A 57,671-nucleotide genomic window follows, 5' to 3' on the forward strand; every position below is an offset into this window, starting at 1 on the left:
CCGTCTGGGTCTTGCTGTTGCTCAGACCGCCCGCGTCGGTCACTGTCAACGTCACCGTGTAGCTGCCTGCCGCGCTGTAGCTCTTCGTGACCGACACCCCGCTGGCGCTGGTGCCGTCGCCAAACGTCCACGCGTAGCTCGCGATGGGGCCTTCCGCATCCGTGCTGCCGGCGCCGGAGAAGCTCAGGCTCGCGCCCACCTGCCCACTGGTCGGGCCGCTGATGTTGGCCACTGGCGCCTGGTTGGCTGGCGCCGTGATCACCACCGTCTGGCTCTTGCTGTTGGTCAGGCCTCCCGCGTCGGTCACCGTCAAAGTCACCGTGTAGCTGCCTGCCGCGCTGTAGCTCTTCGTGACCGACACGCCGCTGGCGCTGGTGCCGTCGCCGAACGTCCACGCATAGCTCGCGATGGGGCCTTCCGCATCCGTGCTCCCGGCGCCGGAGAAGCTCAGGCTCGCGCCCACCTGCCCGCTGGTCGGGCCGCTGATGTTGGCCACTGGCGCCTGGTTGCCCGTGCCGCCCGCCGTCCAGGCCTCCACTTCGACGATGCGCGAGAAGTTGTACTTTGCACCCGCTACCAGGACTCGAATACGGGTCGTACTCACCGGTGCAAATACAAATTGCCGCCACACCTTGTCATTTCCGGTGACATTGCCGCCTTCTACGGTCACCCATGCGCCGCCATCCCAATATTGGACGTCGTATTTAATGATTCCATATTGTCCGAAGGTCATCCCCAGCGTCGGCGCCGACGGCGATTCCCTATCATCCTGCAGTGTGAATACGTCAATTTCACCGACAGTCTGGACACCATTGAAATCAATCTGAACCCAGTCGGGATAGACACCCGATGTGGCATCGTTCCACCCTCCGCCGGCGCCCCAATTCAGGCCCTTTCTGTCACCGTCATTGATCGCTTTAACGGGGTAATTAATGTCATACACACTGGAGGCCGACGCAACACCACCATTGGCAGCCAATGCCACATTCGTTGGAATACCTGGAGGCACTCCAACCGAAAACAACGCGGTTTTCACGGAACTCAATCCATGATCATCCACCACCGTCAGGGCGACTTTATACGTGCCGATATATTGGTAGGTCTTGGCGACGCCGATTCCAGTTCCGGTCGTGCCATCTCCGAAATCCCATGCATAAGAAACAATGGAACCACCAGGGGCACTACTCAGCGCGGCTGAAAACTGCGCAACCGCCCCTGCAACTCCAACACTTGGCTGTACTTCAAAATTCGCGTTGGGCGGCGGGTAAGCCCCTTGCGAAACCACAACTTGCTGGCTAGCAGTGGCTGTCGCCCCCAGGGAGTCGGTCACCGTCAACTGGACGGTGTAGGTTCCAGCGTTTGCATAAACCTTCCTCGCTGAAACTCCAACCGCGGTCGTACCGTCGCCGAAGTCCCACCCATAACTTTCGATGTTGGCTTCAGTATCTGTACTCCCAGCCCCTGAAAAGGTAGTGAAGATGCCGGCCTGCAAATTCGCCGAGGGCACTGAGATGACCGCCACGGGGGGTGTGTTCGGCTGAAGGCAAAGCTCCCAGATGCCGAACAGCGCCGAGCCCCTGGAGTGGCCGTACACCGAGTAGCCACACCCGGTGGAAGGTGCAAACGTCGTCAGCGCAAGAGACACGTTCCCCGGGTTTGTTGCCGGCACGCGCACCTCGGTCCACAAGAGGGTTCTCGTGTCGAAGGTCCACAGATCGTCCAATGCCGAACCGGACGGCGAAACGCCACCGAACAAAACCACGACTCCATTTTTCGAGTCGAAATACATCTGCGCATAGCTGCGAGCGCTCGGGCCGACCGCCCCGGTTACTTCCCTCCAACTGTTGGTTGCAGGGTCGTACAACCATGTGTCGTTCAAATAGGCATTGTTGACGCACCGCACCGACTCTCGATCAAAGCATACCCCTCCGAACAGCACGAATTGGCGACTGAATGAGTCGTAGACAAATTGATTCTCGATCTGACCGCGGGGCTCAGGCGAAGTCCCTTGGCCAGCCGGAATGCCCAGCGTAAATTCTCTGGCCGAAAAATTCAGCTTATACAAGGCGTTGTCATTGCTGGCACCTCCGAACATATAGGCATTGGTGCCATCTCCAGCGAACCCCGGGCTGTGACGCTCTGTAGGAGCCAATCCGGTATACCCCCAGTGACGCTCCATCAGCCTGGTGTATTGCCCAGTACTCAGGGAATAGGCCCAAGCACCGCTTCCCAAGTCCGCGTAGATGGAATAGGCCGCACCGGCGCTGATGCCGATATCGCGGTCCAACGTCAGCGTCTTGAGCGCCGCGTCATAGGACAGGACCACGGCAGTAGCGCCGCCGTTCTGCACGAGCCAATCCTTATAGAAGTCATTCGTCGTGCCTGGCAGCGTCGGATCTACCAACGCCGTGCCCGTCGTACCTGCACCCGCAGACCGCGTAAAGCCCTGCTGGCTGGAACATCTGTAGCCACTCCCGCCATTCCACAGCCAGAAATAGTTGTTGATGGGATCAAATACGACGCCGCTTTCGTCTGAGCCATTGGGCTTATTGAACGAAGTATTGCCCGCGCAGCTGTTATTGGGATCGAGCGCCGTCCATGACCTGGCAAGAGGATCAAAAGTCCAAACATCGTTGAGATAGGCTCCGCCGCCGGCCCCTCCCCACAAAACCGCCTGATTGAGCGAGTCCACCCACGTCATGGCGCTCCACTCGCGCCATTGGGGCGCATTGGTCGTGGAGATCGGCCGCCATGTCGCAACAAATTCCGTTGCGCGCGCGTCGTTCGCCGCCAGTCCCAAGGAAAAGATGCAAGCGCTGAGCAGGACCGCGATCAGCCGGTTGAGAAGGACGCGCATAGGAACCGCAATCGAGAGATGTAAAGAATCTGTCAATGCCTCGACGTGAAGGGGAAGTTCACGAAGGCCTCTTTTTTTGTGAACGCGCAAGCGACTCGCCTCGCCATCAATGTTTACTTTTACAGCCTACGCGGACACTGGCGTTGACATTCCGCAACCCATACCCTCGAGAAAGGGGGGGCAAAAGGCACGTTTAGTGCACGGTGTCGACCCGCTCGCCACCTGACCTGGGCCTGCACAGCACACGCTCATCGCAGAGGACCCGGCCCAACCGCAGTTGCGGTCGTCTTGACCTCCAGCAACCGCAGCACGGCGGGGGCGACTTTGGCGGCGCCCGTCATGCTGAGGTGGTTGTCGTCGAAGTACAGGCTGGCATCCCCCTCCAACACCTGGCAACGCGCGCCACCGCACAGCAACTGGTCCAGCCCGACGCGTTCGGCTTGCCCATCAGCGGTCAGCCGTTGCACCAGGGCCAGCGCCGCGGCCTGCCGGATGCGGTAGTCGGCCGCCGTCTGGCCTTGCGCGGCCAGCTCGTCTGCGCGTCGCCAGCGCATGGCGAGCGCCGCCGGCACCGGGTAGTGGTAGGTGGGCACCGGGTCCAGCAGCAGCACATGTTTGCCCGCGGCGCGCAAGCGGCGGATGCTTTCGGCCAGGCCCGCCTCGAAGGCGTCCGCGTCCGGGCTGCCCAGGTAGAACTCATGGCGTGCCACCAGCAGCACGGCATCGACGCTTGCGTCTTCAGTGAGCCGGGCCAGCAGCGCGTCGTTGACAGCCACGCAGCGCGGCCGGCCCGGCGGCTTATAGCCCAGGGCCGGCGGGCAGCTGGAGCCAGTCAGTTGCGCAACGCGACGGTCAGTGGCTAAGTTGCCCAAGGCGCGGGCGATCTCGACGCCATGGCTGTCGCCCCATACCGCCAGGATGGGCTTTGCGTCTGACGGCCCGAACAGGCAACGCTCGTCGTAGCCAAGCCAGCGGTTGCCGCTCGAATGGCAGCGCTTGCGGTCGGCGCTGAAGTCGGAGGCGCCGGCACGCAGCGCGGCGTCACGGCCGGGCTGGGAAGCGCGGTGGTCTGAGGCGACCGTCAGCGCCCAGGCCGCGGCCAGGCTGAGCACGATGGTGGAAGCACCCGCCGCCAGCATGACCGGCTGGGCCAGCCTGGACTGGCGCACCGGCGCCTCCACCCAGCGCAGCGAGGCCCAGGCCAGCGCCACGGACAACGCGACGGCCAGCGTCGCCTGCACGGGCGTGGGCTGGTCCAGCACGAGGTGGCGCGTCAGCACCAGCACCGGCCAGTGCCAGAGGTAGAGGGAAAAGGAATGCGCGCCTATCCAGCGCAGCGGCGCCATCGACAGCCAGCGCGTGGCCAGCGCCCGCCGCGTGCTGCCCACCCAGATCAGCGCCGCCGTCGCCAGGCAGGGCCACAGGGCCGCCGGCCCCGGGAAGGCATGGTCGGCACGCATCAGCAGCAGCGAGGCCAGCAGGGCGACGAACGCCCCTCCACCCACTGCTTGGTCCACCCAGACCGGGCGCGGCGAAGACGCCTCGTCCCGACCCATCCACCAGGCCAGCACCGAACCGATCATCAGCTCGAAGGTGCGCGCCGGCGCGGCGAAGAAGGCCCATTCGGCGTCGTAGGGCATCAGCTTCAGGCACCAGGCCAGCGAGGCCAGGCCCACGGCCACCAGCACGATGCCGATGCGCCGCCGCGCAAAGCGCCACAGCAGGGCCAGCAGCGGCGGGAAGACGATGTAGTACTGCTCCTCCACGGCCAGCGACCAGGTGTGCAGCAGCGGCTTGAGCTCGGCCGCGCCTTCGAAGTAGCCGGTGGTGCGGTAGAGCTCGATGTTGGAAGCAAACAGGCCCGTCGCGCCCAACAGGCGCGCGAACTCATGCAGGGCCGCCGGCTCCAGCAACAGCCAGCAGGCCGGCGCCACGAGGGCCAGCATCGCGAACAGCGCCGGGAAGATGCGCCGGATGCGCGCCGCATAGAAGGAGGCGATGCTGTAGCTGCCCGCGGCCAGGCGCTGCAGCAGCAGCGTCGTGATCAGATAGCCCGAGATCACGAAGAAGACGTCCACGCCGACGAAGCCGCCGGGCAGCAGCGCGGGCCAGGCGTGGAAGACCACCACCGGCACGATGGCGAGGGCCCGCAGTCCCTCGATGTCGGGCCGGAACTTCATCCGCCGGGATCAGGCCAGCGCTTGCGCGAGCGCGGCGACGACCTGGTCCTGCTGCTCCTCGGTGAGATCGGCGCTCATGGGCAGGCTCATGACCCGCTGGGCCGCGTCGATGCTGTGCGGGCAGTCCTCGGGCTTGCCGTATTTGGCATAGGCAGGCTGGTGGTGCAGCGGGCGCGGGTAGTGCACGGCGGTCGGCACGCCGGCCGCCTTGAGCCTGGCCTGCACGGCTTCGCGGTCGTCCACGAAGACGGTGTACTGGGCCCAGACGCAGTCGCGATCGCCCTTGACCTCCAGAAGCTGAAGGCCCGGGATGGCGGCGCTCAGCTTGGCGCGGTAGGCCTCACCCAGCTCCAGGCGGCGGCGCACTTCCCACTCGAAGCGGTCCAGCTTGCCGAGCACGACGGCGCATTGCAGCGTGTCCATGCGGCCGCCGACGCCGATGCGGGTGTGCAGATAGCGCTGGCTCTGGCCATGGGTGCGGATCTCGCGGCAGGCCTGGGCGAGCTTGTCGTCGCTCGTGAAGATGGCACCGCCGTCGCCGTAGCAGCCCAGCGGCTTGCTCGGGAAGAAGCTGGTGCAGCCGAAGGTGGAGAGGTTGCAGCTCTTCTTGCCGTTGTACGAGGCGCCAAAGCTTTGCGCCGCGTCCTCGATGACGGCCAGGCCATGCTTGCCGGCAATGGTGTTGATGGCGTCCATGTCGGCCACCTGGCCATACAGGCTGACCGGCATGATGGCCTTGGTCCTGGCCGTGATGGCGGCCTCGATCAGCGTCGGGTCGATATTGGCCGTGCCGGGCTGGATGTCGACGAAGACCGGCACGCCGCCGGCCAGCACGATCATCTCGGCCGTGGCGGCGAAGGTGAAGGGGCTGGTGATGACCTCGTCGCCCGGCTGCAGGTCCAGGGCCATCAGGCAGATCAGCAGGGCCTCGGTGCCACTGGCGACGCTGATGCAATGCTTGGCGCCGGTATAGGCGACCAGGGCCTCCTCCATCTCCTTGACCTCGGGGCCGAGGATGTACTGGCCATGGTCCAGCACCTTCTGGATGCGGGCGTTGATGTTGTCGCGCAGGGCCGCGTACTGGCTTTTGAGGTCGATGAAGTCCATCAGATGATCTCCAGGCGATGGCCGCTCAGGCGGTAGCGATCGCCGGTGTGGGGGCAGGTGGCGTCGACGGCCTGTTCGCTCGCGACGGGCAATTCCAGGCGCTCGCCGAAACGGCTCATCCAGCCGATCTGCTTGGCGGGCACGCCCACCATCAGCGCGAAGTCGGGCACGTCGCGGTTGATGACGGCGCCGGCGCCGATGAAGGCGAAGCGGCCGATGGTGGTGCCGCAGACGATGGTGGAGTTGGCGCCCAGGGTCGCGCCCTGCTTCACCAGGGTGCGGCGGTATTCATCCTTGCGCGTGACGGCCGAGCGCGGGTTGTACACATTGGTGAACACCATGCTGGGGCCGCAGAACACGTCGTCCTCCAGCGTCACGGCGTCATAGACGGAGACGTTGTTCTGGATCTTGACGTTGTTGCCGATGCTGACGTCGTTGCCGACGTAGACGTTCTGGCCGAAGGAGCATTTGGCGCCGATGCGGGCGCCGGCGCTGATGTGCACGAAATGCCAGACACGGCAGTCGGCGCCCAGCTGGGCCCCCTCATCGACGATGGCGCTGGGGTGGATGGTCGTCGCCATGATCAGTAAGCGAGAGGCAGGTTGATACGCTTGCCGTCGCGGGCGCTCATGTAGAGGGCGATCAGCAGCTCCAGCGACTTCAGGCCCTCGCGGCCATCGGTCTCGGGATGGGCTTCGCCGCGCAGCGTCTTGATGACGTTGTCGTAGTACAGCGGGTGGCCGAAGCCGTAGACCGAGGTGGTCTGGTAGCTGGCGTCGCTGATGAGGCTGTCCATCTCGTGCGGCGCCTCGAACTCCCAATGCTGGATCTCGTTGACGGCCAGGCCGCCCACGCGCACCGAGCCCTTCTCGCCCAGCAGGGTGATGGAGCCTTCCAGGTTCTTGGGATAGGTCAGCATGCTGACGTTGACCGTGCCCATGGCACCGTTGCGCCACTTCAGCGCGGCCACGCCGCTGTCCTCGACCTCGATGTTGCGGGCCAGGGTGCCGGTATAGGCCATGACGCTCTCGACCGGGCCGCAGATCCAGTCGAGCAGGTCGACATAGTGGCTGGCCTGGTTCATGAAGGCGCCGCCGTCGAATTCCCAGGTGCCGCGCCACTCGGCGCTGTCGTAATAGCTCTGCGGGCGGGTCCAGAAGACGTTGACGGCGATGTTGTACAGGCGCCCGAAGCGGCCTTCGGCAACGGCGCGCTTGAGCAGCTGCAGCGTCGGGTTGCGGCGGTTCTGCTTGACGACGAAGAGGCGTACGCCGGCGTCGTCGCAGGCCTTGACCATGGTCAAGCCGTCCTGCCAGCGCGTGGCCATGGGCTTCTCGGTCATCACGTCGATGCCGGCGGCGGCGACCTCGATGGCCTGGCGCGGATGCAAGCCGCTGGGCGTCGTCAGCACGACGCAGTCCAGCCCCAACTCGGCCTTGGCGGCCAGCAGCTCGGTCAGCGAGGCGAAGCCGCGAGCGCCGGTCTTGTCGACGGCGGCCTGCAGCGCAGCGGCGTCGGTGTCGCAGACGGCCACGAGCTCGGCGCGCTCGCCGTGCTTCTTGATCGCCTCGATGTGGTTCTGGGCAATGCGACCGCAGCCGATCAGCGCGAAGCGGACCAGGCGGCCGGTGACGGGAGGACGGATCTGTTGCATGGGATTCACCTGTGGAGAGTCGGTTCTATCTTGTCGGCCCGTGGGGCAGCTAGGCCGCATTGTCGGCAGATCGCCGCCAGAAGCGCGTCAGGCGCGCAAAGACGGGGTCGGCGGCCAGCGGGTGGCGGCACCAGGCCAGGGCCAGCAGCCAGGACAGGCAGCAGCTGAGGATGGCCAGCACGAACCAGGGGATGGGCAGGGTCTGGCCCGGCTCGCGCGGGTGCAGCAACAGCAGCAGGGTCGGCAGGGCCAGGGCCAGCAACGCGACCGCCAGGCTGCGCGCCAGTTGGGCCCGCAGCGTGCGCCAGTCGTTGGGCAGAAACTTGTCCTTCACCACATAGACCAGCGGCAGCTGCAGCAGATTGGCCACCACCAGGGCGGCGGCGCAGGCCCAGGGTTCGCGCCAATACGCCGCCGCGGCGACGATGAGGGCGGCGCGCCCGGGCTGGAACACCACCTCCATGCGGGTCAGCAGGTCCATGCGGCCCATGGCCACCATCAGGTTGCCGATCAGGCTGATCATGGCCGCCAGGGCGCCGGCCAGGCAGAAGATGGGCACCAGCGGCGCGGCCGCGTCCCATTGCGGCCCGAACAGCAGGCGCAGCGTCTCCAGCCCATACAGGGCGACGAAGCCGTAGAAGGGCCAGGCGACCACGCAGACATAGGTCACGCTGGTGAGATACAGCGGCTCCATGGCCTGCTGCTCGCGCACCGCCTTGGCAAAGGCCGGATAGGCCACATTGCGCACCGCGCCCATCAGGTCGCGGTGGAAGAGGTTCATCAAGCCCTGGGCGCGGCTCAGCAGGGCCACGGGCGTGAACCCCATCAGCTTGCCCACGGCCAAGTCGTTGATGTCCATGGACACGGAAGTGACGACACCCACCAGCGAACTCTGGGCACCGAACTTGAACAGGCTGCGCCATTTGGACAGGCCCGGCCTCATCAGGCGGCGTTCGCCCTGGGCCCACCAGGCGGCAAAGCCCGTCGTCGCGCTGACCACCAGGGTGCCGGCCACCAGGCCGAGAGGGCCGAAGCCGGCCCAGGACAGGCTGACGCTGGTGATCGCGCCGGCCAGCGTCGCGGCGAAGTTGACGACCGCCAGGGCCTTGAAGGCCAGGCGGCGGCGCAGCAGGGCCAGCGAGATGGTCGAGAACGGCAGCAGCAGGAAATTCAGCGAGGCCAGCCACAGCAGGTCGCGCATGCGCGGCTCGCGGTAGAAGTCGGCCACCCAGGGCGCCGCACCGAAGACCACGCCCCCCAGGCCGATGCCGATGATCAGCGTGACGCCCAGGGCCGTGCGGATGTGGTCGTCGGTGAGGTCCTTCTCCTGGATCAGATAGCTGGCCACGCCGAAGTCGCGCAGCACCTGGGCGATGCTGATGACGGCCAGCGTCACCGAGTAGACGCCGATCTGGTCCGGCGTCAGCAACCGGGCGATCAGCAGGTTGCTGGCCAGGTTGATGATGATCAGCGCATACCGCTCCGCAAAGGAGAACAGCAGCGCGCTGCGCACGCCGCTCACTTCAAAGGCTCCATGCGCCGGCCCTCGGCCGCGGCGTCCAGCACCTCGGCCAGGCGGCGCGTCGTCGCGGCGCGGCTGAAGCGTGCGATGCCCTGCGCCGGCTCGACGCGGCCCTCGCCGCGCAGCCAGACCAGCAGGGTCTGCGCCAGGGTGGCCACGTCGCCAGGCTCGACACGCACCCCACCGCCGGTATCGTCCAACACCTGGGCCACCTCGCTGGCCGCCGGCACCACGGCCAGGATGGTGCGACCGCAGGCCAGGTATTCAAAGAGCTTGCCCGGCAGGGAGGCAGTCGCGTAGTAGCCAGTGGGTACTGGAAGGTAGAGCAGATCGGCCTGCTTCATCAGCGTGACGGCTTGACCGTGAGGCACGGGGCCCAGTTCGCTGACCCAGTCGGTCACCCCGGCTTCGGTGGCCGGACCGGGCCGGAAGCCGGCTGCGTCCACGCGCAGCCGCGCCAGCTCGGCGCAGCCCTGCGCCTTCAGCAGCGCGATGGCGGCGTAGAGGTCGTGCAGGCCATAGCCGCTGCGCCAGACGCCCGTGTAACAGATGCGCAGCAGGCCGTCGCCGACGGGCGCGACATCGCCCGCGAAGTCGGCCGGCTCGAAGCCGTTTGTGACTAGGTGGAGGTCGTCCCGGCCGCAGTCGCGGCCAATGCTTTGCACCAGGGTGCGCGTCACCGTGACGATGGCCGCGGCGTCACGCGCGGCCAGCCGTTCCAGCGATGGGTTCTCGCGCAGCTGTGCGGCCGAATGCAGCTCCCAGGCCATGTCGCCGCTGGGCGCCCACTGGTCGCGGTAGTCCAGCACATAGGGCTTACCGGTGCGTCGGGACACCTCGCGAGCGATCAGGAAGGCGGTGTAGGGCCAGGCGCTGGCGTAGATCGCATCGAAGCCCGTCTCGTCGTGCAGCTGCACTGCACGTTCGACCGCCGTGGGTAGCCAGCCTGCGGCGTGGTCGGGGATGCTGGCCCGCTCGCGCAACCGCCAGGCCAGCGCCTCGACGCCGCGCTCGCGCCAACGCGCCGGCAGCCAGCCCATCCAACGCCGGGCCCTGACGTGACTGAGTAGCGGCACGCGCTCGACCCGCGTGCCGGGCCTCACCTCGGCCAGCAGCTCCGGTTCCAGCTCGGCGCGAGGGTCGGGCTCCCAGCTCAGCACCAGCGGCTCCCAGCCCAGGTCGGGCAGGTGGTTGGCGAAGCTCAGGCTACGCCGCGTGCCGGAGTTGCGGATCGGCGGGAACAAATAGGCGATAAAGAGGACGCGGCGCATCAGTTCGAGAAGTTGCGCAGCAGCCGCAGACCGAACTTGGTCCGGCCCCGGTCCCAGGGCGTGAAGCGCGGAATCTGGAAGGCGTCGTCGCCGGCGCGCGCGGCCGCCCAGCGCGTGGACACCGCGGCGTCGAAGCCCAACTCGCGCGCGATGGCCGGATGCACCTCGGGCAGATAATCGGTGCCCGGCTTGCCATTGGGATAGGCGAACAGGCCAATCTTCTCGCCCAGCAGGGCCTGCAGCGCGTCGCGGCTGCGGCCCATCTCGTCGGCCGCCTGCCGCGCGTCCAGCTTGGCCAGGATGGGATGGCTGACGGTGTGGGCGCCGATCTGCATGCCGGCGCGGCGCAGCGCCCTCACCTGCTCGCTGCTCATCATCAGGTCGTCGGGCGGGCGCACTTCGGCGCGCTCGGCGATGGCGTTCACGCAGGCCAGGCGCGGCTCGGGCGGCAGGTATTTGACGCGTTCGATGAGCTGGCCCAGCAGCGCCCGGCGCACCTGCATGTCCCCCAAGGCATGGGGGCCCAGGTCTTCGCCGTGGCAGTCCTTCAGGCCACGCAGATCCAGCAGGGACTGGCCGCTGAGGCGCACCGCCTCGATCAGCGTGTCGTTCCACATGCGGCCGCCGTCCAGGAAGCCGGTGGCGACGAAGAAGCTGCAGGGCAGGCCATGCTTTTGCAGCAGCGGCAGCGCCACGTCGTGGTTGTCGGCATAGCCGTCGTCAAAGCTCAGCGCCGCGGCGCGCGCGGGCAGGCTGCCCTCCTGCAGGCGGCGGGCGGCCTCGTCCAGCGGCAGCACCTTGAACCAGGACTTCAGCCAGCCCAGCATCTCGTCGAAACGGGCCGCGTCGACTTCGTCGGGGAAGAGCGGATCGGGCTCCCGCAGCACGCGGTGGAAGATCAACACGTTCAGGCGTGCACGCGCACCGGCGGGGGACAGCAGTTGGAGCAGCGGTGTCATGACAGCGGGACGATCTTCTTCTTCTGGAAACGCTTCTTCAGGAACTCGGGCCAGTAGATGACCGGCTCTTCCTTCTCGCGCAGCCATTCCTTGCGCTGCAGCCAGCGCTGGCCGACGACGGCCAGCACCAGCACGTTGTAAGGCAGGTCCCAATAGCTCAGGCTCAGGAAGGCGCCGCCCACGGCATAGCCGGCCAGGCTCACCTGCAGCATGCCGCCGAGGTCGGACAGCCACTGGGTCTCGGGCTTGCCGCGCGCCTTGACCCGCAGGTTGCCGGCCGTGAACCAGACCATGGTGAACAGCGTGAGGAAAAGGAAGAGGCCGATGAAGCCCAGTTCGCCCAGCACCATGAAGTAGATGCTGTGGGCCGCATGCACGTCATTGGGATCGGGAGCGTAGATGGCGAAAACGGGGCCGGTCCAGATCATGAAGCCGCCGCCGAAGAAGTTGGACTTCGCCAGGTTCCAGGCCATGCCCCAGGCATTGATGCGGCCCATGGCCGACTCGTCCTGCTGGTAGGTCTTGATGGTGTTCATGCGCTCCCACCACTCCGCCGGCATCAGCGACAGCAGGGCCACTGCAACGACAACCATGCCGATGGCCCCTGCCATCTTGTTTTTGCCACGCCACCACAGCACCAGGGCCATGGCCGCGATGGCCAGCAGCGCGCCGCGCGAATGGCTGCCCAGGGCCGCCATCGCCATCAGCACCATGCAGATGGTCATCGTCGTCTTGGCCCATTTGGCCTTCATCTGCATCTGCAGGAAGCGCATCAAGGGAATGACGATGACGATGGCCAGCGCGATCTCGTTGTTGCCTTCGATATAGGTGTTCTCGGGGCCCCAGACCTTGTAGCTGCCGCCGGTCAGCACCGTGAAGGCGCCGCCCTTGACGCCGAAGAAGCCGATGGAGATGACCAGCACCCAGGTCAGCAGCATCATGTGGCGCTTGCTGTGCAGCAGCACCATGGTGACCAGGATCATCAGGTCGATCTTCATGACCCGCTTCCACAGCTCGAAGCTCTCGTCGAAGAGCATCGAGAAGGGCAGCGTGATGCACATCCACATCATGAAGAGCATCAAGGTGACGTTCTCGCGGTTCAGCGAGTAGTCGCGCCTGTCCTTGGTGATGAACAGGCCGATCAGCGTCGCGCCGCCGATGGCCGCGGCGAAGGGCATGGTCTTCAGCGCCCAGCTGAGCTGGTGCGGATTCATGATGCTCATCCAGGTCCAGCCCAGGATGCCTATCCACGGCCGGCGAAAGGCCTGGATGATGATCCAGACCAGGATGACGAGCAGGCTGAGGTCACGCATGGGGCGCGGCTCCCGTGATGGACCGGAACAACGCCAGCTGGCCGTCCGTCGTTGCCTGCCAGCTGAAGCCTTCGGCATAGCGGCGGGTGGCGGCACGGTCGACGCCGGCGCTCAGCAATTCGGCGATGGCCGTCGCGAACGCGGCACCGTCGCGCGTGGCGACCAGGCGACCCGCCTCGGGACGGCCGACCACCTCGGGCGTGCCCCAGATGTCGGTGGCGACGACGGGCGTGCCGCAGGCCATGGATTCCAGCAGCACATTGGCCCAGCCCTCGCGGCTGGAGCACAAGAGCAGTACGTCGGCGGCGCTGTACCACTTCAACAGCTCGGTGTTGGGCAGGGAGCCCGTCAGGCGCACCTGGTCGGCCACGCCGAGGCGACTGGCCAGGGCGGTCAGCGCCGCCCTCTCCTCGCCCTCGCCGATGACGACGAGGCGGGCGCCGGGGCGTTGCTTGATGAGTTCGGCCAGCGCCTCGATGGCCACATGGTGGCCCTTGCGCTCGATGAGGTGGCCGACCGACAGCAGCAGGGGCTCGCCCGAGACGCCCAGCTCCGCCCGCATCTCTGCCTGCGGCAGCGGACGGAAGCGCTCCAGGTCGACGCCATTGCGCAGGGTGTGCAGCTTGGCCGGGTCATGGCCCCAGCCGCGCAGCACGTCCATCAGCGCGGCGCAGACACCGATGGAGCCCGCAGCCCGCGCCGAGGCCCACTCGATCATGCGCTTGGGCAGGGCGTACTGCGGGATCAGGTTCAGGTCCGTGCCCCGCGCCGTGATGGTCAGCGGTTTGTTGAACCATTGGGACAGCAGGGCCGCGGCGACGCCGTCGGGGTAGTAGTAGTGGGCGTCGATGAGGTCGAAGTCAAAGCCCTCGGCCATGAGCATGCGCACCGCAGCGCGGGCGCCCAGGGCCAGCGTCAGCGGCGCCGACGTCATGCCGACCTTGGGCAGCAACAGATAGCGCGGGTGCAGCACGTCCAGGCCGTTGCGCTGCTCGCGCGCCGGCGTGGCGGCGAACTTGGCGTAATCGCCCCAGCGCGAATTCGTCGACAGGAACCAGGGCACGGGCGCGATGACGCGCGATTCGACCTGGCCGCTCTTCATCAGCTCGCGCAGCCGCGTCTCCACGAAGATGCCGTGGCTGGGCCGCACGCTGCTGGGGAAGAGCGTGGAGAAGGTCAGGACCTTCAGCTTCCTCACGCTGCCGCCTCCGCCGCTTCAGCAGCTTCGATCAGGATGCGGCCAAAGACATCGGCGGCGACGCGGTGGCCGAATTGGGCTTCGACGAGTTCACGCGCCGCGCGGGACAGCTTCAGGCGCAGTTCGCCGTCGGCAATGAGCCTGAGCGTCGCCTCGGCCAGGGCCCCGGCACCGTCGGCGCGCAGGAAGTGGATGCCGTCCTCGACATCCAGGCCCTCGATGCCGATGCTGGTCGACACGACGGGCAGGCCCATGGCCATGGCCTCGAAGGCCTTGATGCGGGTACCACCGCCAACGCGCAAGGGGATGACGAAGGCCTGGGCGTCGCGGGCATGGTCGCGCACGTCGTCGACGAAGCCCGTGAAGCTGACGCCCGGCACATTGCGCTGCACCAGCGAGGCCGGCGGGTTCTTGCCGACGACGCGCAGCCGCGCGTCCGGCTGCCGGGCGCGCACCAGCGGCCAGACCTCTTCGATGTAGAAGCGGATGCCGTCGACATTGGCTTCCCAGTCCATGGAGCCGGTGAAGACGACGGTGGGTGCACCGTCGGCCGGCGTCTGCCAGGAGAAGAAGTCCAGGTCGACGCCGGTGGGGATGGCCCGCGCCGTCTTCAGGCCGTCGTTCTTCTCGAACATCCTGGCGTCGCGCTCGGACACGGCGACGACGCGGGTGAAGGCCGACAGCGCCTCGCGCTCGAAGCGGCGCATCTTGGCGGCCTGCGAGGCCCACAGCCAGCGCAGCGGCGCGCTGGCGGCCGTCTTGGCATGGCGCTCGAAGATCTCGGCCTCGACGTTGTGCGTGAAGCAGACCGTCGCGCCCTTGAGGTTCTCGGGACGCAGCACGGCGGCGTGGACGAAGTCGAAGACGACGACGTCGAATTTTTCCGTGGCCAGCAGCTTTTCCACCGCAGCCACCGCGGCCGGCGTGCGGTCGTTGACCACATTGATCGGCAACGATGAGAGCAGGTCAGGTGCGCGCTGCCAGCGCGGGCGCGGCGCGCTGGGCTGCCAGCCGATGAAGCGCCCGCACAGCCTATCCAGTTCGCCCTGCCATTCGCGCTGCTGCTCCGGCGTGGCCGGCGACAGCAGCGTGATGTCGAACTGGCCGCTTTCCTTCAGCCCGCGCAGGATGTTGCCCGTGCGGATCTTGCCGCCGGCATCGGCCGGGAACAGAAAGACCGGCGAAACGAACGCGACCCTAAGTCTGCTCACCAGCAGATGCCCTCGTACTGCGCGAAGCCAGCTTCGCGCAGGTCGGCGTAGCCGTTGAGGTCGACGACGCGGGCGCCCTTGCCCAGGGCGATGATGCGCCGGCGGGTCTCGGCGTCGGCATGGCCGACGACGATGATCTCGGCGCGCGCCAGCACGGCGTCGGGCGTCTCGTGCAGCAGCTTGTCGAGGTGGGGAATCTCGCGGTCGATGTATTCCTTGTTCTTGCCCAGCAGGCGCGCGATCTTGACGAACTTGTCGTAGATGGCGAGGTCAAAGCCCTTGCCCAGCAGGCGCTCGGCCAGCACCACCAGAGGCGAATCGCGCAGGTCGTCGGTGCCGGGCTTGAAGGCCAGGCCGAACAGGGCCACGGGCTTGCGGCCGTTGGCGGCGATGAGCTCGTAGGCGCGGCCGATGTGGGCGTCGTTGCTGGTCAGCAGCGAGCCCAGCACGGGGATGTCGACGCCCTGCTCGCGGGCGATGGTCAGGAAGCCCTTGACCTCCTTGGGCAGGCAGGAGCCGCCGAAGGCAAAGCCGGGGCGCAGATAGGCCTTGGAGATGTTGAGCTGCTTGTCTTCGCAGAACAGGGCCAGCACATCGCGCGAGTCCAGGCCGGCTTCCTTCAGCACCGCGCCGGCTTCGTTGGCGAAGACGATCTTCAGCGCGTGGAAGACATTGCACAGGTATTTGACCGACTCGGCCACGCCGACGTCGGCCGCGACAAAGCTGCCCGGCACGCCGGTGTACAGCCGCTTCATGACCTCGACGCCGGCCTCGTCCAGGCTGCCGACGATGGTCTGCGGCGGGTTGTGGAAGTCGGCCACCGACGAGCCCTCGCGCAGAAACTCGGGGTTGAAGACCAGGCTCAAGCGGTCGCCGATCTTGCGGCCGGCGGCCTTCTCCAGCAGCGGCGCGATGCGCGCGCGCGTGGTGCCGGGCGCCACGGTGCTGCGGATGACCAGGGTGTGCTGACCGTCCTTCTTGGCGATCTCGGCACCGATCTGGCCGACGACGGCGTCCAGGGCCGTCAGGTCGGGCATGTAGTTGGGCAGGGACGGGGTGGCGACGGAGATCAGCGAGATCTCGGTATCGCGCACCGCGGCCGCGACATCACGCGTGGCGGTCAGCTTGCCGGCCTTGACGGCGGCGCCGATCAGCTCCTCGATGCCCTCTTCTACCACGGGCGACTGGCCCGAGGCGATCAGCTCGACCTTGAGCGGGTTGATGTCCACGCCCACCACGTCGTGGCCGAGTTCGGGCAGGCAGGCGCAGGAGACCGCGCCGACGTAGCCGAGACCGAAAACCGAAACCTTCATGTCGTCCCTTTATCTCTTCGTGATCGTTCAGGCTGCAGCGCGTGCAGGAACGGCGGCGCCCAGGCCTGCATTGCGCAGGAAGGCATCGAACATCAGCAGCACCCACAGCGGCTGGGCATGGTCCATGGTGCCGCGCTCATGCTGGTCCAGCAGGCGGGCGATGACGCTGGGGTTGAACCAGCCAGTCTGGGCCAGGGCGCCCTGCTGCAGGGCCTGGCGGGTCTGCTCGCGCAGCGGGCCGCGCAGCCAGCGCGCCAGCGGCACGGCAAAGCCCATCTTGGGCCGGTAGAGCACGTCGTTGGGCAGCATGGGCTCCAACGCCTTCTTGAACAGGTATTTGCCTTCCTGGCCGCGCAGCTTCAGGTCGGAGGGCAGCGAGGCCACCCACTCGACCAGCTGATGGTCCATCAGCGGCTCGCGCACCTCCAGGCTGTGGGCCATACTGGCACGGTCGACCTTGGTGTTGATGTCGCCCGGCAGATAGGTGTGGATGTCCAGGTACTGGATCAGCGCCAGCGGGTCGTCGGTGTTGGCGCGCTGGGCGTGGTGGTGGAAGACCTCGCTGGCATGCCAACCCTGCAGGTCGCGCTTGAAGCCGTCGCTGAACAGCTCCTGGCGCAGCGGGTCGCGCACCAGGCCCATGGTGTTGAAGTAGGCGTCGACCGAGTTGCGGGCGATGGCCTGGAAGGTGGTCTTGGCGCGGAAGACGCGCGGCGCCCAGTCGGCCTTGGGATAGATCTTGGCCAGCGGGCCGAACACGCCCTTGCGCAGGGCCAGCGGGAAGGCGCTGCGCATGCGCTCTTCCATCATGTGCATCTTGTAGCGCCGGTAGCCGCCCAGGCTCTCGTCGCCGCCGTCGCCGGACAGGGCCACGGTGACATGCTTGCGGGCCAGCTCGCAGACGCGATACGTCGGGATGGCCGACGAGTCGGCATAGGGCTCGTCGTAGAGATGGGCCAGCAGATCGACCAGGCCGAAGTCGTCGCTGTTGACGACCTCGACGCGGTGGTTGGTGCGGTAGCGGTCGGCCACCTGCTGGGCGAACTCCGTCTCGTTGAACTTGGGATCGTCGAAGCCGATGGAGCAGGTGTTGACGGGCTGGTCGTCCAGCTGTGCCATGGCCGCCACGACGGCGCTGGAATCGACGCCACCGGACAGGAAGGCGCCCAGCGGCACCTCGGCCTTCAGGCGCAGCTTGACCGATTCCTTCAAGCGGCGGCGCAGCTCCTCGGCGGCCTCTTCCTCGCCGATCTTGGCGTCCAGCGTGAACTTGACGTCCCAGTAGCGCTGCGGCGTGCCGATGGGCTGGCCGCGCTTGACGAGCAGGCGGTGGCCGGGCGCGAGCTTCTGGGCGTGGCGGTAGATGGTCCAGGGGTCGGGCACATAGCCGAGGGCGAAATAGGCCTCGACGGCGCGCGGGTCGATGTCCTGGCGCAGGCCGCCGTGGGCCATCAGGCTCTTCAGCTCGGAACCGAACAGCAGCCAGCCGTCCTCGGTCATGGCGTAGTGCAGCGGCTTCACGCCCAGGCGGTCGCGGGCCATGAAGAGGCAGTCGCGGCGGCGGTCGTGGATCATGAAGGCGAACATGCCGCGCAGGTGGTGCACGCAGTCCTCGCCCCAGTGCTCCCAGGCGCGCACGATGGCTTCGGAGTCGCTCTTGGTGCGGAACACATAGCCGTGGCCGCGCAGCTCGTCCATCAGCTCGAGGTAGTTGTAGACCTCGCCGTTGAACACGAGGGCCACCGACTTGTCGTCGTTGAAGATGGGCTGCTGGCCGGTCGCGATGTCGATGACCGACAGGCGCCGGTGGCCGAAGCCCACGCCGGGCTCGATGTGCAGATCACCCTCGTCCGGCCCGCGGTGGTGCTGGGACTCGTTCATCCGGTGCAGGCGCTCGCGCTCGGGAAGGCGCTGGCCGCGGGTATCGAAGAGACCGGTGATGCCGCACATGGGTTGGAACCTGGTTCAGCCAATCATTGGAGAGAACCACGCCTGCCAAAGCGGCAAGGCGCGGAGAAAGGCGGATTCTTACCGAGCTTGGTGTCCGCGCCGGCCCTTTGCTGTCCCTGGTGTGATGTCAGGCACGGGTTATCCCCCTGTCCGGGGGATGGGTCCGGCATACAGACGTCCATAGGCCGCCATCATGCCGTCCAGGCTGAACTGCTCGCGCACCCTTTGCAGCGACGCCGCGGCCAGGCGCTCGCGCAAGGCCGGGTCGCTGACCAGGCGCGCGAGCGCCGCCGCCAGCGCCGCGCTGTCCTGGGCCGGCACGAGCAGGCCGTTGGCCTCGTCCTCCACCAGTTCCGGGTTGCCACCCACCTCGGTCGCCACCGGCGCGCAGGCGCAGGCCATGGCCTCCAGCAGCGTGTTGCTGATGCCTTCGGCCTGGGAAGGCAGGGCAAAGATGTCGAAATGCGGCAGCAGGGCCGCCACGTCGCTGCGGTCGCCGGGCAGCCAGGCCTGGTCGGCTGCGCCGGCCTCACGCAGGCGCTGCTGGGCGGCCTCCAGCAGCGGGCCGCCGCCCAGCATGGCCAGGCGCAGCCGCGGCCAGTCGGCCGGGCAGAGCTCGCGCAGGCGCAGGAAGGCGTCAACGAGGTTGAGCGGGTCCTTGACCGCCTGCATGCGGCCCACGGCGCCGATGACTAGATGCTCGCCGCGGCGGTAGGGCCAGGCCTCGGGCGCCAGCGTGGCGGGCGCGAAGCGCTGCGTGTCCACGCCATTGCAGATGCGCAGCACGCGCTCGCGCGCGAAGCCGACCGGCCCGGTCAGATAGGTCTCGATGGCCTTGGACAGGGCCACGAAGCGGTGCGTGCCCACGCCGTAGACGCGGCGCAGGCGCTGGTTGGTGCGGCTGACGCCGCCCAGGTCGTTGGTGTCCCAGCCGTGCTCGCTGTGCACGCGCAGCGGCACGCGGGCGGCCCAGGCCGGCCACTGGAACTCCATGGCGCCGAGGTTGCGCGTGTGCACGACGGCCGGGCGCAGCTCGCGCAGCAGGCGGTAGACGCGCGGATAGAGCCAGAAACCCTGGCCCGGCGGCTTGTTCAGCGCGATGAACTGGGTGCCGGGCGCCTTGACGCGCTCCTTGAAGGCGGTGATCTCGGTCACCGCCACCACCGCGTGGCGGAAGGCCGGCAGGTGGTTGATGACGTTGACGACGCCGTTCTCCAGCCCGCCGGTGTCGAAGCGGTGCAGCAGGTGAACGACCAGCGGTCGCGGGTCGCTCACGAGATCAGAGGCGCCAGAGGCGGAAGCCCGCGTCCTGCAGCGCCTTGCTGTCGAAGGCGGCCTTCACGTCGATGAAGGCGCCGCCCTTGGTCAGCTTCTTGCCGATGTCCTCGACGGAGAGGCTGGCGTACTCGCGGTGCGAGACGGCGGCGACGATGGCGTCGGCGCGCGGCAGCTCGTCAAAGGGCATCAGGCGCACGCCGTACTCGTGCATGGCCTCTTCGGCCTCGGCCTGGGCGTCGGTCACGAAGATCTCGACGCCATAGGTCTTGAGCTCGTTGATGATGTCGATGACCTTGGAGTTGCGCAGGTCGCCGCAGTTCTCCTTGAAGGTCAGGCCCAGCACGTTGACCCGGGCGCCCTTGATGTAGCTGCCGCTGGCGATCATCTGCTTGATGGTCTGCTCGGCGATGAACTTGCCCATGCCGTCGTTGATGCGGCGGCCCGCCAGGATGACCTGCGGGTGGTAGCCCAGCATGTCGGCCTTGTGGGTCAGGTAATAGGGATCGACGCCGATGCAGTGGCCGCCGACCAGTCCCGGCTTGAACTTCAGGAAGTTCCACTTGGTGCCGGCGGCTTCCAGCACCTCGGTGGTATCGATGCCGAGCTTGTCGAAGATGATGGACAGCTCGTTCATCAGCGCGATGTTGAGGTCGCGCTGGGTGTTCTCGATGACCTTGGCGGCCTCGGCGGCCTTGATGCTGGAGGCGCGGTGCACGCCGGGGATGATGATCTTCTCGTAGACCTTGGCGACCGTGTCCAGCGTCTCGGGCGTGTCGCCGGAGACGATCTTCAGGATCTTGGTCAGCGTGTGTTCCTTGTCGCCCGGGTTGATGCGCTCGGGGCTGTAGCCGACGAAGAAGTCCTGCTTCCACTTCATGCCGGACTCACGCTCCAGCACGGGGATACAGACCTCTTCCGTGGCGCCGGGGTAGACGGTGCTCTCGTAGACGACGATGGCGCCCTTCTTCATGTGGCGGCCGACGCTCGTGCTCGAGCCGATCAGCGGACGGAAGTCGGGGATGTGGGCCTCGTCCACCGGCGTGGGCACGGCGACGATGATGACGTCGGCCTCGGCCAGCATCTTGGGATCGTCGGTGTAGACGGCGTGCTTGGCGGCCTGGACTTCCTCGTCCGTCAGCTCGCGGCTCGGGTCGGTGCCGCGCTGGCAGGCCTCGACCTTGTTCTTGGCGATGTCGAAGCCGATGGTGCGCATCTGCTTGCCGAACTCCACCACCAGGGGCAGGCCCACGTAGCCGAGGCCGATGACTGCGAGCGTATTCATGGATAGGTTCTCGTAGCTGTGATTTTTTTGAAAGCGCGTGATTGTCACTGCTGGCGGGCAGCGTCGCGATCGCGGACCCCACGCAAAGCGGTGTCCAGGGCGGCCCAGTTCTGCTTGACGAATTCACGCAGGCGGGCGTCGTCAGCGCCGACGCTGGCCTTGTCGGCATAGACCAGGATGACGGCGGCGTCATCGCCCTGCCCCAGCAGCTTTTGCGCCGCGCCATAGAGCTTGGCCTGCCAGTCGCTGACGAAGGGGCGGCCATTGATCCAGTAGGTCTGCCAGACGCGCAGGCGCGGCGCCTGGTTGCCGCCGCCGCTGACCTGGTCCAGGGCCTGGCCACGCAGCTCGCCGGTGCGCCAGGATTGCCCGTCGACCGCGTCCAGCCCCCTGGACGTGCGCGACCATTCCTTCTCTTCCTCGATGTTGACCATGTCGTTGACCGAGGTGATGAGCTGGCGGCCGTAGCGCTGATCGCGGTAGTAGCCGATGAAGACGCCCACGGCCGGGCCGCCGGCGGTCGGCTCGAAACGGCCATGCAGCGTGCCCGCCGCGTTCTTGAAGTGGGGTTCCCAGCTGCTGAGCGGCTCGGCCACCCAGTTCATGCCGGGCAGGCTGGGTGCCGCCAGGCTGGGCTGACCATGGGCGCCGGCATGCTCGACCTGGGCCCGCAGGCCGGTGGGCAGGGCAACGACCAGCATGGCGGCGACCAGCACAGCCACGAACCGGTTGCGCGAGGCGGTCGTGCTGGCCTCGCCGGGCGCGGCCAGCACCGGCTCGGGGTCGGGGTCGGACCAGCGCGCGCCAATCATGAACATCGCCAGCATGATGATGCCGAAGAAGACCCAGCCGTAGATGATGTGGTCCACGCCGACGGCCAGCTTGTTGCCCGACAGATGGCCCAGCATGACGATCATGTAGGCGCGCAGCCAGTTGGCCACCAGCGGCGTCAGGATGGCCACGCCGACGAAGACCCAGCGTTTCTTGTAGCTGCGGTAGTTCAGGTACGCGAACAGCGTGCCCACCATGACCGAGGCCATCAGGTAGCGGATGCCGCTGCAGGCCTGCACGACCGACCAGGAACCCGTGGGAATGACGAACTGGGTGCCCTCGCGGAAGACCGGGATGCCAGTGGCGCGCAGCGCGATGACGGTGAAGTCGGCCGTGCGGTCCACCAGCCAGGGCGTCAGGAAATCGCCAAAGGGCACGGCGAAGAACAAAAAGCCCAGCGGGAAGGTGATGCGGCCGGCGGCCTCGTTGCCCAGCAGCGCCGGCACCAGGACCACGCCCATGCCCAGCAGCGCGAACTGCGTGGCCGCGTTGGCGGCAGCCAGGTCGCCCAGCAGCCACAGCAGGCCCAGCGGCAGCAGGGCCAGCAGCCACAGCGGCGCCGGCTTTGGCGTGATCGACGCCAGCTCGGCACGCCGGCGCCAGACCAGCCAGGCCGAGATGGGCGGCACCACCCAGGCATGGGCGAAGGTCTCGGAGCGGTTCCAGATCTCGACCATGGCCGCGCCGGTGGCGAAATACAGGACGGCGAGCAGGCCCCAGGCCAGGGCCAGGCCGAGCAGGGGCATGTTCCAGGATTTCGGCCAGGGTTTGGGAAGACGGATCACGCAGCCTCCAGGTGGCGGTCCAGGCCGGCCAGATGAGCATCCCAGCTGTAGGCGCCCAGCACGAAGTCGCGCGCCGTACGGCCGGCGGCGTCCGCGGCCTCACGGTCGGCCAGCAGCGCGCTGAGGCGCTCGACATAGTGGGATTCGGTTTCGGCGGGCTGCAGGCCGGCCTGCGCGTCGGCCGTGATGGCGCGCACGCAGGTGCCGGCCGCGACGACCGGGCGGGCCATGGCCATGGCCTCCAGCACCTTGTTCTGGATGCCGCGCGCCAGGCGCAGCGGCGCGACGACGGCGGCGGCGTGCTGCAGATAGGGGCGCACGTCGGGCACGGTGCCGGTCACGTTGACGGCTGCGCCGCTGAGGGCCTGCACGGCCGGCGCCGGGGCGCGGCCGACGATGTGAAAGCGCAGCGCCGGGAAGCGTTCGCGCAGCGCAGGGAGGATGTCGCTGGCGAACCAGGTCACCGCGTCGACATTGGGCCAGTAGTCCATGGCGCCAGTGAACACCAGCGGCAGCTCATCCGCCGCGAACGGGCTGGCACGGCCGGCGTCCGGCGTGAAGAAGTCGGCATCGACGCCGTTGCCCAGAGCCGCCAGGCGCAGCTCGCGGCCCGGGCTCAGCTCGCGGAACAGCGCGACCTCGTTGTCGGTGACGAAGAAGCTGCAGGCCGCCGCATCGGCCACACGCTGCTCGAAGCCGAGCAACTTGGCGAACTCGCGGCGGTACAGCCAGGACATGGGCCAGGCATGCTCGGGCGCGTAGTCGCGCCATTTGGCGGAATCGACGTCGACGAAGTCCACCAGCGTCTTCACGCCCTTCAGGCCCTGCGTGTACTGGGCCATCACGCCGCTGAAGACGACGACGGCGTCGAAACCCACGCGGGCCGCCGTCTCGTCCACCCAGGCCTGCAGGCCGGCGTCGCGGTAGTAGGGCAGGCTCAGGGCCTCGCCGCTGAGCAGGCCGCGCAGGCTGAGCAGCTTGGCCGAACGCGGGCTCAGGCGCGCGACATGCAGACTCCTGCACAGGGCCTGCACGCGCGTCAGGTGCTGCTCGTCGTCGGGGTCGTCGAGGAAGGTGCCCAGATGGACCTCGTGCCGCGCCGCCAGATGCTTGAGCAGATGGTAGGAGCGCACCTTGTCGCCCTTGTTGGGCGGGTAAGGCAGGCGGTGGACGAGGTAGAGGATCTTCAAGCGATGCCTCAGCCCAGGTTCTTGACGATAAAGGGCCCCAGCCAGTTGGCCACGCCGATGGGCAGCTTGCGCCAGGCCTTGATCATCAGCTGGTACTTGGGGTTGTTCGGGTTGTTCTGGGGGATCGCGTCGCGCTTGAAGAGCCGGTATTCGTAGCTCAGCGGCTGCGGCTCGAAGCCCCAGTTCTTCTTGAAGGCGTACGGACCCGTGCCCTGTTTGCTGCGGCCATAGTCGAAGACCTTGAGGCCGCGGGCGCAGGCCCGGCGCATCAGCTCCCAGTACTTGAAATCGTTGGCGGCGAGGTCGCGGGCGGCCTCGTCGTCACCGGCGTAGTAGGGCAGGCACTCGTCGCGGAAGTAGAAGGTCAGCACCGTGGACAGCGGCTTGCCGTCGGGGCCGGTGACGGTCAGCACTTCGGCGTCGGCGCCGAACTCGTCCAGCAGGGCCTGGAAATACTTCTTGGGCATGGCCGGCGTGCCGTGGCGGTGCACGTTGTCGGCGTAGAGGTCGAAGAAGCGGTCCACGTTGGCGTCGATCTCGGCCTTGAGCTCGTTCTTGATGCCCTTGCGCACCATGGCCCGCTGCTTGCGCGGGATGGCCAGCATATTGGCTTCCTCGTCCGGCAGGATCTCCTTGCGGAAGGTCACGTAGAGATCCTGGCGCGGCCAGTCGGCGTGGCGGGTGGGGCCGAGGTTGCGGTATTCGAGGTGCTCGGCGCCCTGCCCTCGGGCGATCTTCTCGGCCTCCGCCTCCAGGGCCGCGGCGGCCTCGTCATTCAGCGCGGCAACACCGCCGTAGACGCCAAACGGCAGGCTGGACACCGAGTGGCCGAACAGCCGGCTCTTGACCTCGGCCAGCGGCAGCACGCCCTCGATGACGCCGTCACGCTCGGCATACAGGAAGAAGCCCCGGTGGCCGAACACCGACTCGATGATGCGCAGCCAGCCGCTGCGGTGGAAGAAGGTCGACTGCGGGTGAGCGAAGACGAACTCGTCCCAGCGCGCGGACAAGGCTTTGTCTTGCGCGGCCAGGCGCGCAATGCGAAGGGGGGAGCTCATTCAGGCCGGGCTCAGCGAGGGCGCCGGAGCGCGCGGGCTGGCCTCGCGGCCGAGGAAGATCTCGTCCATCCGGCCCCAGCGGAAGTCACCGAGCAGGCGTGCGATGCGATCGTGGGTGCGCGGGATGTTGACGTAGTGGCGGAAGCGCGTCTTGGCATCGATGCCGGCCACGCGAGGCTGGTCGGCATCAATCTCCCAGGGATGGAAGTAGAAGACCGCCGGCTCGCCGTCGATCTCGTTGACGCGGCGGATCATCCAGCGCGACAGCGCGTAGGGCAGCAGGCGGAAGTAGCCGCCGCCGCTGCTGGGCAGGTTGCGCGAACCCATGCGCACCGTGGTGACCGGGATCTCGAGCAGGCCCTCGCGCACCGGGTAGGCGAAGCGTGGCGAATCGGGCATGCCGTAGTGATCGTGGGCAATGGGGTAGACGCTGCTCGAGTAGCGGTAGCCGGCCTCGCGCAGGGTGTCGAAGGCCCACAGGTTGCCCTTGCCGATGGAGAAACTCGGCGCGCGGTAGCCGACGACGGGCACGCCGCCGAGGTCTTCCAGCATCTTCTTGGCGCGCGTGATGTCGTCCAGGAAGGCCGTCGGGCTCAGGTCGCTGGCACGCTCGTGGCCGTAGCCGTGGCTGGCGAGTTCATGGCCGCCGGCCACGATGGCCTTGACGACCTGTGGATAGCGCTCGGCGATCCAGCCCAGCGTGAAGAAGGTGGCCTTGACGTTCTTCTCGGCCAGCAGGGCCAGGATGCGCTCGATATTGCGCTCGACGCGGCATTCCAGGCCGTTCCAGTCCTCGCGGCGGATATAGGGCGCGAAGGCGGAGACCTGGAAATAGTCCTCCACGTCGATGCTCATCGCGTTGCGCAGGGCCGGGGTCTTGGTGGGCATCAGCATGATCAGGACTCCCTCAATGCTGCTTCACGGCATCGACCAGCTTCTGCAGCAGCGCCAGCGTCTGCAGGTTGATGCGCTCCAAGCGCATCATGCTCCGCTCCAGCCGCTGCAGGCGGTCGGTGTGGTGGTCCGCGTTCAGGGCGGCGATCTCGGTGGACAGGCCATCGACCTCGGCCGGGCTCAGCTTGAGCTTGGTCACGTCCAGGGCGCCGGGGGCGCTGTCCAGGGCACCCGGGCGGCTGTCGGGCAGCCTGGCGGGAACGCTGTCCAGGGGGCTGACGTCGCTGTGGCGCGGCGTCTCGCTTTCCTGGGCGATGTCACGCAGCACTTCCTTCACGTCGGCCAGCGTCAGGTGCGTGCGGCCCTGCATGAAGCCCAGCAGCAGCAGGCGGTCGCACAGGCGGTTGATGCGGCGCGGGATGCCGTTGCTGGCCTTGTGGATGGCCGGGAAGGCGTCGTGGTCGAAGGTGGGCTTGCCGGTGGAGCCCGCGCACTTCAGGCGGTGCTCCATGTAGCGCTGGGTCTCGTCCTCGTCCAGCGGGCCGATGTGGCAGGTCGCCGCGACGCGCTGGCGGAACTGCTCCATCTCGGGCTTTTGCAGGATGCCGCGGAACTCGGGCTGGCCGACCAGGAAGGTCTGCAGCAGCGACTGGTTGGCGAACTGGAAGTTGGACAGCATGCGCAGCTCCTCGACCGCGCGGGCGGTCAGGTTCTGCGCCTCGTCGACGATCAGCAGGCAGCGCTTGCCCTGGGTGACCTGGTTGACGAAGAAGGCCTCCAGCGTCATCAGGAGCTCGGACTTGGGTGCGTCCTTGACGCGCACGCCAAAGGCCGCGCCCACCATGCGCAGCGTGTCCTCGGCATCGAGCTGGGTCGTCACGACGTTGCCGATGACGACATTGCTGCGGTTCAGGCTGTCCAGCAGGCCGCGCAGCAGCGTCGTCTTGCCGGCACCGATCTCGCCGGTGATGACGATGAAGCCGTCATTGCGCAGCACGCCATAGTCCAGGTAGGCCTTGGCCCGGCGATGCTGCTTGCTGCCGTAGTAGAAGTTCGGATCCGGGCTGAGCTGGAAGGGCTTGCTGCTCAGGCCGTAGAAGGCTTCATACATGTCGGTGATCCATGGCGCCATGCAGTGCATGCAGCGCTCGAATTTGCGGGCCGAGCGCCGGGCCGCTCCCTAGCCGGCCCGCGCTGGCGATGTGCTTGCCGGTCGAGCCGGCAAGCATCGCCGTCCCCTCGGGGGACCGACCGGACTTGCCAGCGTTCAGCTGGGCAAGGCTGGGCGAGGGGTTCATATTCATCTTTTAGAACTGCTGGGTCAGGTTGGCGTAGGCCGCATTCTCGGAATACGGCGTGACACCTTCAAAGCGGCTGTGGCGGGCGCCGAGCTGGGCGCTCAGGCGCGTGCCCAGGCGGGTGTTCCAGTTGGCCGCCAGGGTGGTCAGTTGCGCGCGCCGGTTGTTCGCGTCGCCGACCGTCTCCTGGCGCGAGACCGTCAAGGAAATGCCGGAGACCGGGGAGAGCTGATAGCTGCCCGACAGCGAATAGGAGCGCTGTTCGATGCGCGCGTTGTTGGCCAGGTCGCCCTGGTTCAGGTTCTCGCCCAGGCGGGTGGTGATGGAGCGGCTGACGGTGGCCGTCACATTGCTGCGCACCCCTTGGAGGGCGAAGCTGAACATCTGGTTGCGCAGCTGGCTCGGCCCGGCGGACAGGAAGCCCAGCGCGGCCTGCGCATCCGGCGACATTCCCTGCGAAAGCAGATAGGCGCGCACCAGGGTGTCGCGCTTGATCGGATCGGGCTCCAGCGACGCGAACAGCAGGAAATAGAGGTCGTAGTTGGTGCGCACGCCACCGATCGCGCCGGTATTGCCCAGCGTGACGTTGCGGGTGTCCGACAGGCGCCAGACCGAGTTGCGCATGCGGTGCTCAAAAGTCAGGCCGTGGCCGTCGCCGTAAGCATGCTTTTGCCAGTTGCCATTGATGCGGGTGCGCGATGTGGGCGTCCATTCACCCGTCACGCCCCCGGTGAAGCCGCTCTGGTCACCGCCGCTGTGGCTCAGGTAGTCGTTGCGCTCCTGGCCCGCGTTGACGCTGAAAAGCAGGTCGGGGTTGGGCCGATAGTTCAGGCCGGCGGTGGCCGAACTGTTGCGGTTGGACAGCGTGCCCTTGGGCCGGGTCTGCTGGGTGAGGGCCTGCAGATACCAGCTCAGCAGGCCGGGATTGAGCTGGGCGATGCGCAGCGAGCCACCACTGCCATGGCTGTCGCCCAGGGCACTGCCCTTCACCTCGGTCATGGAGAAGTTGCCGCGCAGGTCGACGCTGGCCAGGCCACCGAGCTGGCCGTGCAGCAGCGGCGAGACGGTCAGCGTGCCGGTCTCACGGCGATTGGGGTTGTCCAGGGCGGAGACGGATCCCTGCGAGCCCAGCGTGGGCGCCTGCTGCAGGCCGAAGGCCGACGCATTCTGCTGGCCGATGCTGGCCTGGGCATCGACAGAAAAGGTGCGCGGCACGATCTCGGCCTGGGCGCTGGCGCTCAGCGAGTTCTGGATCTGGGACCCGTAAGTGGTCTTCAGGTAGGTGATGCCGTTGAGCGTGTAGTCCAGGCTGCCGCGCAGCGTGCCAGTGTTGCGCACGATGCTGACGCCGGGCGACACGGTGGTGATCAGCGCGGCATCCTTCTCGTTGTCGTTCAGGCGCAGGTTGTCGGTCCAGGCCTGCGAGAAACCGATGCGGGGGCGGATGGCGGAGCCGGACGACGTGCCGCCTCCTTCGCCCTGTTGGGCTTGGGCCGCTAACGCACAGAGGGCGAGGGCCAGGGGCAGATGGCGCGGCTCAGGTCTGAGCCGAGTCATTGCTGCCATATCCGTAGCCGTAGCCGTATCCGTAGCCGTAGCCATACCCGTAGCCATACCCACCGGCGGCGTTCGGGCTGGCCTGGTTGAGCAGCATCATCTTCACGGGGCAGTTCTCGATCGCGGCCAGGGCCTGCTGGACCGCGCTCTGCGCCGTCTTCTCGGCATGCACGACGATGATGATCTGACCCATGTGGGAGGCCAGCACCCGGGACTCGGTCGTCAGCAGCAGCGGCGGCGAGTCGAAGATGATGATGCGGTCCGGATAGCGCTTGGCCATGTCGTCCAGCAGCTGGCTCATAGCATCGCTGGCGAGCAGTTCCGTGGCGCGGGGATGCGGCGTGCCGCTGGGCAGGATGGTCAGCTTCTCGACGTTGGTGCGCAGCAGCACCTCCGACATGTCGACGCGCTCTTCCAGCACGTCCAGCAGGCCCGGGCCCTGGGTCAGGCCCAGCATGCGCAGCACCGAGGGCCGCGCCACGTCGGCGTCGACCAGCATGACGGTGTTGTCCAGCTCGGCCGCAATGCTCAACGCCAGGTTGATGGAGGTGAAGCTCTTGCCCTCGCCCGCGAGGGCGCTGGTCACCATCATCAGATTGGCATGGTTGATGGTCGCGGCGCCCTTGCCCATCGCGTTCTTGATCAGCGGACGCTTGATGACGCGGTACTGGTCGCCGGTCTGGGAACGCGGCGTGTGCGGCATCAGGAAGCCCTGGGCCGCCAGGGCCACGACGTCGAGCTCCACGCGCTTGGACGAAGGATGGTGACCATCGTCCTGGATGGAGATGCCGACATGGGGGCGAGATGAGGCGGGAGCCGTCGCCGCTGCCGCGGGGGCAGCCACGACGGGCGCGGCCGGTTCAACCACCGCGGGCGGCTGGCTGGGCGCGGGCTGGGCGGCCTGCTCATCGCCGGGCAGCACGACGCCGGCCTGGCGCAGTTGCTCGAGCCGCTGGGCGGCTTGTTCAATCAGGCTTGTCATGTCAAACCACCTGCCGGCTCAGTTGCACAGCCAAGACCGTCAATGCGACGGCAAACATCGCCAGCAGGCCACCGGCCCCCGCCGAGAAACGGATCAGATCGACACGCTGGCGTGCACGGTCCGCATCGGTCACGAGCCGCGTCACGACGCCCACGATGGGCAGCTCGACGCGGGCCCGCAGGTCGTTCGCGTCATGGAAGACCGGGCGCAGCTGGCTGGCCGCGAAGGTCGTGAACAGGCCCACGCCCAGGGCCGCGGCCATGGCGCCGGCCAGCAGCAGCAGGCGGTTGGGCGCCACCGGCTTGGGATTGGCGCGCGGCGGGTCGATGACGCGGAAGTCGGCAACGCCGGAGGCGACGTCGAGCTCACCGGAGATGGACGCCTGTTCGCGACGCTGCACCAGGTCCTCGTAATTGCGTTTGTGGATGGCGTAGTCGCGATTGAGCTGGGCGGCCTCGGCCTCGACCTGGGGCGCCGTCTTCATGGCAGCCATGGCCTGGCCGTAGCGGCTGGAGTATTCGTCCACGCGCGCCTTCAGGGCCGCCACCTGGACCTCGGCCGTGGCCATGATGCGCACCAGTTCCTGCATGGCCAGACTGCCACCGCCGGACTGGCTGACCGTCGCCGTCGGCACATTCATCGCCTGCTTGCGCAGTTCGGCCATCTCGCGCTTCTTCTGCTCTTCCAGGTCCTTGATGAGCTTGCGCGTCGAGATGATGTCGGGATGCTGGTCGGTGTAGCGCTGCAGCAGGGCATCGAGGTTGCGGCGCAGATCGGACAGGCGCGCGTCCAGCTCGGGCGTGCTGACGTTGGCGGTGGATTCCTGCATCAGGCTCTGGATGGTCGTCTGGCCGCCACCGCGGGCCTTTTCAGCCTCCAGCTGCGCCTTGGCAGCATCGCGGGCATTCACGGCCTCGCGATATTCCAGTCGGGAACGCTCAAGCATGCCGCCGAGTTCGGCGATGCGGGACGCCGAGTCCTTGCCATCGCTGCCGCCCACGTTGGACAGGTTCTTGAGCCGGAATTCCTTCAGCCGCGTCTCGGCCTCTTCCAGCTTGGCCTCATAGGCCTTGATCTGCTCGTTGATGAAGGTCGTCGCCGTCGACGTGCCCTGGCGGGTCTGGCCGAGGCTGGATTCCACGAAGATGGACACCAGGGCCTGCACGACGCGCTTGGCCGTCTCGGGGTCGCTGTCGCGGTAGCCGAGGATGTAGAGGTTGTCGCGCCCACTGCTCTGGATGGACAGATTGCTCGTCACCGTCTCGATGGTGGCTTCCTGCTGGGCCTTGGACTGGTTCTTCAGGTCCAGGTCGGCCATGCGGACGAGCTTTTCGACATTGGGCCGGCTGATCAGCGTGCGGCTCAGCATCGTCACCTGCTGCTCGACGTTGGGCTGGACCGCCAGGCCTGACATCAGCGGCTTCAGGATGGACTGGGTGTCCACGTAGATGCGGGCGCTGGCCTCGTAGCGGTCGGGCAGCACGAACACCACCACGGCGCCGACCAGCCCGGCCACCCAGGCCACGACCAGACCGACCCAGCGGTACTTCCACATCCGCCGGACGATGATCAGAAGCTGACCAATCAGCAATTCCATGGAGAACAGTCTCGGTTAAAGCTATCGCAAGAAGGGACGGGCGGCTGGCCCATGCCCTCCCCTTCGGTTCAGAACAGGCTCTGGGGAATGATGAGGATGTCGCCGGGGCGCATCTCGACATTGGCAGAGACGTCGCCGCGCTTGATCAGGTCCTTCAGGCGCACCGAATACTGCTTGTTGCCTTCGGCCGTGCGCAGGATGGTGGCGCTGTTGCCGGAGGCGAAGTCGGTCAGGCCGCCGACGGCGATCATCACGTCCAGCACCGTCATCTTCTGCTTGTAGGGCAGGAATTGCGGCTTGGCCGCTTCGCCGACGACGCGGATCTGTTCGCTGTAGGGGCCGATGAAGCTGGTGACGATGACGGTCACGACCGGATCGCGCACGTATTTGCTGAGCTGCTTCTCGACTTCGCGCGCCACCTGCACGGAGGTCTTGCCCTGCACGATCATCTCGTCCACCAGGGGCGCGGCGATCTTGCCGTCCGGGCGGACCGGCACCGACATCGACAGCTCGGGATTGCGCCAGACCTGGATGTTCAGGCTGTCACCCGCGCCGATGATGTAGCTGTAGTCGTCGTTGGCCACGGCGGGCGGTGCCGGCGGATAGCTGGTGCTGGCGCAGCCGGCCAGCACGCCGATGGCCAGCGCCGCGAGGCCCCGCACCAACCATCCAGCAAGCTTGCTTGCCGACGTCATTTGCGCATCACGGTGGTTCGAAGCGTTCAAGGCGAGTCCTCTGTGGGTCTGTTCATCGAAGGCCCTCGCAAACCGTTGCAATCGAGAGAGAACGGCAAAACCTGCCATCACCAAGGGCCAAAGCCTTGGAATGATGCCATAGGCCCACCCCATGTCTGGCAACCTAAATCGGGGGCTTCCCCCCGAGCTGCGCGGACTTTCACACGGGCGCGCGGACCAGGTTGTAGCGGCCTGGCGCAATCAGATTGTCGGGGTCGAATACCGATTTCAACGCCCAGGCAGTGCGCCAGAACGGATCTTTCGGGTCGACCACGTCTTCCATCATGTCCGCCCGCGCCCGATACACCTCCAGGCCGCGGCCGCGTAAATATTCCCAGATGGCGCGCGCGCAGGCCCGGGCGTTCGCGACCGCCGCCGCGTCACCGCGATCGAACAGCAGATTGGCCACCGCCACCAGCGAGGTCGTCGTCTCGATATTCAGGGTGATATAGAGCTCATGGCCGAATCCCGCGGCCACCCCCTTCATGCCCTCGACCACAGCCACCACCGCCGCGCCATCCGTGGGCAGCGCGGGATTGATGAATATCAGCCCGCAACGGGAAGCATCCAAATCCCGCCCCGGCGCCTGGGGCTGCCCATATCGCCACAAAAGATTGGTGATGGCGGCATCCGTCGGTCGGCCGTCGGCCAAACCCTGCAAGGGCTGGATGGCCGAAATCGCCGCCGCATTGGCACGCGCCCACGGCCAGATATTGCGCAGCGGATTCAACAGGCGAAAACCGGCGGCCAGTTTGGCGTCATCCACCACGGTCAGCTTGGCGATGCCGCCCAGCACCCGCCTGACCTCGGCGATCGCGGCCTTCACCTGGGCCGCACTGCCCGCCACGCCCCCCAGGCTGGTCCATTCATAGGGCGCCACCGTGGCCAGCGCCCGGTCCGCCTCCCTGACCAGGTCGGCCTCGGCCACGCCGCAGGCGGCGCGCAGGTATTCGCTGATGCCCGACATCATGCTGGCCCGCGTGCGCGCCTGGTTGCCCACATGGGTCACACCCGCCATGACGCCCAGCCGCTTCAGCAACGCCAGACCGTCCAGGAACTCGCCTAACTTCGAGACATCGCGCAGGGCCAGCGACACCGCGACCGAGCACGCCGGACGCGGCAGCAGTTTCAGGCAGGCACTGGTGACGATGCCGTAATTGCCCTGAAAAAACAGGCCATCCAGCATCGGCCCGAGGCCATAGGGATGGGCATGGGCCAGCGGCGAATCCTCGCCCAGGCGCCGAAAACCGGTGCGCAGCAACTCGCCGCGGCCGGTCACCACCTCCAGGCCGAAAACATCCTCCCGCCGCGGGCCCAGATAACCCACGCCCCGATCCAGCGCATTGCCCAGAATGCTGGTGTCCGGCGAGGACCCCGTCACATTGAAACTCAGCCCCGGGCAGGATTGGCCCAGGAAGTCGTGCAATTGCCGCTGCGTCACGCCCGGCTCGATGACGGCCACCGGATTCGCCTGGGAAATCTCGGTCGCGTTGAGGATGCGGTTCATGCCGCTCAGGTCCAGCAGCACGGCGCCGGCCTGCGGCGGCGTGGCCGAGCCATAGCCCCAGTTCAGCCCGGTCGAGATCGGATAGAGGGCCCTCCCCTGGCGTTGCGCCCGCTCCACACAGGCCTTCACCTCATCCACCGTCGTGGCGCGCCAGCAGTCCAGATCGCCACGGTCCCAACCTGTCACATTGGCGGAATTCCGCCGGGTCGTCTCTTGTTCAGCGCCTGCCATGTCCACGCGGCCTCCCCGTCTCCCGGCCAACCGGGTGTCGGTGGACTTTACAGCGACTGCCCGCAGCGCCTCAAAGTACCGGAACTTCGTCACCCGATGCGACAGCAACTCATTGTTTTTAAAGGGAATCCTTTGAGGCCGAGCAAAGCTGGCACGCGACCTGCTTATTACCCATCGTCCGGGGCCGCGCCCCCACCTCTAGCAAGTGAATCAAGGAGATTCAAATGAGCAAGACCCTGAAGACGCTGGTTGCTGCAGCGGCCCTCGCAGCGGCAGGCGTTGCCTCTGCAACCCCCATCGTCGGTATCGCCAACCTGACCATCGGTCAAGTCATCGTCACCAACGGCAACATCGACTGGAACAACGATCCGCTGAACATCGACCCGCCGCCGAACGGCGCCACGTCGACGTCCGGTGACTTCGCCGTCATCAACCTGCGCACCGGCTCCTTCCTGGGCGTTCCGGTCCTGAGCGCCGGCACCATCCGCGACATGGCCAACCCGGTCGTGCTGCCCGGCGAAACCGGCAATGCCTTCCCGATGGGCGTGCTGACCAACTACAGCAAGTTCCTGACGTTCGCCGCCAAGCCGAACTGGATCTTCGACGCCACCTTCCTGGTTCCCGGCCTGGGCGCTTCGCCCTTCACCGTGTCCCAAGTCGGCCCGAACGTGTCCGTCACGATGACGGTTCTGGGTCAAGCTTGCGATGACCTGAACACCAACGGCGTCTGCGACGCTGGTGACGACATGACCAAGTGGACCGGCATCTTCAGCGCCCAGTACACCAACACCAACGTCGCCGCCCTGTCGGCCACGATCCTGGGTGGTGGCGCTCTGGACAACAACTCCTGGTCCGGCACCATCGAAGCCACCCGTCTGCCTGAGCCGGCTTCGCTGGCCCTGGTTGGCCTGGCCATCGCCGGCCTGGGCGTCGCCAGCCGCCGCCGCGCTGCCAAGTAATCTCTGACTCTGGCGCGCAAGCGCCAGCGAGAGATCAAAGCGCCCCGCCATGCGGGGCGTTTTTTATTGCCTGCTGGAAACCGGTAGGCGCGCAGCGGCGCCGAAAGAAGCTCAGCGCTGTCGAGGCGATTCAGCGCGGCCGCGGAGCAGCGTCTGCCGCCGGGGCAGCACTGAGCAAGGCCGCAGCGTCCCGTGCAGGCACGGCATAGCTGATGCCGCTGGGAGCACTCAGCGCCGACTCGCGTGTGCCTTTCACCAGCACCATGCCGACCACGCCGACCACCTCACCGGACTCGACATCCAGCACCGGGCCACCACTGTTGCCCGGATAGGCCGTCGCATCCAGCTGCAGGACCTCAAAGCTCCCTTCGCGCAGTTGCCGCACCGCCCGCTCGCTCAGCCCCTGGGGGCCCGTCGCCGGCGGCACGATGGCCGTACGCGCGGACACGATGCCGCGGTGCGTCACATGGGAATAGCCCAGCGCCCCGCCAATCGGGAAACCGATCAGTGCAATGGCCGCGCCCTCGCGCACCTCGCCCGCGGAAAGCCGCAAGGCGGGTGCCGCCGGGGCATCGAAGCTCAACACAGCCAGATCGCGCGGCTTGTCCATGGACACCAGCGTCGCACTGCGCATCTGCCATTGCAGCTCGGGCGTCCAGACCTGGATGGCGATGCTGCGATCGATGCGGTCGATGCGATCCGGCGCCTCGGAGGGAATCACATGCGCGTTGGTGATGACGTGACGCCCATCTCCAACGATAAAACCGGTGCCGCGAAAACCGAAACGCGGGTTGTCCATCAAGCCATAACTGCCCACCAGCACGACAGAGCGCTTGGCGCGCGCGACCAGATCGGGCAGCGACTCGGCGCGGGCTGCACCCGCGCCGCAGGCCAGCGCTGCCGCCATCGCCAGCAGGCGGCGACGTTCAGGGCTCACAGGTCTCCCGCGACATGCTCGGTTTCCAAGGCGCTGACGGCACGGCGCCAGACCTCGTCGGGCTCGTCCACCCGAAAGCCGTAGTACTCGCCCGTGTCGGCATGGTGATGGCGCATGACCCTCACGTCCAGCGTGGCCTTGTCCTGCAGCCCCAGCTCCACCCGGACCGCGCCTTCCGCGCCGACCGGGATGTCGAGCTTGGACTGGGCCTGGAAGCCCGACAGGGAAATCTCGATGACCGTCATCACGATGGAACGCTCACCGCCTTCGACGCGCACGCGCAACTCGGCCGGGCAGCGCAACGAGAAGCGCTGATGCCGGCGCATCGGATGAAAGCCCGTCAGTGAGCCGCTCATCATGGGCAGCACGGCGCGGAACTCGGGCTGGTCGTAGATGGACCACAACAGCGCCTTGCGACGGTCATCGAGCTCCTCGAAGACCTTGCTGCGCTGGTTGAAGAAATAGTCCAGGATGGCCGGCGTCAGCACCGGATCATTGGTCGTGAAGTAGCGGCGCTTGGGCAGCTTGATGTGCGGCAGACGCAGCTGGACGAAATAGTTGTAGAGGTTCTTGCGTTCCTTGCGCTTGCCGTAGACGCGCCGGAAGATCTCTTTCGCAACCGGCAGGTCCAGGGTCGCACCGACGGCCGGGGCGCCGTTGGCAAAGTCGTAGTTGTCCACGACGGTCTCCTGCAGCCTCTCGAAGAACAGCAGCGACTCGTAGAGCTCGATCTTGTCGGGATTCACCGCAATGACGAGATGGCGCGTATCGAAGTACTCGGTGCAGTACTGATACATGAACTTCATCAGCGGGAAGAGGATGGCGCCGCCGGTCTTGCGGAAGTCCGGGTGCACGGCCAGGGCCGAGATCTCGGCGACCTGGCCCTGCTTGGCGCGCACGTCGCTGAGGTCGAAGACCGACTGCAGCGGAAAGCCGAACACGCCTTCGCGGATCATCGACATCGTGCCGACGACGCGGCCGTCGTACTTGGCGCACAGCGTCGTCGTCGTCGGCAGCGCGTGGTACATGGTCACGCGCAGGCCCGACGGCGCCGGCTTCATGAAGCCGCTGGCGACATAGGCGTCGTGCAGGATGCGGAAGCAGTCTTCCAGCTCCTCCTGCGTTTCGGCGACCTTGAGTTCGAGCCGAGGATCGGGCGCCGGATCGCAGTCGATCATGGCCCGATAGATGCTGAAGCGCGTGTGCTGCGGCAACCGGGAGAATGCCTTGCGCATCGCCTGGTGGAGCCGCTTACGGAGACTCGCTTGCTTGATCTGCATGCCGTTCGATTCGTGGAAGTTGGCCGAGCCCGTCAGCCGCCCCCGGTGGAGCAGCTCAAAGGGAAGCCAGGAGCTTTTGTACCTCTTGCTGCTGTGAGAAGTTGCTCCCCAGAGCCGCCAGACGCTGCAGCTCGGTGCGCGCCTCAACCTTCTGGCCGTTCTTGATCAGGTATTGCGCCAGGTGCAGCCGGTGCATGGGCTGTTCGGGGTTCAGCTCCACCGCCCGCTTCTGCAGCGGCAAGGCCTTGTCCAGATGGCCCGTCGCCGCCTGGATCTCGGCTGCAGTATCGATCACCGCCGGCGTGTTTGGCGCAAGTGCGAGCGCTTTCTCGACCATGTCGAGGGCACCCGGCTTGCCCGCCCGGTGCAGCAGCCAGCCCAGGTTGTTCAAGGCCACGGCATTGCCCGGCTGGGCGTCGACGACCTTGCGGTAGCGCAACTCGGCCCGCTCGAAGTCATTGCGCGCCATGGCCTGGTCGCCCAGGTAGAAGTTGAACAGCGGCGAATCGCCCTGCTTGGCCAGCCACTCGGCCTCCAGCTTGGCGGCCTCGGCCGGCTGCCCCCCACTGAGCAGGGCGCGATGCAGCTTGATGGCGGTGTCCTCGGCGGGGCGCTTGGCAAAGCTGGTCCGCAGCGCAGCGATGGCCCCCGGCCACTTGCCTTGAGAGGCCAGCAGGTCGCCTTCGAAGGTCCAGCCCTGAGGCTCGTTGGGGGACTGGGTCTGGACGGTCTTGGCCAGGGCCAGCGCCTCGGCGGACTTGCCCGTGCGCGACAGCAGCGTGATCAGGCGCACCTGGGCCGGCAGGTGGTCGGGCTTCATGCTCAACACCTTGCGCAGTTGCACGATGGCGGCGGGAATGTCCTTGCGAGCCTCCTGCAGTTCTTCCATCCGCATCAGCGGCTGCACGGAGTTGGGCTGCAAGGCCGCCATCTTGCTGAAGGACTGCGCCGCCTGGTTGAAGTTGCCGGTCGTCGACTCGGCGACACCCAGGGCTTCGTAGAGGAAGGGATTGTCGGGAAAGCGGCTGACGCCGTCATTGGCGGCCTGCAGCGCACCCTTGGCGTCGCCGATCTCCAGCAGGTGCGAGACGAGGCCCAGTCGCGGTGCCTCGACTTCGGGGAAGCGCTTGATGGCCGCCTCGAGCTGGCTGCGCGTCTCCTCGGCCTTGGCCCCATTGCGGGCCTTGGCGGAGATCAGGCCCATCGTGGCCTCGACGGACTGCGGGTCGGCAGCCACCACCTTTTCGTAGCGGCCCACAGCCGCCGCCGGCTTGCCTTCCTCGTAGTCCATGGCGGCCAACGCCGTGGCCGCGGGCAGATAGGCGGCTGAACGCTTCACGGACTCCTCATAGCCCGCACGGGCCTTGTCGCGGTGGCCGCGCAATTGCTCGATGCGCCCACGCAGGAAGGCCGCAATCGGCTTGCCCGGCTGCTTCTTCTCGATGCCGTCGACGACGGCAACCGCCTCGTCCAGCCGGTTGCTGCGCAGATGGGCCATGGCCATGACGACATCGGCCTCGATGCCGCTGTCCGCGCCAGCCAGGATCTTCAGCTCGGCCAGGGCCCTGTCGCCGCGGCCCTCGCTGAGATCGGCCAGAGCCAGCGCCGTGCGGCCGCGCGTGTCGCCCGGGTTGATCTTGACCGCCTTCGTGTACATGCGCTTGGCGGCCTCGCTGTTGCCCATCTGCAGATAGGCGTCGGCGGCAACGGAGTAGACGTCGGCGGGCGCAGGGTTGTCGTTGTCCAACAGCGGCTGAACAAAGCTCAGCGCCTTGCGCGGGTCGCCGGCGCGCAACTGGGCTCGGGCCATCAGCACCCGCACGGTATTCGGCGTGGGCGAATTGGCCAGCGCTTTGCCCAGGTGGGCGACCGCCTGCAGATAGCCGCCTCGTTCGTATTCGATCATGCCGGCCAGCTGCAGGAAGCGGGGGTTCTGCGGCGCAACCTTCAGCAGCTGCTGCGACAACTCGAAGGCGGTCTTCAGGTCGCGCCGCTCGAAGGCCAACACCGTCTTGAAATAACGCCCCTGCAAGCCGCCGGGCTGGACTTTCTCCAGCTCCTCGAGCTGCTTTTGCATGCCGTCGAAGTCACGCTGGCGTTGCAACAGCTGGATGACGCCCAGATGCGCCTGCATGTCGCCCTTGTCGAGCTTCAGCGCCTCACGATAGGCCGCCATGACGTCGGCGGGCTCGCTGCCGGACGCCTGCAGCAGATCTGCCTTGGCGACCCAGGGACGGCTGGATTCGGGATGGGCCTTCAGCGTCTTGTCGACCTGGGCCAGGGCGCCGGTCTTGTCCCCCGAAACCATCAGCAGCTGGGCGATGGCCAGCTGGGCGACGATGTTGTTGGGGTCGGCCTGCAGGGCGGCCTCGGCTGCGGCCCGCGCCTGGACGTACTTGCCTTTGCCGCCATAGGCAATCGCCAGTGCCGCCTTGAGTTCGGCCTGGCGCTGCGGCGCCGTGAGCTGGACGTCGGCATACTCCGCGATGAACTTGTCGTTCTCGCCGCGCAGGATCAGCGCAGCGGCCATGACGGGCACCAGTTCGTCGTTGTTGAAGCCGGCTTCGCGCGCCTTGGAGAGCTCCACCCAGGCGCCTTGCACGTCGCCGGTCTCGAGCAGGGCCTTGCCGAGCAGGAAGCGCGCTTCAACCTGCGTCGAGTCCTTCTGCAGCGCGTTCTTGAAGTCGATGGCCGCGGCCTTGTACTCCTTCTTCTCCATGCGTGCCTTGCCCGACGCGACGAGCTGGGGCGCGCCTTCGTCGAAGCAGGCCGTCAGCAGGAGAGAGGCTGCCAGCAGGGCGCCGGCCAGGCGGACGGGCCGCAGCTTGTGTTTCTTCGTCATTTGATCTGCAACCGATTCATCATGTCGTAGAGGGTCGGGCGGCTGATGCCCAGCAATTCGGCCGCGCGGACGATGTTGCCGTCCGTGCGCGCCAGCGCCGTGATGAGGGCCTGGCGTTCGGCGTTCTCCCGGACGGTGCGCAGGTCCAGCGTCGCGTTGTCGTCCGTCGGCTCGGGGGCTGCGCGCAAGCCCAGGTCCACCGCCGCGATGCGGTCGTCCTCGCACATGATGACGGCGCGCTTGAGCATGTTCTGCAGCTCGCGCACATTGCCCGGCCAGCGATGCACCTCCAGCGCGCGCACGGCGTCGTCGGCCAGCGTCGGCACGGGGCGGCGCATCTCGGTCGCGAAGCGGCGCGCGAAGGCATGCGACAGCAGCACGGGGTCGCCCATGCGGTCGCGCAGCGGCGGGATCTCCACGACGATCTCGGCGAGGCGATAGAAGAGGTCTTCGCGGAAGCGGCCATCGGCGATGCGGGCCTTGAGATCCTGGTGGGTGGCGCCGACGACGCGCACGTCGATGGGGATCTCCTGGCGGCCACCGACGCGCTCGATGACCCGTTCCTGCAGGAAGCGCAGCAGCTTGGCCTGCAAGGGCATGGGCAGGTCGCCGATCTCGTCCAGCATCAGCGTGCCGCCATTGGCGGTCTCGATCTTGCCGAGGGTGGACTTGGTCGCGCCGGTGAAGGCGCCCTTCTCGTAGCCGAAGAGCTCGCTCTCCAGCAATGTCTCGGGAATGGCCGCGCAGTTGATGGCGACGAAACGCCCCTTGCGCTTGGAGGCGTCGTGCAGGCCCTGGGCCAGCACTTCCTTGCCCGTGCCGCTCTCGCCGAGCAGCAGCACGGTGGCGTCGCTGGGCGCCACCTTCTCGATCATGCGGCAGACGCGCTGCATGCCCGGGTCGCGCGTGATCAGGCCCGAGAAGACGTCGCTGCTCTGCTGCATCTGCAGGCGGCGGTTTTCCTGCTGCAACTCATACAGGCGGTAGGCGCGCTCGACCGTCAGGCTGAGCACGTCGGGGTCGACGGGTTTGGCGAGAAAGTCGTAGGCGCCGGTGCGGATGGCGCGCAGGGCGTTGTCCTGGTCGTTCTGGCCGGTCAGCACGATGACCTTCACGCCGGGATCCAGTTCCAGCAGCTTTTCCAGGCATTTGAAGCCCTCGGAGACCGAATCGCGATCGGGCGGCAGGCCCAGGTCCATCGTGACGACGGCAGGGTTGTGGCGGCGGAACTGCAGCACGGCGCTGGCAACGTCATCGGCGGTGACCGATTCGAAACGGTCCAGCGACCACTTGAGCTGCTTCTGCAGCGCCAGGTCATCCTCGACGATCAGCAGCGGCGCGTGACGGGGCGTGCTCATTGAACGTCCAATGCAGTCAAGGGTGCGTCCGCCTGCGCATGGAACAGCGGGAGCAGCAAGGTCACGGTGGTGCCCCGGTTCAATTCACTCTGCACGCTGATCTTGCCTCCCAGTTCCTGTACGTATTGATAGCTCTCGTGGGCGCCTATGCCCATGCCGCTGGCCTTGGTGGTCTGGAACGGCTTGAAGAGCCGATTCTGTATGAAATCCTCGCTCATGCCGCAGCCGCTGTCCTCCACGCGAACGCGGGCCTGGCTGCCCTCGGCATCCAGCCTCAGGCGGACAAACCCGCTGGCAGGTGTGGCGTCGAAGGCGTTCTGCACGACATGGCCCAGCACCCGCTCGACACGCTCGGCATGGCCCCGCGTGCTGACGCCCGGTTGCAGCTCCAGCTCCAGCACCCTGCCCTTGCTGGACGCCGCTGCCGCGAGGCCCTTGGCGATCTGCTCCAGGTCGACGCCGCTGGTCACGCCATGCGGCTTGTCGCCCTCGCGCAGCTGCAGCATCAGCTGGCGCATCTTCTCCAGCGAGTTCTCCACGGTGTCCAGCATGTCCTGCTGGAACTCCGGGTTGTCGCGCAGGCGCTTGGCATTCTTCATCATCAGCGAAAGCTGGGTGACGATGTTCTTGAGGTCGTGCACCACGAAAGCCGACATCCGGTTGAAGGCATCGAACTTGCGGGCCTCCAGCAGCGCTTCCGTGGCCTGGGCCTGGTCCAGATAACCCGAAGCCTGGCTGGCGGCCGTGCGCAGCAGGTCGCGCACCTCCCAGTTCAGCTCGACGACGGCACGCGGCCGCCCCAGCACGACAAAACCGATCAGGGCCTCGCGCACCAGCAGGGGCACCAGCAGCCAGCAGCGCGGCTCCTCGGCCAGCCAGTCGGGCAATTCAAGGCCGGGGTAGGCCTCGGGGTGCTGGCGGTACTCGTTCACGTCGACGATCCAGGCCCGTTCGCGCCAGAACGTCGCCAGCGGCCCGTCGCGGGCCTCCGTCACCGCCTGGGCCGGCAGGTTCCAGCGCGCGTTCTGCACGAAGTCGCCCCCCGCCGAACGCTGCAGCCACAGCATGCCACTCGGGCTTTCGACGAGGTTGGCCAGGGCGCGCACCACGGTCTCGGCGGTGTGCTGGGGCTCGGCGCTGCCCGACAGCAATTGGGTGAAGCGCAGCCACTCCTCGCGATAGTCGTAGCGGTAGCTGAAGAAGTTCTTGCTGATGTAGACGCGCAGCCGCGCGCGCATCGAACCCGAGGCGATCAGCAGGGTCAGCGCCACCAGGGCCACGAAAACCAGGGCCACCGACAAGGCCCGCCCCCATTGGCCACCGGTGTAGCGCACGTAATAGCCCACGCCGGCCACCACCAGCATGTAGGCGCCGACCAGCAGCAGCGTGGCCGAGTGGAAGACCGCTGCACGCGAGACATGCAGCTTGCCCAGCCAGTCGGCATGCCGGCGCGACGCCACGTAGAGCAGCGGCACCGCGGCCGCGTGGACCAGGGAGCGCACGCTGATGGCATCGCCATCGAAGTGCTGGAACAGCGCCGCCTGGGAGCCGATGAAGAGGTCGAAGACAAAGACGGCACCCAGCCCCAGGCAGACGGGCTTGGCATTCCAGCGCGCATCGGCGGTCGCATTGCGCAGCATCTGCTCGACCAGCACCAGGCCCAGCACGGCCAAGCCCAGGGATGCAAACGCCTGGGCGCGGGCCAAGGCCTCCACGGGCAGGTTCTCGCCCAGCACGATCAGCGCCAGGCGGGCCAGCACCACGGCCACGGCGATCGGGCGCATCCACCCCAGACCGCCACCGCGCCGGGGCGGCGGCAGCAGCATCAGCATGAACGCAAACCACAGGCCGAAGCGCAGCAGATCGAGGCCAGGAACCAGCCAGGTCGGCAGGCGGTCCGACCAGTGGCGCAGCTCGTCCACCAGGGCCAGGCCCGACCAGATCGAGCTGACGCTCAAGGCGGCCAGGAAGACGACGGCCAGCGCCGAGACAGGCAGCCTGCCGCGCAGCAGCCGCTGGGCGAAATAGAGCGCGAACAGCCCATAGGCCACGCAGCAGATCAGATCGCCGAGGCTGCTCAAGGAAAGCAAGGGAGCCAGCGCCTCAACCATGGCGCCGGGGGCAGAGTCCAGATCGGAGACAAGAGACATGCGTCATTCAAGCATGCCCCGGGGCCTCGGGCATCGGCGCTTACGCCGAAGCGCGGTCGCGCTCAGCGAGCGCCCTTGCCGGTCAGCACCACCGCCACGGTCTCCAGCATGATCAGCAGATCCAGGAAGAGGGAGTGGTTCTTGACGTAGTACAGGTCGTACTGCAGCTTCTCGACCGAATCTTCGATGGTCGAGCCGTATTCGTAGCGCACCTGGGCCCAGCCCGTGACACCCGGCTTCACGCTGTGGCGCACCGCGTAGTAGGGGATCTTGCTGATCAGGTCGTCGACGAAGAACTGGCGCTCCGGGCGCGGGCCAACCATGCTCATCTCACCCCACAGCACGTTGAAGAGCTGGGGCAGTTCGTCGATGCGGACCTTGCGGATGAAGCGGCCGACACGGGTCACGCGGTCGTCGTTTTTGGTCGCCCAGCGCGGCTTGCCATCCTTCTCGGCGTCGGTGCGCATGCTGCGGAATTTGATGACGCTGAAGGGCACGCCATTCAGGCCGACGCGCTCCTGGCGGTAGAGCACCGGGCCACGCGACTCGAAACGGATAGCCAGGGCCGTGGCCAGCATGATGGGCCAGGTCACCGCCAGGATCAGGGCGGCGAAGATGACATCGCAGACGCGCTTGATCGCGGCGCGCAGCATGCCCTGGCTGAAGCCGTCGCCGAACACCAGCCAACCGGCATTGACGTGCTTGATGTTGATCTGGGCCAGCGTCTTCTCGAAATGGGTGGCGATATCGACCACGCGCACGCCGGACAGCTTGCAGTCCAGCAGCTGGCGCAGCGGCATGCTGCCACCACGGCGCTCGCTGAGGGCCACGACGATTTCGTCCACGTTGTGCTTCAACGCGGCTTCAGTCAGGTTGGCGCCGTCGTTGATGATCTCGGCCTGAGGCACCTCGGGATGTTCTTCGTTCGGGCCGGCATAGAAGCCGACGATCTGCGCATGCGGGTCGGAAGCGCGCAGCGTGTTGCCGACGGTACGGGCCGCAACGCCGGTGCCGAAGATCAGGATGCGGCTGCGCATGCGGGCCTGGGTGCCCGAATGCGCTGCGTAGACGCGATGGATCATCACCGCGGCCACGGCCATCATGGCCACCAGCGTCAGCATGTCCCGGTGGCTGGTGTTGGAAGGCACCAGGCTGAAGATGGCATAGGCCAGCGGCAGGCCGAACAGCAGGCCGAACAGGGCGCGGGCGCAGGACTCGGTGATCGAGCGGTTGTGAACGTGCTGGTAGAAGCCCGTCGCCGAATTGATCACGAACATGCAGCCGGCCAGCGACAGGCCGTGCGAGGCCGCAAAGGGCAGCACCGTCTGCGCCGACTCACCTTGGCTGAGCACGACGGCAATGACCGCAAAAACAATCAGGCCAAGATCGAAGAAGACCTGGAGCAAGGTCTGCTTGTGCAGGTAATGGTTGAATATTCGAATCATTTGCATCCCCGATCATTACTACCTGGCGTTTTCCGCATCTGCAATCCGATCAACGAAACTCGAATCAAATATCGATATTCCATTCACCCTAGCGCTGAGACCGCATCGCGCCACCGCGTTGACGGCCACCTCGACGACACAGACCTCCTCGGAGACCGCCCGACTGGTCTCGACTGCCCTTCGGCTTCACGCCGCAACGGACATATCCGACCTGCCATTGATCGCGCCGGCATCATGCCTCTGGCACCCTGGCTTGAAAGCCCCCCGTTTAGAGGGTGCTTGCCCCTTGAATCCGTGTCGTGACACAGCCTTCCGCAGCGGGCCGCCACGGTCATTTTCACAACGGGCGGCAGTAGAACCGAAAGCGGGCGACAGCACCATGACAGCAGCGGCGCCAGACTTCTCAAAGCGTGCGAAACGCACACGTATTCCTTTGAAATCCGACGAAACCGCTTTATGAGCGGTCGAGTTGCCGCAACGCCGCCAGCGCCACCACAAATATTGCGGCAATTCCATTTGTGGGCAGTATTCACGAACCGGGCAAAAGCCCTGTCGCAGTGCTGCGGCATTTGTCGTCCTGGATTTGCCAATTGCGCAAACTCGCGCCACAAAAGAACGAGCCCGCCAACGGCGGGCTCGGGTCCAAGAAAACGCCCGCTGGCGCGGGCGTTCAGCTTGGGCGCGGGATCAGCGCTTGACGGCGATCTGCTCGCGAGCGCCACCCTTGTAGGTGAACAGCGTCAGGGCGCCGTTCTTGATGTCGCCCTTCTCGTCGAAGGCGATGGTGCCGGTCACGCCCTTGTAGCCGGCGGTCTTGGCCAGCACGGGCAGGTACTTGGCCGGCTCGGCCGAGCCGGCCTTGACCATGGCGGCAGCCATCACGTTGACGGCGTCATACACGTAGGGGGCGTAGATCTGCACGTCGACGTTGAACTTGGACTTGAACTTGGCCTTGAAGTCGTCCATGCCCTTCTTGGCTTCGCCTTCCACGCCACCAGCTTCGGCACAGACGACCTGGCCGTCACCCATGGTGCCGGCAGCCAGCTTGGGCAGCTCGCCCGTGCAGATGCCGTCGCCGCCCAGGAACTTGGCTTCGATGCCGAGTTGCTTCATCTGGCGCAGCATCGGGCCGGCCACGGCGTCCATGCCGCCGAAGAAGACGACGTCGGGCTTCTTGCCCTTCAGGGAGGTCAGGATGGCGGTGAAGTCCGTGGCCTTGTCGTTGGTGAACTCGCGACCGACGATCTTGCCGCCCGCGCCCTTGACGCCCTTTTCGAACTCGTCGGCGACGCCCTGGCCATAGGCCGTGCGGTCATCGATGACGGCGATGGACTTGCCCTTCAGGTCCTGGGCGGCGTAGCGACCCAGGGTGCCGCCCAGGTGCACGTCGTCAGCCACGACGCGGAAGGTCGTCTTGTAGCCGTTGCGGGTGAACTTGGGGTTGGTGGCCGACGGCGAGATCTGGGGGATGCCAGCGTCGCTGTAGACCTTGGAAGCCGGGATGGAGGTGCCCGAGTTCAGGTGGCCGATGACGCCATTGACCTTGGAGTCCACCAGCTTCTGGGCAGCGGCCGTGCCTTGCTTCGGATCGCCGGCGTCGTCTTCGGCCAGCAGCTCGAACTTGGCCTTCTTGCCGCCGATCATGACGCCCTTGGCGTTCAGTTCTTCGATGGCCAGGCGGGCGCCCAGCTCATTGTCCTTGCCCAGGTGGGCGATGGCGCCGCTGGTCGGGCCGACGTGACCGATCTTGACCACCAGATCCTGAGACATTGCGGCACCGCTGAGCAGCGCTGCCACTGCACCGACCACCACATTCAATTTGACTTGCATGGATCAACTCCGGTTTGAGATGTAAAGGAACAAACAGACAACTGTTGAGTTTTCAACCAAATGAACATACCCCAAATCCGGGGGGCTCTCATTCGGGAAAGCGTGGACGCAGCGTTGTCAACCTGCTGCTGAAAAGTGGTCCAGCCTGGCACCGGCCTGCTGATAGACGCGATAGCGCGCACGCCCTGCCTGAACGCGTTCCGGCGCCTGGCCGATGACCTCCAACACGCGTTCAAATGCAAGCGCGTCGGAGGGCATGTCATCGCCCAGGTTCAAAAGCAGTCCGCGATGCGGCAGGCGCGCCGCGTCATCCACCAAGAGGACCTCGCCCGGCGCGGGCGGCGTGGCGCCGTTCCAACGCCGATGCGGGATGAACTCGGCCACATCGAAGCTCCACAGCAACTCGTCTAGACGAGTGGCCTGGGCCGGGCCCACGCAGACACCCACCGGCTTGCCCGACGCGAGGGCGCGGCGGATCAAGCGGCAGGCAAAGTGCAGCGGGTCCGCCGCGTCGCTGTAGAAGCTGACCTGGACGGTCACTGCTTACTTGACGTGGCTCAGCACGAAGTGCGTCAGCAGGCCCACCGGCCGGCCGGTCGCGCCCTTGGCGGCGCCACCCTTCCAGGCCGTGCCGGCGATGTCCAGATGGCCCCAGCGGTACTTGCTGGCGAAGCGCTGCAGGAACTTGGCCGCCGTGATGGAGCCGCCCGCGCGGCCGGCGATGTTGGCGACGTCGGCGAAGTTGCTCTTCAGGCCCTCGGCGTAGTCGTCGTCCAGCGGCATGCGCCAGCAGGGGTCGAGGGCCGCATCGCCAGCGGCGGCCAGGGAGGCGGCCAGCGCATCGTCGCTGGCATACATGCCGCTGCGCACGCCGCCCAGGGCGATCACGCACGCGCCGGTCAGCGTCGCGACGTCGACGACGACGGCGGGCTTGAAGCGCTCGGCATAGGTCAGCGCATCGCAGAGGATGAGGCGGCCTTCGGCGTCGGTGTTGAGGATCTCGATGGTCTGGCCGGACATCGACGTGACGACGTCGCCCGGCTTGACCGCATGACCGCTGGGCATGTTCTCGCAGGCCGCGACGATCATGACGAGATTGAGCTTGGGCTTGAGCTCGGCCACTGCGCGCAGCGTGCCGATGACGCTGGCCGCGCCGCCCATGTCGAACTTCATCTCGTCCATCTCGGCACCCGGCTTCAGCGAGATGCCGCCGGTGTCGAAGGTGATGCCCTTGCCCACCAGCACGACCGGCGCCACCGTCTTGGCCGCGCCTTCATAGCGGGCGACGATGAAGCGCAGCGGCTCGTCCGAGCCCTGGGCCACGGCCAGGAAGCTGCCCATGCCGAGCTTCTCGACGGCCTTGCGGTCCAGCACCTCGACCTTCAGGCCGTGGGTCTTGCCCAGCTCCTGCACGACCTGGCCGAGGTAGGTCGGCGTCGCGTAGTTGGCCGGACGGTTGGCGCATTCACGCGCCAGCTCGACGCCGGCGGCGATGGCCTCGCCGCGTGCCAGGCCGGCCTTGGCCGCCTTCACGTCGGCCTTGCCCACCAGCAGGCTGACCTTGGCCAGCTTGGGCGCGGCCGGTGCGCTGGGCTTGGTGTGGCGGTAAAGATAGACCGCATCGGTGGCGGCGAGGGCCGCCTGCTCGGCCAGCGACTCGGCCAGACCGGCGTCAAAGCCTGCAAACGCCACAGACGCGCTGACCGCGCCACGCGACTTGATCTGGGACAGGCCGGCTGCCAGTGCAGCGCGCGCCGCGGCCAGCGTGGTCTTGCCGCTGGCGGCCAGCACGAGGCGGGGCGCCTTGACGCCTTCGGCATGGGTCAGCGTGACAGCCTGGCCGCCCTTCAGCGCGAAGTCGCCGAGCTTGATGGCGGCCTGGGCATGCCTGGCCACCACCGCATCCAGGCCCTTGGGCAGGGCCTCGCCGCCAAGCACGACGACCAGGGCGTCGGCGCCTGCGCCCGCGAGCGCATCGAGCTCAGCGGTTTGAATCTTGAAGTCCATAATGACTGGAAGTAGATAGAAGTGCGTTTGATGTTATTCGATTCATCCACGCGATCGGAGTTGGCCAAGAGCTTCGGCGTCACCCTGGTGGTCATCCTGACCATCATGTTGACGTCGACCCTGATCCGCACCCTGGGCCAGGCCGCCGGCGGCAATGTGGCGCCGCAGGATGTCGTGCTGCTGATGGGCTACGCCACCATCGCCCACCTGGCGACCATGCTCATCCTGTCGCTGTTCATCGCCGTCGTCATCACGCTGAGCCGCTTCTACCGCGAGTCCGAGATGACGATCTGGTTTGCCAGCGGCATCCCGCTGTCGCGCTTCGTGAGGCCGGTGCTGCGCATGGCCTGGCCGGTGCTGCTGGGCGTCATCGTGCTGGAGCTGCTGGTCTGGCCCTGGGGCAACCAGAACAGCGCCGAGTTGCGCGACCGCTACCAGAAGCGCGGCGACCTCTCGCGCGTCGCCCCCGGTCAGTTCCAGACCTCGCGTGATGGCAGCCGGGTCTTCTTCATCGAACGCGACGGTGACAACGCCGCCACCGGCCGCAACGTCTTCATCCTGTCCAACCAGCATGAGCGCGAGTCGGTGACGACCTCGGCCCGCGGCCACCTGGAGATGGAAGGCGACGACCGCTACCTGGTGCTGGACCATGGCCAGCGCAACGAGACGCAGATGAAGTCCGGCGAGAAAAGCCTGGCCCGCTTCGAGCAGTACAAGGTCATGACCGACACCCAGGTGCTGGCCAATGCCAATCAGCTGCCGCCCAAGGCCATGGCCACGCTGGACCTGCTGCGCCTGCCCACGCCCAAGAACCAGGGCGAGCTGGCCTGGCGCTTGGGCATGATCCTAGGCGGCTTCAACATGGCCTTGCTCGGCGTCGGCCTGTCGGCCTCCAACCCGCGCCGCGCCAGCAACTGGAACCTGTTGTTCGCCCTGCTCGCCTTCATCGTCTACTTCAACCTCATCAACCTGTCGCAGTCCTGGGTCGGCAATGGCCGCGTCAGCCTGGGTCGGGGCCTGCTGGTCGTGCACGGCAGCGCCCTCTTCCTGGCCCTGGCCGTCATCTGGCTGCGCGACAACGCCAACCGCTTCTGCCTGCGTCGCCGCACGGTCAAAGAGGCAGCGGCATGAGGACCGTCCGCGCCCTGCTCTACAAGGACATCGCCGGCTCCGTCCTGCTCGTCGCCCTGGCCTTCCTGTCGCTGTTCTTCTTCATCGACTTCGTCGACGAGATCGAGCGAATGGCTCGCATCGGCGCCGGCGCCGGCAAGGCCGCGTTGCTGGCCGCGATGGAGCTGCCGGGGCGTTTCTACGAGATGTTCCCCATCGCCGTGCTGATCGGCGCCATCGTCGCGCTGGCGCGCATGGCGCAGAGCAGCGAGTTCACCATCCTGCGCACCGGCGGCCTCGGCCCCAGGCGGGCGCTGGAATTGCTGGCTGGCCTGGCCGCCGCGTTCGCCGTCCTGACCTTCGTCGTCGGTGACTACGTCGCGCCGCACTTCGAGCGCGAAGGCGATGAGATGCGCGCCCGCTTCAGCCATGATGCCAACCCGGCCAAGCGCGGCGCCTGGCTGAAGGACCACCAGAAGATCGACGGCCAGGAGCGCAGCTATTCGGTCAAGGTCGGCCGCGTCGGCAGCGGCGGCGACCTGGAAGACGTGCGCATCTTCGAGTTCGACGACCAGGGCCGGCTGATGTCCCGCACCGAAGCCGAGAAGGTCGACGTCGACGGCCAGGGCCTGTGGCATCTGCAGGCCGTCAAGCGCACGGTCTGGAACCCCGGCACGACGACGGCCAGCGGCAGCGTCGGCGAGGTCGTCGTCAGCGAACAGAGGATGGACAAGCTGGACTGGCAGAGCTCGCTGCACGCCGGCGTCATCGCCGCGGCCGTGCTGCCGGCCATGTCCATGTCGACGCTGGAGCTCTACCGCTACACCGAGCATCTGTCGGCCCAGGAGCAGTCGGCCCAGGCCCACAACATCCAGTTCTGGCGCAAGGCCTTCTATCCCTTCGCCTGCTTCGTCATGGTGGCCCTGGCCCTGCCCTTCGCCTATCTGCACGGCCGCTCGGGCGGCATCAGCATCAAGGTCTTCGGCGGCATCATGCTGGGCATCAGCTTCGTGCTGCTGAACAACGTGGCCGGCCACCTGGGCCTCTTGAAGAACTGGACGCCCTGGGTCGTCGCGGCGACGCCCAGCCTGCTCTATATGGGGCTGTCGATGGCGGCCTTTACTTGGCTGGTGAGATACCGATGAGCGAAGGGTTGCTGCTCTTCGCCCACGGTGCACGCGACCCTGCCTGGGCCAGGCCTTTCGAAGTGATTTCCGAGCGCCTGCGCGCCGCAAGGCCAACGACGCCGCTGGCCATGGCCTATCTCGAATTCATGTCGCCCGGCATCGAAGACGCCGCCGAGCAGCTGGTGGCCGCGGGCTGCACCCGCGTGCATGTGCTGCCCCTCTTCCTTGGCACCGGCGGCCATGTCCGACGCGACATCCCGCCCCTGCTCGACCAGCTGCGCGAACGCCATGCCATCGAGTGGGTGCTGCACGCGCCGCTCGGCGAACAGGAAGCCGTCCTTCAAGCGATCAGCCTGGCCTGCCTGGCCGTCCTCGAATGAATCTGCATCAATTCCGCTTCGTCCAGGAAGCCGCCCGCCGCAACCTCAACCTGACCGAGACGGCCAAGGCCTTGTTCACGTCGCAACCCGGCGTGTCCAAGGCCATCCTCGAGCTGGAGGAGGAGCTGGGCGTCGACATCTTCTCGCGCCACGGCAAGCGGCTGCGCCGCATCACCGAGCCGGGCCAGCAGGTGCTGGCCTGCATCGAGATCATCCTGCGCGAGGTCGGCAACCTCAAGCGCATCGGCGAGGAGTACTCGCGCCAGGACAGCGGCACCTTCTCCATCGCCACCACCCACACCCAGGCCCGCTATGTGCTGCCCGCACCGGTGGCCCAGCTGCGCAAGAACCTGCCGCAGCTGCGCATCAGCCTGCACCAGGGCAGCCCCGACCAGGTCGCCAAGATGCTGCTCGACGAAACTGCCGACCTCGGCCTCGCGACCGAGTCATTGGCCCAGTATCCAGAGCTCGTCACCCTGCCCTGCTATGAATGGCAGCACGTCATGGTCGTGCCGCGCGAGCATCCGCTGGCCAGCGCCGAGCGCATCAGCCTGGAACAACTCGCCAGCGAGCCGCTGGTGTCCTATCACCCCAGCTTCACCGGCCGCACCCGCATCGACAAGGCCTTCGCCTCGCGTCATCTGACGCCAAACATCGTCCTCGAGGCCATCGACTCCGACGTCATCAAGACCTATGTGCGCCTGGGCATGGGCGTGGGCATCGTGGCCGAGATGGCCATGCGCGAGGAGCCTGCCAACAGCGACCTCGTCGCCAAGCCGCTGGGCACGCTGCTGGGCAGCAATGTGACGCGCATCGCCTTCAAGCGCGGCGCCTATCTGCGCAACTACGTCTATGCCTTCGCCGAGCTGCTGTCGGACCGGCTGAGCCGCAAGCTGATCGAAAAGGCCATGAGCGGCGACGCCGACGACTTCGATCTCTAGGGCCTGCGAACCCCACGGCAATGGGCCGCGTTGTGGCCAGAAAGGCCGCAGGCACGACAGCAGACCGCAAGCTGGGTGTCGACCCAGCGAGGATCTGCAACACAGCATGCGGCCTTTCTGGCCACAACCCTCCGGGAAGGTCCGCCGCAAGGGGCCACTCGTTGTTGCAGCCCTGGCCCGCACACGAGTGCGGGCGGCGCGCTGCGTCTAGATTGGCCCCTTGCGGCGGGCCTTCGCGACCCATTGCCGTGGGGTTCGCAGGCCCTAAAGCTGGCTGTCGCCGAACTTGGAGTCGATCGGCAGCATCAGGTCGACCTCGTCGCCGCGCAGGCCGGCCTCGAACAGATCGCGGGCCACGCTGTACAGGGTCAGCAGGTCGCGATAGGCCGGCAGCTCGAAGCTTTGCACGCCGGGGCCGCTGCCGCGGGCCAGCAGGTCCTGCAGCATCTGCATGGCCGCGCTCGGGTCGGACCAGACCACCTGCAGATGCGCGATCACGCTGGGGTTGGTGTCCAGGCCGCGCCCGCGTGCCAGGCTTTGCGACCACTGCGGCGCCAGCACGCGAAAGCGCGGCTCGAACTGCTTGACGAGCTCGGCAAACACCTCGGGCTCGCCGCGCTGCTGGCAGAGCTCCATCAACATCAGATAAGGCATGGCCCCGGCATTGCCGCGCGCCAGCCGCGTGGCCAGCAGGTCGGCCGCCGCCTCGTGCTGGCCGAGCAGTTGCAGGAAGTCGACCTGTTGCTGCAGGTCCAGCAAGTCGTCCGCCACGGTCATCTCGTTGGACAGCGTCGGCGCGGCCGCGGCCTGAGCGGGCAGAGGCTGGGTGGCCTGCATGGACAGCGGGATGGTTGCCGCAACCGGTGCGGGCGCCGAGATGGGCGCCGGTGGCCAGGGCATGGGCCGGGGCTGGGGTCGCGTGGCCTGGTGCTGGCCTTCGTCCGGCAGCATGGCGGCCAGGCCGGCGACGGGTGGCGCCATGCCGGGCGAAGGCTGCTGCGGCACCGCCACCGGCACGCCGGCACCTTCGGCGGCATGCAAGGCGCGCCAGTAGGCCAGCTCACGGCGCGTGCGCTCATCGCGCCAACGGCTGCCATAGAAGGCGGCCGCACCGGCCAGCAGGCTCAAACCCAGCGTCAGCACCCAGGTCATGGGATCGCGATAGGGCGAGGCATGCGGGCTGCGCACCGCCGCGGGAGGCGGCGTCACCTCTGGCGCAGAGGCGCGAGGGATCGCGGCCGCGGCGGATGCGGCGGCCTCGGCCTGCAAGCGGGCCTCCAGCTCGGCGCGCAACTGGGCCACGGTCTGCTCGAGCTGGGTGATCTGGGCCTCCAGCTCGGGACTCAGCTCGGTCTCGGCGGCACTGGCGGGCTGGACGGGCCGCGGCGCCTCGGCCACCAGCACCTCGGGCCTTTCCAGCACCAGGCGCGGTCCGGCGGCACGTGGCTTGGGCCGGGGCTTGGGCGGCGGGGCCTGCGCGACCAGACGCCCCGTCGGCTCGGCGACCGGGAGGGGTGCCGGTGCTGGAACCGGATTTGCGGGTGGCGGCGGCGCGGTGGCGCCCCCTTGCGGGTCGATGAAAAGATTGAACTCGCGCGTCAGCCGCAGCGGGCAGCCCAGGGCCAGTGTGATGCGCAAGGCCGGCTCGTCGATACGGGCCAGGCTTTGCAGGCGGATGCGCTGCTGGCCGGGTTCACCCTCGACGCGCAGCTGCAACAGACCGGCCGGCACGCGCGCATCGCCGGCCGAGACCTCGGCACGCAGACAGGAATCGCCGAGCTGTTCGCCCTCGGCCAAGGTCAGCGGGATGCTGGCGTCCAGCGGCTTGCCTAGGCCAGAGTGGATCAGCGGTCGGCCTAGCCCCAGTGCCTCGGCACCCTGGGGCACCAGGCCGAACAGCAGTGCCAGAGCAGGAGTGAGGGCACCCAGCAACGTCGGGCGCAGGGCCGTGAAGGGCATTGACTGCGGGCGTCTAGCTATCGGTTGAATGAGGGGGTGGAGACAGCGCGGATCACTCTAGCATGGGGGCACCCGCCGAAGACCCCATTCCCAGGGGATGCGCGGGCGGCACAATGCCTCCCAAGCCATGAACTCACTCACCCTCACCCCCGCCGAACGGCAGCAGATCGATCAGGGCGCCTGGTTCTCCAAGCTCTCCGAGCCGCTGCGCAACGACATCCTGCAGCGCGCCTTCGTGCGCCGCCTGCCCGACGAGACCATGTTGTCCCACCGCGGCGAGCCCGCCGAGGAGTGGTCGGCCGTGGCCAAGGGGGCCGTGCGCGTCAGCTCGGTGTCGCTGGCCGGCAAGCAGATCTCGTTGACCTATGTCGAGCCCGGCACCTGGTTCGGCGACATCGCCCTCTTCGACGGGCTGCCGCGCACCCATGACGCCTATGCCCATGGCGAGACCACGCTGCTGAGCGTGCGCAAGGCCGACTTCCGCGCCCTGCTGCAGGCCCATTCCGAGCTCTACGACGCCCTGCTGAGGCTGAACTGCCGCCGGCTGCGCCTGATGTTCGACATGATCGAGGACCTCAACACCCGACCCCTGGCCGCGCGCCTGGCCAAGCAGGTACTGCTGCTGGCGCGCTCCTATGGCGTGCAGGAAGGCGACGAGATCCGCATCGGCCTGCAACTGGCGCAGGAGGACCTCGCTCAGTTGCTCGGCGCCTCGCGCCAGCGCGTCAACCAGGAACTGAAGGCCTTTGAGCGCGAAGGCGCGGTACGGGTGGAGCCGACCCGCCTGGTGGTGTTGAGCCGCGAGAAGCTGTTGGCCGCAGCGTCGCGCTGAAGTTCGGCCCCTCGTCCAAGGTGCACCTTGGACGTCCCCCAAGGGGACGGTGATGCTTGCGGCGTTGAGCCGCAAGCACATCATCAAAGCGGGCCGCCTAGGGAGCGGCCCGGCGCTCGGCCCGCAGAAGTAGCATGACGCTGGTGCGACACGGTATGTCTGAGCTGGCTCGCACAATGCGCCCATGGAAGCATTCACCGGCACCCGCCCCCTTGCCCAACCGCTGGACACCGCCGCCCTCGAGGCTTGGCTGGCCGCCCATGTCGACGGCTTTGCCGGGCCGCTGACGATCGAGCAGTTCAAGGGCGGCCAGTCCAATCCGACCTATCTGCTGAAGACCCCGGGTGCGCAATACGTGATGCGCAGCAAGCCCGGCCCGGTGGCCAAGCTGCTGCCCTCGGCCCATGCCATCGAGCGCGAGTTCCAGGTCATGGGCGCCTTGGCCGGCACCGACGTGCCCGTGCCGGCCATGTACGCCCTGTGCGAGGACGAGGCCGTCATCGGCCGCGCCTTCTACGTCATGTCCTTCATGCCCGGCCGGGTGCTGTGGGACCAGAGCCTGCCCGGCATGAGCAATGCCGAGCGCGCGGCCCACTATGACGAGATGAACCGCGTCATCGCGGCCCTGCACCAGGTCGACTTCAAGGCCCGCGGCCTCGAAGCCTATGGCAAGCCCGGCAACTACTTCGAGCGCCAGATCGGCCGCTGGAGCAAGCAATACCTGGCCTCGGTGACCGAGCCCAACCCGGCCATGGACTCGCTGCTGCAATGGCTGCCGGCCCATATCCCGGCCTCGGCACGCGACGAGAGCGAAGTCAGCATCGTCCATGGCGACTACCGCATGGACAACGTCGTCTTCCACCCCACCGAGGCGCGCGTCATCGCCGTGCTGGACTGGGAGCTGTCCACGCTGGGCCATCCGCTGGCCGACTTCAGCTACCACTGCATGAGCTGGCATATCCAGACCTCGGGCGCCGCGCGCGGCCTGGGCGGCGTCAACCTCGCCGAGCTGGGCATCCCGAGCGAGCGCGAGTATGTGCAGCGCTACTGCGAGCGCACCGGCCGCGCCGATGCGGGCGCCGTCATGGCCGACTGGAACTTCTACATGGCCTACAACATGTTCCGCATCGCGGCCATCGTGCAGGGCATCGCCAAGCGCGTCGTGGACGGCACCGCCTCCAGCGCGCAAGCCAAGGAAACAGCGAAGAGCGCCAAACCACTCGCCGAGCTGGCCTGGAGCTTCGCGCAGAAAACGTGAGAGCCGTACGAGGTGCGGGCCGAGCGACGGGCCGCCCCTAGCCGGCCCGCGTTGGGCGATGTGCTTGCCGGTCGAGCCGGCAAGCATCGCCGTCCCCTCGGGGGACCGGTCAGACTTGCCGGCGTTCAGAGCGGCAAGGCTGGACGAGGGGCTTCAGGTCACATCGCCAGGGCGGGTTGACGGCGTCCAGGCAATCGACGTTGTCGTCGGCCAGGCCCCGCCCTCGGACAGCCGGCCGCTGACCCGCTGCGCCTCGCGTGCCGCGACCTCGAGCAGGCGTACCAGGGCCTGGACCTTGGGCAGGTCGGCCTCGCTCATCTCGGTGCGCAGATACAGATTGCCGCGCATGCTCATCAGCACGAAGGGATGCCCCTCGGGCAGCAGGTCCTGGCTGGCCTGCACCAGGGCCTCGCCGAGTTCGCCTTCGATCCACGCGCTGCTCAGCTCCTTGGTGACGCCGACGACGCCATAGCGCTGGCGCAAGATCTGCGAGGCCGCGTTGTTGAACTTGGGGAACATCACCAGCCAGCGCATCTCTTCCGGCGTGTCGGTGTCGACACGGGTCTTGAGCGTGTCGGTATAGGCCTCGAAGACGGCGCGCTCCAGGTTCTCCATCAGGGCGCGGCACAGCACCATCATCTGCAGGTCGTGGTGCAGGCCCATCTCGCAGCGCATGCGCAGCTCCGTGCCCGGCAGATAGCTGCGCTGGGACACGCCCCATTCGATGCGCAGCGGCCCGGGCAGGGCCTTGGGCTGCTCGATGAGGAAGCCCTGGCCGTCGCGCGTCTGCGAGAACTCGGCGCCGCGTGCCTCGGCCCAGTCCATGATCGGACGCCAGCGCGAGGCGTTGGCGCGCGTCACGAGCCAGTGCTTGACTTGCTTTACCACCATGAGTCGTGAGGAAGTCTGAGAATGGGGCCTGCTTGCTAGGCACACCGCATGGAGGCGACGAATGATCGAAGTGTATTCATGGCCCACGCCCAACGGCCACAAGGTGCACATCATGCTGGAGGAGTGCCGTCTCGCCTACCGGGTGCATCCCGTGGACATCGGTGCCGGTGAGCAATTCGCCCCGAACTTCCTCGCCATCAGCCCCAACAACAAGATCCCGGCCATCACCGACCCGGACGGCCCCGACGGCAAACCCATCTCGCTGTTCGAGAGCGGCGCCATCCTGCTCTACCTGGCGGGCAAGACCGGCAAGCTGCTGCCCGCCGACGTGCATGGCAAATACGAGGTGCTGCAGTGGCTGATGTTCCAGATGGGCGGCGTCGGCCCCCTGCTGGGCCAGGCGCATCACTTCCGCATCTATGCGCCCGAGAAGATTGACTACGCCATCGACCGCTACACCAACGAGGCCCGGCGCCTCTACAGCGTCATCAACAAGCGCCTCGCGCATTCGACCTATGTCGGCGGGGGCGACTACAGCATCGCCGACATCGCCATCTTCCCCTGGCTGCGCTCCTGGAAGAACCAGGGCGTCGAGATGAGCGACTA

At 67.0% G+C, this 57,671-nt stretch carries 44 protein-coding genes (1 of these 44 running past the window's edge); 8 read left to right on the forward strand and 36 right to left on the reverse strand.

Translation table 11 applies throughout. The annotated features are described in order from the left end of the window. The 25 genes from J2X20_RS19000 to J2X20_RS19120 form a co-directional block, all read right to left on the reverse strand. Positions 1-2,857: PKD domain-containing protein (locus J2X20_RS19000; protein ID WP_310267880.1), on the reverse strand; the 2,857-nt coding region annotated here is incomplete at its 3' end. A gap of 248 nt (positions 2,858-3,105) precedes the next feature. Next, positions 3,106-5,037, reverse strand: coding sequence for an acyltransferase family protein (locus J2X20_RS19005; RefSeq protein ID WP_310267882.1), 1,932 nt, complete (start codon positions 5,035-5,037; stop codon positions 3,106-3,108). A 9-nt stretch (positions 5,038-5,046) separates the two neighbouring features. Next, entirely contained in the window at positions 5,047-6,144 is a 1,098-nt protein-coding gene (locus J2X20_RS19010) for a DegT/DnrJ/EryC1/StrS family aminotransferase (RefSeq protein WP_310267883.1), read from the reverse strand. Next, positions 6,144-6,725 (reverse strand): acyltransferase, encoded by a 582-nt coding sequence (locus tag J2X20_RS19015; RefSeq protein ID WP_310267886.1) that lies wholly within the window; start codon positions 6,723-6,725, stop codon positions 6,144-6,146. Before J2X20_RS19015 ends, J2X20_RS19010 begins: the two co-directional genes overlap by 1 nt. Before the next feature lie 2 nt (positions 6,726-6,727). Then, complete coding sequence (locus J2X20_RS19020) at positions 6,728-7,798, reverse strand: Gfo/Idh/MocA family protein (RefSeq protein ID WP_310267889.1); 1,071 nt, start codon at positions 7,796-7,798, stop codon at positions 6,728-6,730. Between the two features lie 49 nt (positions 7,799-7,847). Further along, the gene (locus J2X20_RS19025) at positions 7,848-9,320 is read right to left on the reverse strand and encodes a lipopolysaccharide biosynthesis protein (RefSeq protein ID WP_310267892.1); all 1,473 of its coding nucleotides are present in this window, start codon (positions 9,318-9,320) and stop codon (positions 7,848-7,850) included. Next, positions 9,317-10,591, reverse strand: coding sequence for a glycosyltransferase (locus J2X20_RS19030; protein ID WP_310267894.1), 1,275 nt, complete (start codon positions 10,589-10,591; stop codon positions 9,317-9,319). Before J2X20_RS19030 ends, J2X20_RS19025 begins: the two co-directional genes overlap by 4 nt. After that, positions 10,591-11,550 carry a polysaccharide deacetylase family protein gene (locus tag J2X20_RS19035; protein WP_310267897.1) on the reverse strand — a complete coding sequence of 320 codons (960 nt, stop codon included), beginning with the start codon at positions 11,548-11,550 and terminating at the stop codon, positions 10,591-10,593. Before J2X20_RS19035 ends, J2X20_RS19030 begins: the two co-directional genes overlap by 1 nt. After that, a complete protein-coding gene (locus tag J2X20_RS19040; RefSeq protein ID WP_310267900.1) occupies positions 11,547-12,863 on the reverse strand; it encodes a putative O-glycosylation ligase, exosortase A system-associated in 1,317 nt (438 codons plus the stop codon). The genes J2X20_RS19035 and J2X20_RS19040 overlap by 4 nt, the downstream gene beginning before the upstream one ends. Next, positions 12,856-14,052 carry a glycosyltransferase gene (locus tag J2X20_RS19045; RefSeq protein WP_476453990.1) on the reverse strand — a complete coding sequence of 399 codons (1,197 nt, stop codon included), beginning with the start codon at positions 14,050-14,052 and terminating at the stop codon, positions 12,856-12,858. Before J2X20_RS19045 ends, J2X20_RS19040 begins: the two co-directional genes overlap by 8 nt. Before the next feature lie 5 nt (positions 14,053-14,057). Beyond that, positions 14,058-15,272 (reverse strand): glycosyltransferase family 4 protein, encoded by a 1,215-nt coding sequence (locus J2X20_RS19050; protein WP_310267905.1) that lies wholly within the window; start codon positions 15,270-15,272, stop codon positions 14,058-14,060. Beyond that, on the reverse strand, positions 15,269-16,585 hold the full coding sequence (locus J2X20_RS19055) for a nucleotide sugar dehydrogenase (protein WP_310267907.1): 1,317 nt from the start codon (positions 16,583-16,585) through the stop codon (positions 15,269-15,271). Before J2X20_RS19055 ends, J2X20_RS19050 begins: the two co-directional genes overlap by 4 nt. A 27-nt stretch (positions 16,586-16,612) precedes the next feature. After that, positions 16,613-18,535, reverse strand: a complete 1,923-nt coding sequence (locus J2X20_RS19060) for an XrtA/PEP-CTERM system amidotransferase (protein WP_310267910.1) — start codon at positions 18,533-18,535, stop codon at positions 16,613-16,615. 138 nt (positions 18,536-18,673) lie between these two features. Next, complete coding sequence (locus J2X20_RS19065) at positions 18,674-19,810, reverse strand: TIGR03088 family PEP-CTERM/XrtA system glycosyltransferase (RefSeq protein ID WP_310267913.1); 1,137 nt, start codon at positions 19,808-19,810, stop codon at positions 18,674-18,676. A gap of 4 nt (positions 19,811-19,814) precedes the next feature. Then, positions 19,815-21,095 (reverse strand): nucleotide sugar dehydrogenase, encoded by a 1,281-nt coding sequence (locus J2X20_RS19070; RefSeq protein WP_310267916.1) that lies wholly within the window; start codon positions 21,093-21,095, stop codon positions 19,815-19,817. A 44-nt stretch (positions 21,096-21,139) separates the two neighbouring features. Then, entirely contained in the window at positions 21,140-22,711 is a 1,572-nt protein-coding gene (gene xrtA, locus J2X20_RS19075; protein WP_310267921.1) for an exosortase A, read from the reverse strand. Further along, on the reverse strand, positions 22,708-23,901 hold the full coding sequence (locus tag J2X20_RS19080) for a TIGR03087 family PEP-CTERM/XrtA system glycosyltransferase (RefSeq protein ID WP_310267923.1): 1,194 nt from the start codon (positions 23,899-23,901) through the stop codon (positions 22,708-22,710). The genes xrtA and J2X20_RS19080 overlap by 4 nt, the downstream gene beginning before the upstream one ends. 8 nt (positions 23,902-23,909) lie before the next feature. Then, positions 23,910-24,959 carry a FemAB family XrtA/PEP-CTERM system-associated protein gene (locus J2X20_RS19085; protein WP_310267926.1) on the reverse strand — a complete coding sequence of 350 codons (1,050 nt, stop codon included), beginning with the start codon at positions 24,957-24,959 and terminating at the stop codon, positions 23,910-23,912. Next, entirely contained in the window at positions 24,960-25,853 is an 894-nt protein-coding gene (locus tag J2X20_RS19090) for an XrtA system polysaccharide deacetylase (protein WP_310267928.1), read from the reverse strand. 13 nt (positions 25,854-25,866) lie between these two features. Continuing rightward, a complete protein-coding gene (locus J2X20_RS19095) occupies positions 25,867-26,964 on the reverse strand; it encodes an XrtA/PEP-CTERM system-associated ATPase (RefSeq protein WP_409034188.1) in 1,098 nt (365 codons plus the stop codon). A gap of 196 nt (positions 26,965-27,160) precedes the next feature. Next, positions 27,161-28,708: a TIGR03016 family PEP-CTERM system-associated outer membrane protein gene (locus J2X20_RS19100; RefSeq protein ID WP_310267934.1), complete on the reverse strand. Its 1,548-nt coding sequence runs from the start codon at positions 28,706-28,708 to the stop codon at positions 27,161-27,163. After that, positions 28,689-29,690, reverse strand: a complete 1,002-nt coding sequence (locus tag J2X20_RS19105) for an XrtA-associated tyrosine autokinase (protein ID WP_310267937.1) — start codon at positions 29,688-29,690, stop codon at positions 28,689-28,691. Before J2X20_RS19105 ends, J2X20_RS19100 begins: the two co-directional genes overlap by 20 nt. A gap of 1 nt (position 29,691) precedes the next feature. Continuing rightward, positions 29,692-31,287, reverse strand: coding sequence for an XrtA system polysaccharide chain length determinant (locus J2X20_RS19110; protein WP_310267940.1), 1,596 nt, complete (start codon positions 31,285-31,287; stop codon positions 29,692-29,694). A gap of 68 nt (positions 31,288-31,355) precedes the next feature. Then, on the reverse strand, positions 31,356-31,982 hold the full coding sequence (locus tag J2X20_RS19115) for an XrtA/PEP-CTERM system exopolysaccharide export protein (RefSeq protein WP_310269965.1): 627 nt from the start codon (positions 31,980-31,982) through the stop codon (positions 31,356-31,358). Positions 31,983-32,181: 199 nt separating this feature from the next. Further along, on the reverse strand, positions 32,182-33,759 hold the full coding sequence (locus tag J2X20_RS19120; RefSeq protein WP_310269968.1) for an FAD-binding oxidoreductase: 1,578 nt from the start codon (positions 33,757-33,759) through the stop codon (positions 32,182-32,184). Between the two features lie 224 nt (positions 33,760-33,983). On the opposite strand from J2X20_RS19120, the gene J2X20_RS19125 reads away from it, so the two are divergent. Next, entirely contained in the window at positions 33,984-34,718 is a 735-nt protein-coding gene (locus J2X20_RS19125) for a PEP-CTERM sorting domain-containing protein (protein ID WP_310267941.1), read from the forward strand. Positions 34,719-34,848: 130 nt separating this feature from the next. On the opposite strand, the gene J2X20_RS19130 is transcribed toward J2X20_RS19125, so the two are convergent. From J2X20_RS19130 to J2X20_RS19170, 9 genes are all read right to left on the reverse strand, one after another. Continuing rightward, positions 34,849-35,655: a serine protease gene (locus J2X20_RS19130; RefSeq protein WP_310267944.1), complete on the reverse strand. Its 807-nt coding sequence runs from the start codon at positions 35,653-35,655 to the stop codon at positions 34,849-34,851. Then, positions 35,652-36,890: a GNAT family N-acetyltransferase gene (locus J2X20_RS19135; RefSeq protein ID WP_310267946.1), complete on the reverse strand. Its 1,239-nt coding sequence runs from the start codon at positions 36,888-36,890 to the stop codon at positions 35,652-35,654. Before J2X20_RS19135 ends, J2X20_RS19130 begins: the two co-directional genes overlap by 4 nt. A gap of 100 nt (positions 36,891-36,990) precedes the next feature. Further along, positions 36,991-39,777, reverse strand: coding sequence for an XrtA/PEP-CTERM system TPR-repeat protein PrsT (gene prsT / locus J2X20_RS19140; RefSeq protein ID WP_310267949.1), 2,787 nt, complete (start codon positions 39,775-39,777; stop codon positions 36,991-36,993). Beyond that, complete coding sequence (gene prsR, locus J2X20_RS19145) at positions 39,774-41,135, reverse strand: PEP-CTERM-box response regulator transcription factor (protein ID WP_310267952.1); 1,362 nt, start codon at positions 41,133-41,135, stop codon at positions 39,774-39,776. The genes prsT and prsR overlap by 4 nt, the downstream gene beginning before the upstream one ends. Beyond that, positions 41,132-43,216 (reverse strand): XrtA/PEP-CTERM system histidine kinase PrsK, encoded by a 2,085-nt coding sequence (gene prsK, locus J2X20_RS19150; RefSeq protein WP_310267955.1) that lies wholly within the window; start codon positions 43,214-43,216, stop codon positions 41,132-41,134. Before prsK ends, prsR begins: the two co-directional genes overlap by 4 nt. Positions 43,217-43,347: 131 nt before the next feature. Next, positions 43,348-44,736, reverse strand: coding sequence for a TIGR03013 family XrtA/PEP-CTERM system glycosyltransferase (locus J2X20_RS19155; protein WP_310267958.1), 1,389 nt, complete (start codon positions 44,734-44,736; stop codon positions 43,348-43,350). 681 nt (positions 44,737-45,417) lie between these two features. After that, on the reverse strand, positions 45,418-46,560 hold the full coding sequence (locus J2X20_RS19160) for a branched-chain amino acid ABC transporter substrate-binding protein (RefSeq protein ID WP_310267960.1): 1,143 nt from the start codon (positions 46,558-46,560) through the stop codon (positions 45,418-45,420). A 117-nt stretch (positions 46,561-46,677) separates the two neighbouring features. After that, complete coding sequence (locus J2X20_RS19165) at positions 46,678-47,100, reverse strand: DNA polymerase III subunit chi (protein ID WP_310267963.1); 423 nt, start codon at positions 47,098-47,100, stop codon at positions 46,678-46,680. 3 nt (positions 47,101-47,103) lie between these two features. After that, the gene (locus J2X20_RS19170) at positions 47,104-48,567 is read right to left on the reverse strand and encodes a leucyl aminopeptidase (protein WP_310267965.1); all 1,464 of its coding nucleotides are present in this window, start codon (positions 48,565-48,567) and stop codon (positions 47,104-47,106) included. 30 nt (positions 48,568-48,597) lie between these two features. Between J2X20_RS19170 and lptF the strand changes: the two genes are divergently transcribed. The 4 genes from lptF to J2X20_RS19190 are packed head-to-tail and all read left to right on the forward strand — an operon-like array spanning position 48,598 to position 52,125. Further along, positions 48,598-49,698 carry an LPS export ABC transporter permease LptF gene (gene lptF / locus J2X20_RS19175; protein WP_310267967.1) on the forward strand — a complete coding sequence of 367 codons (1,101 nt, stop codon included), beginning with the start codon at positions 48,598-48,600 and terminating at the stop codon, positions 49,696-49,698. After that, positions 49,695-50,822 carry an LPS export ABC transporter permease LptG gene (gene lptG / locus J2X20_RS19180; RefSeq protein WP_310267970.1) on the forward strand — a complete coding sequence of 376 codons (1,128 nt, stop codon included), beginning with the start codon at positions 49,695-49,697 and terminating at the stop codon, positions 50,820-50,822. Before lptF ends, lptG begins: the two co-directional genes overlap by 4 nt. Then, positions 50,819-51,184 (forward strand): sirohydrochlorin chelatase, encoded by a 366-nt coding sequence (locus tag J2X20_RS19185; protein ID WP_310267973.1) that lies wholly within the window; start codon positions 50,819-50,821, stop codon positions 51,182-51,184. Before lptG ends, J2X20_RS19185 begins: the two co-directional genes overlap by 4 nt. Continuing rightward, entirely contained in the window at positions 51,181-52,125 is a 945-nt protein-coding gene (locus J2X20_RS19190) for a CysB family HTH-type transcriptional regulator (protein ID WP_310267975.1), read from the forward strand. The genes J2X20_RS19185 and J2X20_RS19190 overlap by 4 nt, the downstream gene beginning before the upstream one ends. A 264-nt stretch (positions 52,126-52,389) precedes the next feature. Here J2X20_RS19190 and J2X20_RS19195 read toward each other — a convergent pair whose 3' ends face one another. Continuing rightward, entirely contained in the window at positions 52,390-54,084 is a 1,695-nt protein-coding gene (locus J2X20_RS19195) for a type IV pilus assembly protein FimV (protein ID WP_310267980.1), read from the reverse strand. Between the two features lie 127 nt (positions 54,085-54,211). Between J2X20_RS19195 and J2X20_RS19200 the strand changes: the two genes are divergently transcribed. Together J2X20_RS19200 and J2X20_RS19205 are read left to right on the forward strand one after the other, a co-directional pair. After that, entirely contained in the window at positions 54,212-54,916 is a 705-nt protein-coding gene (locus J2X20_RS19200) for a Crp/Fnr family transcriptional regulator (protein ID WP_310267981.1), read from the forward strand. 184 nt (positions 54,917-55,100) lie between these two features. Further along, a complete protein-coding gene (locus J2X20_RS19205; protein ID WP_310267983.1) occupies positions 55,101-56,174 on the forward strand; it encodes a phosphotransferase in 1,074 nt (357 codons plus the stop codon). A 153-nt stretch (positions 56,175-56,327) separates the two neighbouring features. Here the strand turns inward: J2X20_RS19205 and J2X20_RS19210 are convergent, their stop codons facing one another. Beyond that, positions 56,328-57,035, reverse strand: coding sequence for a hypothetical protein (locus tag J2X20_RS19210; protein ID WP_310267984.1), 708 nt, complete (start codon positions 57,033-57,035; stop codon positions 56,328-56,330). 91 nt (positions 57,036-57,126) lie between these two features. Here J2X20_RS19210 and J2X20_RS19215 point away from each other — a divergent pair, with 91 nt between their 5' ends. After that, positions 57,127-57,671: the 5' portion of a glutathione binding-like protein gene (locus J2X20_RS19215; RefSeq protein WP_310267987.1), read on the forward strand. Its footprint extends 148 nt past the window's final position; the window shows 545 of its 693 coding nt (coding positions 1-545); it begins with the start codon at positions 57,127-57,129; its stop codon lies beyond the right edge, outside the window.

The organism is Roseateles saccharophilus (assembly GCF_031458095.1).
Lineage (GTDB): Bacteria > Pseudomonadota > Gammaproteobacteria > Burkholderiales > Burkholderiaceae_C > Pelomonas > Pelomonas saccharophila_A.

Bases quoted from the DNA above. Each gene is read 5' to 3' on its own strand.
- J2X20_RS19055 (WP_310267907.1), bottom strand. From the start codon at position 16,585: ATGAAGGTTTCGGTTTTCGGTCTCGGCTACGTCGGCGCGGTCTCCTGC.
- J2X20_RS19095 (WP_409034188.1), bottom strand. From the start codon at position 26,964: ATGTATGAAGCCTTCTACGGCCTGAGCAGCAAGCCCTTCCAGCTCAGC.
- J2X20_RS19035 (WP_310267897.1), bottom strand. From the start codon at position 11,550: ATGACACCGCTGCTCCAACTGCTGTCCCCCGCCGGTGCGCGTGCACGC.
- J2X20_RS19170 (WP_310267965.1), bottom strand. From the start codon at position 48,567: ATGGACTTCAAGATTCAAACCGCTGAGCTCGATGCGCTCGCGGGCGCA.
- J2X20_RS19205 (WP_310267983.1), top strand. From the start codon at position 55,101: ATGGAAGCATTCACCGGCACCCGCCCCCTTGCCCAACCGCTGGACACC.
- J2X20_RS19110 (WP_310267940.1), bottom strand. From the start codon at position 31,287: ATGGAATTGCTGATTGGTCAGCTTCTGATCATCGTCCGGCGGATGTGG.
- J2X20_RS19030 (WP_310267894.1), bottom strand. From the start codon at position 10,591: ATGCGCCGCGTCCTCTTTATCGCCTATTTGTTCCCGCCGATCCGCAAC.
- J2X20_RS19160 (WP_310267960.1), bottom strand. From the start codon at position 46,560: ATGCAAGTCAAATTGAATGTGGTGGTCGGTGCAGTGGCAGCGCTGCTC.
- J2X20_RS19070 (WP_310267916.1), bottom strand. From the start codon at position 21,095: ATGAATACGCTCGCAGTCATCGGCCTCGGCTACGTGGGCCTGCCCCTG.
- J2X20_RS19135 (WP_310267946.1), bottom strand. From the start codon at position 36,890: ATGCGCAAGGCATTCTCCCGGTTGCCGCAGCACACGCGCTTCAGCATC.
- J2X20_RS19125 (WP_310267941.1), top strand. From the start codon at position 33,984: ATGAGCAAGACCCTGAAGACGCTGGTTGCTGCAGCGGCCCTCGCAGCG.
- lptG (WP_310267970.1), top strand. From the start codon at position 49,695: ATGAGGACCGTCCGCGCCCTGCTCTACAAGGACATCGCCGGCTCCGTC.
- J2X20_RS19020 (WP_310267889.1), bottom strand. From the start codon at position 7,798: ATGCAACAGATCCGTCCTCCCGTCACCGGCCGCCTGGTCCGCTTCGCG.
- lptF (WP_310267967.1), top strand. From the start codon at position 48,598: ATGTTATTCGATTCATCCACGCGATCGGAGTTGGCCAAGAGCTTCGGC.
- J2X20_RS19155 (WP_310267958.1), bottom strand. From the start codon at position 44,736: ATGCAAATGATTCGAATATTCAACCATTACCTGCACAAGCAGACCTTG.
- J2X20_RS19060 (WP_310267910.1), bottom strand. From the start codon at position 18,535: ATGTGCGGCATCACCGGTCTCTTCGATACCCGCGGCCAGCGCCTTCCC.
- J2X20_RS19200 (WP_310267981.1), top strand. From the start codon at position 54,212: ATGAACTCACTCACCCTCACCCCCGCCGAACGGCAGCAGATCGATCAG.
- J2X20_RS19105 (WP_310267937.1), bottom strand. From the start codon at position 29,690: ATGACAAGCCTGATTGAACAAGCCGCCCAGCGGCTCGAGCAACTGCGC.
- J2X20_RS19100 (WP_310267934.1), bottom strand. From the start codon at position 28,708: ATGACTCGGCTCAGACCTGAGCCGCGCCATCTGCCCCTGGCCCTCGCC.
- prsT (WP_310267949.1), bottom strand. From the start codon at position 39,777: ATGACGAAGAAACACAAGCTGCGGCCCGTCCGCCTGGCCGGCGCCCTG.
- prsR (WP_310267952.1), bottom strand. From the start codon at position 41,135: ATGAGCACGCCCCGTCACGCGCCGCTGCTGATCGTCGAGGATGACCTG.
- J2X20_RS19185 (WP_310267973.1), top strand. From the start codon at position 50,819: ATGAGCGAAGGGTTGCTGCTCTTCGCCCACGGTGCACGCGACCCTGCC.
- J2X20_RS19085 (WP_310267926.1), bottom strand. From the start codon at position 24,959: ATGAGCTCCCCCCTTCGCATTGCGCGCCTGGCCGCGCAAGACAAAGCC.
- J2X20_RS19015 (WP_310267886.1), bottom strand. From the start codon at position 6,725: ATGGCGACGACCATCCACCCCAGCGCCATCGTCGATGAGGGGGCCCAG.
- J2X20_RS19005 (WP_310267882.1), bottom strand. From the start codon at position 5,037: ATGAAGTTCCGGCCCGACATCGAGGGACTGCGGGCCCTCGCCATCGTG.
- J2X20_RS19120 (WP_310269968.1), bottom strand. From the start codon at position 33,759: ATGGCAGGCGCTGAACAAGAGACGACCCGGCGGAATTCCGCCAATGTG.
- J2X20_RS19190 (WP_310267975.1), top strand. From the start codon at position 51,181: ATGAATCTGCATCAATTCCGCTTCGTCCAGGAAGCCGCCCGCCGCAAC.
- J2X20_RS19090 (WP_310267928.1), bottom strand. From the start codon at position 25,853: ATGCTGATGCCCACCAAGACCCCGGCCCTGCGCAACGCGATGAGCATC.
- J2X20_RS19115 (WP_310269965.1), bottom strand. From the start codon at position 31,982: ATGACGTCGGCAAGCAAGCTTGCTGGATGGTTGGTGCGGGGCCTCGCG.
- J2X20_RS19040 (WP_310267900.1), bottom strand. From the start codon at position 12,863: ATGCGTGACCTCAGCCTGCTCGTCATCCTGGTCTGGATCATCATCCAG.
- J2X20_RS19195 (WP_310267980.1), bottom strand. From the start codon at position 54,084: ATGCCCTTCACGGCCCTGCGCCCGACGTTGCTGGGTGCCCTCACTCCT.
- J2X20_RS19010 (WP_310267883.1), bottom strand. From the start codon at position 6,144: ATGGACTTCATCGACCTCAAAAGCCAGTACGCGGCCCTGCGCGACAAC.